We start from the raw sequence: 42,509 nt of genomic DNA on the forward strand, positions 1-42,509 counted from the left end.
GTCTGCGACACGCACCAGCCCTGCTGCTGAGGACCTGTCATGACATCCACCCGCATCAAGGTCGCCCGCGCCTCCATCGTGCTGAGTGTGGTGGTCCTGGCCATCAAATACGCGGCCTATCTGGTTTCGGGGTCGGAAGCCCTGCTGTCTGACGCCATCGAGACCATCCTGAACGTCGTCGCTGCAGTAGGTACGCTGTGGGCCATGTCAGTCGCGGCCCTGCCGGCCGACGACAACCACCCCTACGGCCACGGCAAGGCGGAATATCTTTCCGCCGTCATCGAAGGCGTGCTGGTCGTCCTGACGGCCATCGGCATCCTGGGCATTGCCATCCATGACTGGCGCCACCCCGAACCGGTCATCGCGCCGTTCTTCGGTGTGGCCCTCAATGCGCTGGCCGGTCTGGTCAATCTCGCCTGGGGCCGTTTCCTGATCGTGGTCGGCAGGAAGCAGTCCTCACAGGCATTGCAGGCCGCGGGGGAACATGTCGTCTCCGACGTCTGGGCGACGATCGCGCTCGTGACGGGCGTGTCTCTGATCCCGCTGCTCGGATGGGACCGGCTCGATGCGGTGATGTCCGGGCTGGTGGCACTGAATGTCATGCGCGCCGGCTTCTCCATGATGAGACATTCCCTGTCCGGCCTGATGGACGAGGCCCCCTCGCCCGAACAGATGGACGCCATCAAAACCGTCATTTCCTCGAGTGCCACTGGTGCGCTCGAAGCCCATGATCTGCGCATCCGCAAGGTCGGCGCCCTGTCCTTCGTGGAGTTCCATCTCGTGGTGCCGAGCGCGCTCACGGTCCATGACGCCCACGAAATCTGCGACCAGATCGAAGCCGCCATCCGCTCCGAACTCGGCCGCGCCTCCATCCACATCCATGTCGAACCCGAGGACAAGGCCAAGCATTCGGGCGTGCTGGTCCTGAGCTGAGACACGGCTGCACGTTGTCGTAATCGTGGAGAATCCATCCCCCACTGTGCGGTTTATGACACAGCCGGAGACGGATTCAGCCTCCCACGCCGCACCGGACAAGAACCCTTGACCCCTCTCCCGCGTTGGTGGCAGGTGCAGAAAGTCAGCGCACGGGCCTGAACCGGGCGTATCCTCCACAGCCCGACCCTCCCTCCCGGACGTCCGAATATTGGCCGATACACCGCCTCCTTCTCCTGTTGCCGCCATTCCTCCCGAGCCTCCGGCCACGGACGCCCGCTCCGCCCAGCACGCCATGCGCCGCAAGGACCGCATCCTGCATCTCCGCCGCTCGGCGAAAGTCACGACGAACCAGTGGCGTCGCACGGCCATCTACTGGATCGGTGCGGTTCTGGTCGGTATCGTGGCGGTTCTCTTTGCACGACTGGGTGACTGGGCCGCGGGCGTGCGCCATCAGATCCTGGCCTGGCACCCCGCCGCCATGCTGGTCGTCGCCCCTGCGGGTCTGGCCCTCATCACCTGGGCCACACGCACCATCTTCAAGGGTGCGCAGGGCTCCGGCATCCCCCAGACGATCGCCACGCTGCATATCGAGAACGTCGCGGTCGTGGACCGCGTGCTGTCCCTCAAGACGTCCCTCGGCAAGATCCTGCTGACATCCTTCGGACTGATCTGCGGCGCCTCCATCGGCCGCGAAGGCCCGAGCGTGCAGGTTGGTGCCTCCATCATGCACGCCTTTTCCCGCCTGCTGGGGCAGTCCAACATCGCTGCCCGGCGCAGCATGATCCTTGCCGGTGGTGCTGCCGGCATGGCGGCCGCCTTCAATACGCCGCTGGCCGGCATCATGTTCGCCATCGAGGAACTGTCCCACTCCTTCGAACAGAAGACCTCCGGCCGTACCCTGACCGTGGTGGTCCTGTCCGGTGTCACCGCCATCGCGCTGATCGGGAATTATACCTATTTCGGCCACGCGGACGTGGATGTCCCGGTCGGGACGGCATGGATCGCAGTGCTGACCTGCGGCATTCTGGGCGGCCTGGCAGGCGGCAGCTTCTCAGCCATTCTCATCAAGGCATCGCGCGGCATTCCCGGCCGGGTCGGTCAGTTCGCCGCCACGCGCCCGATCGCCTTCGCCGCAGCCTGTGGTTTCGTGCTTGCCCTGATCGGCCTCGTTTCAAAGGGCGCCACCTACGGCACAGGGTACGATCAGGCCCGGGCCATCTTCAACGGCACCGAGCACTACCCGGCCTCGTTCTTCATCCTCAAATATCTGGCGATGGTCGTGTCGTACTGCTCCGGCATTCCGGGCGGCATGTTCGCACCATCCCTCGCCATCGGCGCGGGAATCGGCGGCTGGGTGGAGCAGTTCCTGCCGCACACCACCCCCGGCGCGGTCGTGCTTCTGGGGACGGTGGCGTATTTCTGCGGCATGTCGCAGTCGCCTCTGACCGCTACAATCATCGTTATGGAAATGTGCGACAACCAGCAGGTCACGCTGGCCCTGCTGGCCACGTCCTTCCTGGCCTTCGGCGTCTCGAAAATGATCTGCCCGCACTCGCTCTACAGCAGCCTGGCGGACCGCTTCATGGAAGCCAATGACCGCGGCCATCATCCCCGGCCGTCACCGCAACCGACGCCCTCCACACCAGAGAAAAGCGAAAAAGCGGCGCCCTGATCCTTCAGGCCGCCGCTCTGCGGTTCCTCAGGGTTCGGTCAGCAGGGAATGCATCGCGGCATCATGCTCCGCCGCGCACTGGGCAGCATCGGGAGCCGGCTGCGTCCCCTGCATGGCAAGCAGTTCCCTGCGGGCCGCCGCCAGATCGTCCTGAAGCTCCGGCTGGGCCAGCAGCGTGTCCATGAGCGAGGAGGCGTTCAGATATCCCGCCTGAACATCGGATTTCCAGTGTGCCCCGCAGACAATCCGGCTTTCCCCGATCACCCGCCCGCGCTGGAGAATGCCCGAAGCGTGCTCCGGCATCAGATGCGCCAGAAGCAGCGCCATGCCGTATCCCGCTGTCGTATGCCCTGAAGGATAGGATGAATGCAGCCCCAGCCCCTCAGGGGAGGTGCAGATCGGCAGGTTCGTGCCTACGAAAGGCCGTGTGCGGTGCCAGTATTTCTTGACCTCCGAGGTCCGGCGTCCAACGGCATGACGGATGCGCTCCAGCACCCGTACCAGATGCGGCGCCTTGGCCAGATCAATGTCGAAACCCGTCGCACAGGAGAAGTCCCGGACCAGATGCGCCGGCGCCAGATCGGCATCGTTCTGCGCCAGTGTCCAGCGTGGGGTGTCCTTCAGCGCGCGCGTCACCCGGAACACCCGGTCATCATCCATCTGTGCGGCGCTGCCCGGCGCGGGAGGGGGCGCAAGCACAAGCCGCTCGTCGGGCGCTGCGCTTTCGGGCAGGATGCCTCCCTGGGCGGAGGCGGTTCTGTTTGGCGCAGGCGCGCAGGCTGAAAGAACGGTCGCACACAGGAGCAGCGCAACAGGCAGACGAATGGCAGATTGCATGAGCCAGAAAATCCAGTCAGGAACACGGAAGGGAAAAACAATCCGTATTCATAACGTTCCCGCTCCACCGCGCGAAGACCTTTTCGCATGAAAGCCTCGTGACGGTTCTCACCACCAGAGCATGCCCCGCCCCCCAGAAGGACCTGCCCCATGTCCCATCGTTCTCCCCGCGTCTCCATCCGCTACTGCACCCAGTGCAACTGGCTGCTCCGCTCAGGCTGGATGGCACAGGAACTGCTTTCCACGTTCGGACAGGCTCTCGGTGAAGTCGCCCTGATCCCCGATACCGGGGGCTGCTTTGAGATCCATGTCAACGACACACTGGTCTGGGAGCGTAAACGCGACGGCGGATTTCCCGGCCCCAAAGAGCTGAAACAGCGCGTACGGGACGTCATCGACCCCGACCGCGATCTGGGACATACGGACCGGCCTGCCAGCCAGCAGCCCGAAACCTGAGCGGCTGTCAGTTCGTTGCGAGCGACAGCGTCGGGGCGGTCAGACCGGCACACAAACCCGTCGGGGCGTAATGCAGTTCCGTTTTTCCGTGGCGTCCCAGCCCCGCCCTGAGAAGCCGCACGCCAAATCCCGTCCGCTCAGGCGGCGTGACCACCGGGCCATCCGTTTCCCGCCAGACCAGTGACATGACGGCTTCACCATCTGTTTCCGCAATCTGCCAGCTCAGGAAAACCCTGCCTTCCGGCACGCTCAGCGCCCCGTATTTCATGGCATTGGTCGCCAGTTCATGCAGGAGCATCGAAAAGGATGTGGCCGTATCCGGGCCCAGCTTCAGGAACGGCCCCGAGACCATAACCCGTCCCTCCACACCCAGCGGCGTCAGCACCCCACAGACCAGACTCTTCAGATCCGTGGACTGCCAGTTCCGGCGCATCAGCAGGTCATGCGCCGCACCGAGCGCGACCAGACGGGAGGTGAAAGTTGTGAGCGGCCCCTGATCGTCCACCCCCCGGAAGCCCTGATGCGCAAGGCTCTGCACGATGCTCAGCGTATTCTTGAGGCGATGGAGGATCTCATGATTGACGATCTCCTGCCGCGCCTCGGCATCCCATTCGTCCAGCGCCGTGAAAATCCGGTCCGCGGCCGTACGGATGAAGGACGTCTCATCCAGTGTCCATTCCCGCGGGGTCGCACTGTGAACGAACAGGCATCCCGTCAGCTCGCCATGATCCATCTTCGGAACCACGATCTGGGCCTCCACCTGCACCGCACGGCAGGCTTCCTGCTCCTCGCGCATCCAGGACGAACCGGACAGGTCATCCACGATGAGGACGGTCCCGCTGCGCAGGAAATCCGAGACCCGGCGGAAGGCCTGAAACGGGAACTGCCCCGAGATCGGCAGCACGCCAGAGGCGCACCACCCCTGCTCCACGGTAAAGAGTTCGTCGCGCACCGTAATTGCCGCAAATCCGACCCGCTGGACGTCGAGCCTGTTTCCCAGAAGCCCGCAGGCCTCCGCAAGCGCCTGCCGCCGCGTCGGGGCAGTCCGCAGGGCATCCCCGACCGCCAGAAGGGTGGTCAGACGGCTGGTCGCGTTTCGTTCGGGTGTAATGTCCTGAATCGTTCCGATCAGGCGGACAGGACGGCCTTCGTCATCACGATCCAGCACGCCCTGACGCAGGATCCAGCGTTCCTTCTGATCGTCGGCCCGGACCACGCGATATTCGAGTTTCAGAGGGGCGGCCCCCTCCAGCAACTGCGACAGGACCGGAATCAGCGGCCGATCCTCCTCATGCACGCGGGCGACCCACTGACCCACCGTCAGGACATCGGTAACCGGCAGGCCGATAATCCGGCAGACCTCGGGGGAAACGGCAATGTCCCCGCTGGTCAGATCATATTCATAGATCCCCACGCCACCCGCCGCTCCCGCGGCCTGTTGGAGGGCGTATTTTTCCATCGCCTGACGCCGTTCCGCATCCGCCTGCCTGGCCTGCCGCGTGGCGCGTTCGCGACGGATCTGCTGGGCAGCGAGACGCCGCTCCTGCGCCACTGTCTCCCGGCGCAGTCCCATCAGCCGCATGGCCTGCCGCGACAGGGCGGCCAGTCCGTCCCGTTCCTGCTGCGAGAGCCCCTGCGGACGTGTCTTCAGATCAACGACACATAACGAACCGAAAACCTCGTTCTCCGACGTGAACAGCGGATATCCGGCATAGAAACGCAAACCGGGCATGCCGCAGACCAGACCATTCCGGCGCGTTCCAGGATCCGCCGTCATGTCCGGGATCACCACCGGTGCTTTGAGCGCAATCACCGCGGCGCAGCCGGAATTGGCAAGAGCGCCATGAGGCTGATCCGTCCCGACCCGCGCGGAAAACCAGAGCTGCTCCCCGTCCAGAATACTGACCAGGGCAATCGGCGTACGGCACAGTGCAGCAGCGGCCACGGCAATATCGTCGAGATCGAGATCCGAAAATGCCTGCAGATCCCCATACGCATTCAGATCAGCCGAAGCGTCGGATGAAAGCACTGTCTTCAAATGCTTTTGCTGAATCGACCCCGTGCTCTGCATGGCACGAACATACCCTTATTTCATCGTGGCACAATCCGACGCAAGACGACGGGAAAAACATGTTCCGATCATGTAACATAAAATGACCGACGACAATCCCTGACAATACCTCATCTCCTGCCGACGTCACGTCATCGTGACACCAGTAAGCGCAAAGCACTCCTACATATCAGAGAGACGCCGCGATCATTTCCATAATGGATGTCATGTGATTTCGCGCACACCAATGCAACAAATACATGGACAGCATCATGTCAGAGCCGAAGTCCGTTCCGGAAGAAGAGGAAAATAGTGGGGAGGCACATCCCTCACATTTTCACCTTCCCCATTTCCATCTTCCCCATATCAAGATCCCGGCCATCCACTGGCCGCACTTCCACATCCATTTCCATGACCGTCCCCTCGCCGGCGAACCCCATCCCGAGCGACCGTTCCACTGGAACCTTTACGGCTGCGAGGCCCTCGCCACCGCCATCCTGATGATTGCCGGCCTGACCTGCGTCATTTTCCTCTCCGCACCCGGCACGTTATTCAGCACCCTTCTCGCACCCCACCCGACCTTGCAGACAGCCCTGTGCGGCCTCTGTTTCGGTCTCGCGGGCACGGTCGCCGCCATGACACCATTTGGAAAGGTCAGCGGAGCCCATCTCAACCCCTCCGTGACACTCGCCTTCATGCTGTCAAAGAAAATCGTCTGGATTGACGCGCTGGGCTACATCATCGCGCAGATTCTGGGCGCCGCACTTGGAACAGGGGCCGTCTATGCCTTCGGGATCATTTTCAAGCCCTGGCACCTGTTCTCGACGGAAGTGCATTACGGCGCGACCATTCCCTATACCGACATCTCGATCTGGTACGCTCTCGGCTCCGAAATCCTCGTGACCGGTCTGCTCATCATGATGCTGTACTGGCTGGCGGCCCATCCACGATACAAGTGGATCACGCCCTGGATCGGCGGCCTGTTCTTTTTCGTCATGAACCCGATCACCGCATGGATGTCCGGCAACAGCGCCAATTTCGCCCGCAGCTTCGGCCCGGATCTGTTTGCCGGCAACTGGAACGGGCTGTGGATCTATCTTTTCGGGCCGTTCATCGGCTCATCGCTTGCCGTGCTGCTGATCCAGTCCGATATTCTCGGCAAGGTGCATCTGCTTGAAGCCCGTCTCGTCAACTTCGGGCATCACGGGCGCGTCCCCCATCTTGAAGACCCTGACTTCAGACACGCCGCCCCGGAGCATTACGACGCCTATCGCGCTCATCTGCAGACACTGGCACGCCAGCAGTCCCCTGAGGCCCAAAGCGATCTCCAGCCCGGTGACATAGAAAACGGGCCGGCCTGAACTGTCAGACCGGCCCGCTCTCAAAATCGGTTCCGAAAGTCAGCCCGCGCTGGACAGGTCAATCGCGGCCAGAACACCGTCTTCGGTCCCGAACACCAGCGCCCCGCCCTGCGGCGTAAAGCCCAGCGACGTGACCTTGCCGCGCTGCGTGTCCTGCCCGGAGCACAGCGGCAGGACACGCTGGTCACTACCCCCGATTTCCGCGAGCACAACCGTCCCGTCCTCATATCCCGCGGCGATGATGTCTTCCTTCGGGTTCGGGCAGACCGCACTGACGAACAGCCCCGGCAGACGCGCCAGCTCGGCCGGAGCCTTGCCCATCGGCCCACCGCCAAAGAACGGCCACAGAATGATCGCATCCGCCCCGGCCGTCGCCAGCCAGCGGCCATTGCGCGTGAACGCCAGCGATTTCACCTGCTTCGGATAGCCGCTCATGCGCATGTTGTGCCCGTCCGACAGACGCCAGCCATGCAGGTCATTTTCCTGCATGGACGTCACCAGCGCCTCGCCGCCCGGATGGATGGCAATCGCGATATGACTGCCCTTCCATTCGAACGGCCGCACCGTATCGACCTTGGCCTGCACGAACCACACCGACGCACCATTATAATGCGACGCCGCAATCCGCTTGCCCTTCGCATCGAACACGATGCCAGTCACGGTCGAAGGATGTTCCAGAACCTTGAGCGTCTGATGCCCCTCCGCCGCACGGACCTCGATCTGCTTTCCGGTGGAGAACGCCAGATGCCCCGGCGTGCTCGCCACACAGTCGATCCAGCGACGGCCTTCATGCAGGGTTTCGGTCCGCCCGTCAGCAAAAGTCCGGACGAGCTTTCCGTCCTCGCCACCTGACAGGAACGCATCCGGCCCGCAATCCTGCGCGAGACACAGCCCGCCATCATGTGCCGGCACCACGATCCAGTTCTCCGGCTCCCGCAGACGGTCCCGCGGAATGAGCACAAGCCCCCCATCCGCCGTCAGTGCCGCAAAGCTGTGTCCGTCGCGCGAAGAGACGACATGCACGACCGGGCTCTCAAACCGGCGCTCTCCGCCCCGGTCGGTCAGAAGATCACCCATCATTCCGCTATGCAGCTTTCAAAGCCGCGACGAAGCTGCGGACGGTTGAGATTGCGGCCGATGAACACCAGACGGGACTCCCGGCTCTCACCTTCACGGAACGGACCGATGAAGTCCCCATCCGCCATCATGTGGACGGCCTGAAACGCAAAGCGGTCTTTCTCGCCCTTGAAATGCAGGATGCCCTTCGCCCGCAGGATATCCGCACCCTGTTCCTGAAGAATCGCCCCGATCCACGCCTGGAAACGACGCTGGTCGATCAGTTCCTTGATGCTCAGGGAAATGCTGGTGATGCCTTCCTCATGCGAGTGATGCTCGTTCTCCAGAAAGTCTGGCATCGTCTTGAGCGCGCGCGTCAGATCAAAGCCGCCACGGTCCAGAATGTCCGTCAGCTTGACGCCGCCATGCTGCGCCTCATGGATCTGCGCCACCGCATTGATCTTACGCAGACGGGTCACGATCTCCTTGCGACGCTCCTCATCTGCAAGATCGACCTTGTTGAGCACGATCACATCCGCAAACGCGATCTGGTTCACAGCTTCGGGACTTTCGTCCAGCGTTTCCATGACGTTGAACGCATCCACAACCGTCACGACCGCATCCAGACGCGCCTTCTCCCGCAGGTTCTCATCCACGAAGAACGTCTGCGCGACCGGGGCCGGATCGGCCAGCCCGGTCGTCTCGACGATGATGCCGTCAAAGCGGTTCCGCCGGCGCAGCAGACTGCCCAGAATGCGGATCAGATCCCCGCGCACCGTGCAGCAGATGCAGCCGTTGTTCATCTCGAACACTTCCTCGTCGGCATCCACCACGAGGTCGTTGTCGATCCCGAGTTCGCCAAACTCGTTCACGACGACCGCATATTTGCGGCCATGCTCGGCCGTCAGGATATGATTGAGAAGCGTCGTCTTGCCGGCGCCGAGAAAGCCGGTAAGGACCGTCACGGGAACGGTCCCGGTCCGTGCCGGGGTCGCAGTAGTGTCAGGGGTGCTGGACATAAGGCCTCCGTAATCTGCCTTACGATATAGGCCGGTCCCTGCCCGCTTGAAACCCGTCCTCGCCGTGGAATGTCCGATAGGCCAGCGCCAGCCCGAGAAGCAAAAAGCCCCAGCCACTCAGAGGCAGGTTCAGGAAGTCCGAAGACGACGCGACCGGCCATTCCTGAATGAACACGGCGGCAAACAGCCCGATCGAAATTGCCGCACCATTCCGCCCCGGCCAGATCGCCTTCAGCCAGGTCGCAATCATCAGCACGAACAGAATAAGCCCCGGCACCCCGGCATTGACCAGCGCCTGAAGGTAATGGTTATGCGGATGCTGCACACACAGATCCAGCCATCCCTTCTCCGGCACTGCTTCAGACAATCCGGAAATCCCATGGAACGTGGCCGGATCCGAACAGAAATGCCGGTAGGCGTCATAACCCTGCCCGATCCAGGGATGCGCCTGCGCCATCACAACTGCATGGGTATAGATTTCCCCATAAGGAGACTGGCCGAAATGCGTGAGCTGCTGCCGCGCCAGCGTCACGAGATGGAAGAAGCTGCCCGGCGAGAACACCCGCGCCACCAGCACCAGAACCGGCAGCATCGCCGCCGCTGCCAGTGCTGCCGGACGCATCGGCCGGTACAACAGCGCACAGACACCAATCCCCAGCAGGGACAGTGCAAGCGGCATCCGCTGCCCGGCCAGAACCATGATCCCGACCGCCAGCACCGTTGCTGTACAAAGCCCCAGCGTCCGCACCGGACGGCTGCGCGCGCCCTCTGCCACCGCACACCCGACCATCAGCAACGGCAGAATCAGCCGGGACAGCGGTGCCGCAGCCCGCGGATGCGCGTACGGTCCGGTCAGCGTTCCATCATGAAAGCGCGGAATCCCGAACAGATTGCGCCCGAACACGGCCTGGATCAGCATCTGCAACGCGATATAGACACCGCACGCACAGGTCAGCCACAGCACGCGCCGGCGCCAGACCGCATCCTTCAGCAGCCAGCAGCCCAGTGCCGCAGCGGCCAGCGGAAAGCGGATCGCCAGCAGCGACTGGACCAGCGCCCCATGCCCCGGCGACACCCACACCGTGCAAAGTACCTGCCAGCCCCACCAACAGAACGTGGCAACGACCCAGGGTTCCCGGAACCAGTCCCACCCGCCCTGCCGTCGGCCGGTCAGACCCGAATGCAGCAGCAGCAGGACGGCGAGAAGATCAAGATCAGCCTCGCCAGCCACGCGAACATGCGTCAGGGCCAGAGGCAGGACCACGGCAGCCCAGCGGCCGATCCGGGTCAGAACGGAAGGAGAGAAACGCATCCCGCGTGGATGGAAGGTTTCATGAAATCATGCAACCTCTCCCGGCGCGATACGCTTTTTCGTTACCGTCCATTTCAAGTGGAGACACTCATGGCATCCGACACCATCCGCATTCCCGGCATCGACACCCCCTTTTCCCGTGTGGCCCTCGGCACCTGGGCCATCGGCGGCTGGATGTGGGGCGGTCCCGATGACGAGAATGGCGTCCGCACCATTCACGCCGCCATCGACGAAGGCATCAACCTGATCGACACCGCCCCGGTCTACGGCTTCGGCCATTCCGAGGAAATCGTCGGCCGCGCCCTGGCTGAAAAGCCCAACAAAGCCCACGTCGCCACGAAACTCGGCCTGCACTGGGTCGGCGAAGACGAAAAAAACATGAAGGTCTTCCGGGATTCCCGCCCGGCGCGCATTCGCAAGGAAGTCGAGGATTCGCTGCGTCGCCTGCGTGTGGAGACGATCGACCTCGAACAGATCCACTGGCCCGACGACAAAACTCCGATCGACGAGAGCGCCCGCGAGCTTCAGAAGCTCCATCAGGAAGGCAAGATCCGTGCCCTCGGCGTAAGCAACTTCTCGCCGGAACAGATGGACATCTTCCGCGAAGTCGCCCCACTCGCCACGATCCAGCCACCGCTGAACCTTTTCGAGCGCACGATCGAAAAGGACATCCTGCCCTACGCCGAAAAGCACAATGCCGTCGTGCTCGCCTATGGCGCCCTCTGCCGTGGCCTGCTGACCGGCAAAATGAACCGTGACACGACTTTTCCGAAGAATGACCTGCGCTCGAACGATCCGAAGTTCCAGAAGCCGAATTTCGAGAAGTATCTGGCCGCTGTTGAGGACTTCGAAAAGCTGGCCCAGAAGCGTGGCAAGTCCGTCATGGCCTTCGCGGTCCGCTGGGTGCTGGATCAGGGACCCGTCATCGCTCTCTGGGGTGCGCGCAAGCCGGAGCAGGTCTCAGGCGTAAAGGATGTCTTCGGCTGGTCCCTGACCGACGAAGAAAAGAAAGCCGTGGACGAAATCCTCGCCCGGCATGTTCCCGATGCCATCGACCCCACCTTCATGGCCCCGCCCGCCCGGGACTGAGGCCGTCAGGACTGCGGCGGACGGACGGCAAACGCAATCGCCGCCTGCCGCAGTTCTTCCTGCCGGACACGGGCAGCCTCGACATCAAACAGCGCCGCTCGTTCCCGCCCCCGTTCTCCCAACTGGGTTCTAAGCTCCTCATCGTCCATCAGACGGCTCAAAGCCTGCTCCAGCGCTCCGGCCACGTCCGGCGATGCCAGCAGGGCGGCGTCTCCAACCAGATCCGGCAACGCGCCCACAGGTGACGCAACGACCGCCGCGCCACAGCCCATGGCCTCCAGCGCAGTCATACCGAACGGCTCTTCCCAGCGGCTCGGCACCACCACAATCGCAGCCTCGGCCATGGCCTTCAGAACTTCGCCATGCGGCCGATATCCCGTCATCATGACGCCCGCCGCCGCCGCCCGAGGCCGCAATGCCGCCAGATAGGGCGTTTCCGGTGACGCCGGCCCGAAGCGGTCCGCCCCCATGATGATGGCTTTCCATCCCGGATGACGCGCCCGGATGTTATCCCAGGCCCGCACGAACGCATCCACGCCCTTGTTCGCCACCACCCGCCCGGCGAACAACACCGCCCTCTGTCGCTGTCCTGCAACCTGGGCGGGCAATTCAGAAAAGTCGATGAAGTTGGGCTGCACCTCCGTCCGGATCGGACCACACCCTTCCCGGAAACGCCGGACCACCCAGTCCGAAACCCCGCAGACCAGAACGTGCCGCGCAAGATCCTCCCGCTGCCGCACCGAGCGCGCGCCGCGCATGGTGCAGGGATCATTATGCAGCACCAGCCTGACCGGTCCGAATCGGGCAAGAAAACGCGCCAGATCGGGCCGATTGTGAATTTCCGTCAAAGCAGGACGGCAAAACCGCATCATCGCCACACATGCCACCCGGAAACGCCAGTTTCTCGGCAACGGAATTCCCGGCAGGATTAACGGCAGATACTGCCCGCCAGGCAAAGGCGTCCCAATCCGTCCTATGCCTGCCACAGCGTCTGAAAACCGGGCTCCCCGGCTGACAAGCAGGGAAATCGCCCCGGCATGGCCCGCCTCGTAACGCTCCCGTGGTGGCAGGATGGTCAGAACGGGATGACGCATTATGTCCGGATCTCCCACTAGAAACATTTTGTTGCAGTTTGAGTAATTCATCATTGACTGACATTTCCAGTTTCTTAACAGAAGCCGGGCCATCCTTCTCCAAGACAGAGGGACAGAAATGATTGTGCATATTTCCCAGAGGACCAGCCAGGAAGGGGGCCGGCACTGCGCGGACGGCCGCCTCCCGGAGCCTGCGCCACGGGAAAACATCATGGCCTTCTTTCCCCTTCACCATCTCGCCGATGCCGCCAGCGAAGGACTGGCCATTCTGTATCAGGACAGGATCATCGAAGCCAACCGGCCTCTTCTTTCCTGCATCGGCACGGATCTCCAGAACATTCCCTCCCTCCGTGACATCCTTCCCGCCGCCCTCAAGGCCCCGCCGGACAACAGCTATCGCCCCGGCGTGCTCCTGACCCTGGAAGGACAGACTCTTCACATCCAGTTCCGGCTGACACCCCTTCGTCGAAATGACCGGGACTGTCTGGCCCTGGCCATCACCTTTCCGCCTTCCCTGTCAGGAGTGAACAGCACGCCCGTTCCGGAACACGTCACAGGCCTTTTCGGAAAGGAAGAGTTCCAGAAAAGTCTGGGAGCGTTCTTCGGAAACGGCGCAACCCGGCAGCCAGCGGGGATTCTCCTGCATGCCAACATCAACCGCTTCCACACCATCAGTGAGCGCTATGGCTCCCGGGTCGCCGATGGGGTTCTCGCCGCAATCGGACAGCGACTTCGGACATTCTTGACCGAGGACTGCATCATCGCACGGCTGGCAGGCGACGAATTCGGTATTTTCTGTCCTTTCCCTTACGAGCACCCGGCGCAGGCAACCCGCTGGGCACAGATCATCCGGGACATTTTCCACACGACCCTGTCGGTGGGCGGACGCAGGATCCATCTGACGGCCAGTATCGGCTGCTGCCTCATTCCCTTTGATACCTATCGCTTTGAAACGGCCTCCCACTATGCCGAACTGGCCCTGAACGAGGCACGCCGTCTCCAGTCTCCGGACTGGATCAGCTTCAATCCTGTCATGCAGGCCGATGTCCATCACCGTTCCGAACTGGAACATGACCTGCAACAGGCCCTCGAGACGAACCAGTTTTTCCTCGAGTTCCAGCCCCTGGTCTGCCTCAGGACCAACAGGGTTGAATGCGTCGAGGCCCTTCTGCGCTGGCAGCACCCGACACGGGGCGTGATTGCGCCCAGCGAGTTCATCCCGATCGCGGAGGAAAGCGGTCTCATTGTCCCGATCGGCCGCTGGGTCCTTCTCGAAGCCTGTGCTCAGGCAAGCAGACTGCCCGCGCATATCAGGATCGCCATCAACATATCCGCCATCCAGTTCCTGCATGATGACATATATGCCGCCGTCATCCAGACCCTGTTCCAGACAGGACTGGCAGCGGACCGGCTCGAACTCGAACTGACGGAAAGCATCTTTCTCGACGCCATCCAGCGCAATCTGGAGACCATGACCAAGATCCGCGCCCTTGGCGTCAAGATTGTCATGGACGATTTCGGGATCGGCTTCTCAAGCCTCAACTACCTGCGCAGCTTTCCCTTTGACCGGATCAAGATCGATCGATCCTTCATCCAGGACATGCTGAACAATCCACAGGCCCAGAGCATCGTCAGCGCCATCATGGCACTGGGTCATGCCATGTCGATGGAGGTGATTGCCGAAGGTGTTGAAACGGCCGCGCAACTCGACATGCTGCGGCATACATCCTGCACTACGGCACAGGGCTTCCTGATGGGACGCCCTGTGCCGCTCGCAAACCTGTCAGCCTATCCGGGAATGACCGATCCTCAGGGCGATCCCGAACAGACCAACGATGTCTCTTCCGGCCACCATTCCTGACACCGTCAGGATTTGCGCTCCTCGGCAAGACGTTCACGCCTGACGAGGCGACGGGTCTCCCGCAGCCTGCGATATTTCTCGACTGCGGTCAGAGACGCCTTGTCTTCCACGTCAGATGACACATTCTTCCGTGAGCCCGGACAAGCGCGAAACGAAGACCCTTCTGTTTTCCTGTAAGATGCCATCATCTTTCCATTCAGAACATTTGATACGAATTGTAACGTGCATCTTGCAGCCTGTCGAGCGTCTTCAAAAACCCCTTCCGGAATACTGAAACGCCCGATGTCGAAACAACCCCTGCCCGGCATCCCTCATATTTTCAGAACATTTTCAGTGACGATGAAGTCGAACAGACTGACAGGTCCGATAGGCACTCCCTCGACCTCCGCCGCCTTCGCAGCCTGCATGTCGGAAGGCTGGTCCCCGAACAGGACACAGCGGGCCGGATCCAGCTCCCAGCGCTTCAGAAGATCGACAATCATGCCGGGTCCGGGCTTGCGATCCTCGCTGACGCCCCGATACTGCTCGATTTCCGCTTCGGGATGCATCGGGCAGTATCGCCAGTCATCCACGGTGCCCCCCTCTTCACGAATGACGTCGATCACCCAGTCCATAAGCCGCAGAAGATCGTCCTCGGAATAGAATCCCCGGGCAATTCCGGACTGGTTGGTCACGATGAAAACGTGATACCCGCCGTCGGTGATCCGGGCGATGGCCTCGCGGACACCTGGCTCCCACTCAAACCGCTCGCGTGTTCCCACCCACCCGAAATCCCGGTTAATAACCCCGTCCCGGTCAAGAAAAACCGCCGGACGACGCAGGCTACGCGGCAGTTTCCTCCCTGCCATTTCAAGAGCCACGTCCGGATCGGCCACGTCCCCCACATCATGAAACTCTCCTGTCAGGGACAGGCCACGCAGCACTCCGCTGCGCGCCAGTATCGGCAACACATCCCGCTCCAGCGAACAGGTTTCAGTCAGGATTTCAAAGACCGACGCCTCGAACAGGCAGATCCCGGTACTCACCAGTCCTGCCTCTTCATATCTTCCACTGTCACGATGCAGCGAAATGATGGTGCCTTCCACTCCCTGCAAACATATCTCCGCCTGCTGACCCGCTTCCTCAACCGGGCGCAGCAGGAGCCAATGTCCCGTCGATGCAGCAGCCAGAAACCGGGCCAGATTACAGGAGAACAGCGCCTCCCCGCGGCACAGGAGAAACCGCTCGTGAAGATATTGCCGGGCATGATGGAGCGCGCCCCCCGTTCCACACCTGGAAGGCGCGTGACTTATGACAATCCTGGCAGATTTGGGCAGAAATGACCGGAGTTCCCCGATCGCGGATGTGACAGCCTGCGAACACCTTTCAGTCAGCAGAACAAACTCTTCGACGCCGAACCGCTGCATCTCCCGCATGACCCAAGCAAGAAACGGCCTGTCCCCACAGGGCATGAGCGACACGGGCAACGCCTGCGCAGCAGAATTTTCAAGCAGAATGACACACTGGCAAACCGTAACGCTGCGCACAACCGCACTCTCCGCGATCAATAATCCGCTCCATCATACCCGGGAGAACCAGCGTCCCAACCCCTCCCCTTGCTCATCCGCCGGGGCTTACCTACACTTTGCCACCAATACTGTTTGACAGACCGGCCTCGTCGTCGGCCGCCACAAAGCTAGTCCGGACACATGAACGCAGATTATACCATCTGGATCGACGTCGAAGACATCTTCCAGTATTTTGAAAACAACTCGCGACCAAGCGGAATCCAGCGGCTTGTCTACGAAATACTGCACGTTATCCGTCAGCAGGCGGCAACAAAGCCGGGGATCGGCAATATTGCCCTTATCCGCCGCGGGCTGGAGGGGACACAGCTTTTCTCCCCCGTCTCCTTCGATGATCTGGAAAACCTTTTTGCCGTTCGCGCCGACGAAAAAGTCGCGCATGACAGCCGCCCGGCACCCCGCTCGCGTCCCACGCCACGTGCGCTTGTCCGGCGACTGCGCCACACCGTCATCAGACGCATCGAGAGCCTGCCACCCGAACTGGCACGCCCGCTCCTGATCATTGCCGTCAACCAGTTGCGCGCCCTGCGTCTGCTGCGCGGCGTCGTGCAGAAGCGGTTCCACCGCAAATCCCCCTCCGCCACGTCCCCGGCGCAGACTGTCGTGCCGCCCCGGAACACTCCTCTGACCACCCTGCCAAAACCCGGCGATATCTTCCTGATCCTCGGCGCCGCATGGTCGGAACCGGGCTTCGGCGAAAGACTGGCCGGAATGCGCAAGGCCTATGGAATCCAGCCCGTCCTGCTGCTGTCCGATCTCATCCCCGCCATCCGGCCGGAATGGTGCGCGCTGTCCCTGATCCGGGATTTCAAGCACTGGCTGGATACGACCCTTCCCCAGTGTGGCCGCCTGCTGGCCATCAGCCATGCCACGGCGAAAACCATTGAGGACTATACGCGCAAGCACCGCCTGAAGCTGCTGGCCCCCGTCCAGACTGTTCCGATCGGCAGTGGCTTCGGACCGCCCCGCAAGATCGAAGGCGACCGCCCGAAAGGGCTTCCCGCCCCGGAGACCTACGTTCTCTTCGTCTCCACGATCGAGGCCCGCAAGAACCACATCCTGGCTTTCCGCATCTGGCGCCGCCTCGTCGCGGACCTGCCCCCCGAACAGGTCCCGACGCTCGTCTTCGCGGGCCGGGTCGGCTGGCTCGTCTCCGATCTCATGCAGCAGCTTGAAAACACCGAGTGGCTGCGCGGCAAGATCCGTCTCCTGCGCGATCCGTCGGATGACGAACTGGCGCATCTCTACGATGGCTGCATGTTCACGCTGTTCCCCTCGCTTTTCGAGGGCTGGGGTCTGCCAGTTACGGAAAGTCTCATGAACGGGCGCCCCTGCGTCGCCTCGAACGCAACATCCATTCCCGAAGCCGGCGGCCCGCTGTCACGCTATTTCGACCCAGAAAACATCGATGAGGCCTATCGCGTCGTCCGCGAGACGATCGAAGATCGCGAGGGCCTGAAAAAGTGGCAGGAAGAAGTCCGGACACAGTTCAGACCCACACCCTGGGAAAACACCGCCGATGCCATCCTCGACGCCTGTCACGCGGCCCATGTAGACGGGAGCGCAGCATGACTCTCTGGATAGACGTCGATGACCTGCTGTTTCACCTCGTCCATCATGGAAGGCCGAGCGGCATCCAGCGTGTCGTATTCGAAATCAGTGCGGCCCTGAGGGCCCTGCATGGACAGGACGTGCAGTTCGTCCGCCGTGGTCCGAACAAACACGATCCCCGCGATTTCCGGACCATCGACTGGACAGTCATCGACGGCCTGCTGCGACAGGTCATGAAAGGCAGCACCGCGAAAACCGGCAAAGCTGCGCCTCCCCTGTTTTCCGCCATGCAGCCCACTGACAGCATCTCCCCCCGTCAGACCCTCACCATGCTTCTGGGGATGGAGACCAAGGTTCTGGGCGGCCTGGCAGGCCTGTGGGCCGGCATGGGAAAACTGGCTGTCAGTGAAGCTCGGGGCATCCTCAGAAAGCGCCGCCAGAAGCCGATCCCGACGCAGCATGCCGAAGGAACGCCCCTGGCCAACGCCATCCAGCCCGGCGATGTCTTTCTGACGCTGGGCTCTCCCTGGCATCACACCCATTATGTGCACACCGTCCGATGGCTCCGGGACGAACTGCGCGTGTCCTTCGCACTGCTGATGCATGACCTCGTGCCCGTCCGCTGCCCCGAATGGTGCGATATCGGCATCATCACGACCTTCAGGGCCTGGCATCATGCCGTCCTTCCACTGGCGGACATGATCTTCGCCAACAGCAGGGCCACGGCCCAGGACGTCCAGTCCTATCTCGCGGAAGAAGGCATCGGCACGGACATCACCGTCCAGCACGTCCCCATGGGAACAGAGTTCGGACTGGCGGATACATCCGTGCCCCCCGAACCTCTGGTGAGAGAACCCTATGTGCTGTTCGTCTCTACCATCGAGGCCCGCAAGAACCACATGCTTCTCTTCCGCATCTGGCGCCAGCTCCTCGAGGACATGCCTGCGGAGAAGGTCCCGACCCTGATCTTTGCCGGACGCCCGGGCTGGCTTGTCTCCGATCTCATGCAGCAGCTCGAGAACACGCACTGGCTGGACGGCAAGATCCGCTTCATCCAGAACCCGTCCGATGCTGAACTGCGTCGCCTGTATGCCGATTGCAGCTTTAGCGTTTTCCCCTCCTTCTTCGAAGGCTGGGGCCTGCCGGTCACCGAAGGGCTGGCCATGGGCCGCCCCTGCATCGCCTCCAACACGACCTCCATCCCGGAGGCAGGAGGCTCGCTGGCGCGCTATTTCAATCCCCGCGACCTCAAGGACGCCTACACCCTCATCCGCCAGTCCATCGAGGACCCCGAAGGTCTGGCCGCATGGACCCGGAAAGTCCGGAGCGACTTCAAACCCGTTCCCTGGACGGACGGGGCAAAGGTCATCCTCGATACCGTCCTGCGCTGAACGCATCTCCACCCCTGCGCCTGAAACTTTCAGGCGCAGGGTTTTTCATGACCAGGGTCTTGAGTTGAAACCGCGGATCACGCACATGCAGGAGCCTCCGGTTCAGTGCGCGACGGGCCGTGCATGGCTTAATCGCCGACCACCCTCCTTTCCGGCATCCCAAGGAGCGTTCCCTTGAAAATCAACGGCATTTCCTATCGCAGCCTCTGGCGCCCTTCCGATGATAACCGCAGCATCCGGATCTTCGATCAGACCCGCTTTCCCTGGAATGTGGAGATTCTGGAACTCCGGGACGCTGGGGCCGTCGCGGAAGCCATTACCACCATGCAGGTCCGTGGAGCACCGCTGATCGGGGCCGTCGCGGCCTATGGCCTGGTTTTCGCGTTGCAGGACGATGCCTCCGACGAGGCGCTGGACAAGGCCGCAGCCTTTCTGGTCGCCACCCGTCCGACCGCCATCAACCTGCGCTGGGCCATCGAACGCATGGTCACGCGCCTCAGAGCCGTTTCTCCGGAAGAACGCGTGGCCGCAGGTTACGCCGAAGCCGATGCGATCTGCGACGAGGACGTGCAGACCAACGAAGCCATCGGCCGTCATGGACTGGAACTGATCCGCGACATCTGGGAGCGCAAGGGCCGTCAGGGACAGGTGAACCTGCTGACGCACTGCAATGCCGGCTGGATCGCAACCGTGGACTGGGGCACCGCGCTCGCCCCGATCTACATGGCCCATGACGAAGGCATCCCCGTGCATGTCTGGGTGGACGAAACACGCCCTCGCAACCAAGGGAGCCTTCTGACGGCATGGGAGCTTGGCAGCCATGGCGTGCCGCATACCGTGATCGCCGATAACGCCGGCGGCCACTACATGCAGGCCGGACGGGTGGACATGGTCATCGTGGGCACGGACCGCGTAACCGCACAGGGCGATGTCGCCAACAAGATCGGCACCTATCTCAAGGCCCTCGCGGCCCATGACAACAACGTGCCGTTCTGGGTGGCGCTGCCGTCCTCCACGATCGACTGGCGCGTGCGCGATGGCGTGACGGACATCCCGATCGAGGAACGCAGCGCTGACGAAGTGCTGTTCATGACCGGTCTCGACAGCAACGGGGAAGCCGGTCGCGTCCGGATCGCACCGCTAGGCAGCCCGGCGGCGCACCCCGCTTTCGACGTCACGCCCGCGCGGCTCGTGACAGGCCTCATCACCGAACGCGGCCGCTGTGATGCATCGGAGGCCGGGCTGCAATCCCTTTTCCCCGAGCAGAAGAAAACCCTCTGACGGGTGCCCTCCTTCCAGAACCGGGACTGCGCAATGCCCTCTCCTGTTCCGGTTTCCGGGGAACCACCTGCGGCCCTTCTTCCGCTATGGTTCCGCATCATACGGGGTTTCCTGACGGCCAACGCCATTGCCGGAATGGTCGTGAGCGTTTTTCTTCCCGGTATCGGGCTCGGCGCTGGCATGGCCCTGTCCAGCCCCGCCAACGAGCCGCTTTTCGGATGGTGCCTGCTTTTCTATCTCCTGTTTCTGCCGGTCATCTGCATCGTTACGGTCATCCTCCTCTTCAGGATGGCCCCCCTGTCTCTGACACGGATGATCATGAACACGCTGGTCTCGACAGTTCTGCTCGGCGTCTGGTTCCTTCCGGCGGGTGCGCCACTGCTTCAGAAAGCCTGTACGAAAATCATGGCAGCCCATGCGGCCAGCCATGCTCCACCGCGCGCCCGTCCTTGACGCCCCGGTCGTCTTGGCCCTTCATTCAGCACGGGAAACACATCCCCCAACGAGGATAACAGTGCCAGATTCGCATATTTTCAGGCGAGCAGCTGCTACGGCCGCCCTGCTCGCACTGGCTGCATGTTCCAGCCAGCAGAGTGTCCGCCCGTACCCGGCCCGCACGCCGAACGCCCAGTATGCGAACGGAACCACTGGCCCGGCTGGCTATGACAGCCACGTCCCGGATTTTGCCACCCGCAATTTCGAGCCGTTCAACCGGCAGGACGTCGCGGCCATCGCCCTGCGCGAATGGCGCATGTTCGGCTCCCCCGTTTCGGACGATGACCCCGAAGACCGCCCCGAACCCACCGACGCCGCGCTGAAGCCCGAACGCCTGCCCGGCCTGTGGCAGCGCGTCGGCGAATACTGGTGGATCGGGCAGGACCCGTATGAGACTGAAGTCGGCTGGACAGGCAAAACGGACGCCCAGGGCGCCCGCTTCGAGATCGAGCATGACGGACATTACGCCTGGTCCGCAGCCTTCATTTCCTATGTGATGCGCGTCGCCGGAGCCAATGAGCGCTTCCCCTACTCGCCCAATCACTCGACCTACATCAACGCCGCCGCCAGCGGACAGTCGAACGGCGTCAGCGCCCATGCTCCCGGCACCTATGCCCCGAAGATCGGCGATCTGATCTGCGTCGGCCGTGGTCGCAGCAAGACCATCACCTTCTCCATGCTGCCCACCAGCTACGGTTTTCCGGCCCATTGCGGCATCGTCTCGGCCACAAACCAGAACGCCCAGCCCTTCGGTCACGAGCTGAGCATCGTGGGCGGCAACGTGGACGATGCCGTGGCACTGACCCATGTTCCCACGGACGCCAACGGCATGATCGCCGACCCATCAGGCCACAGCTATGACAGCCGCTATCCCTGGTGCGCCGTGCTGGAAGTCCATTATGATGCGGATCAGGAACCCGACAGCGGCATGTGAGTGGACGGCAGGCCGCTGGCACGCCAGCCCTTGCCGGGGCCATGCTGGTCCTCGAATCCGTCCACGATGTTGCTGACATCCGCATAACCGGCATTTTCCGCCAGCAGAGCCGCATGATGCGAGCGCATCCCAGACCGGCACAGGAACAGCAGCGGCGTATTCTGGTCGGGAACAGCCTCGACCAGAGCCTCCACGAACTCCCGCTGCCGGTCCGGCTGCCAGGTCAGACACAGGAGCGGCGCCGTCATCGCCGCCGCGTCCGGCAACCCCACATGAACCCATTCCGGATGCGTCCGCACATCCACGAGAATGGGGCCGGGCACCTCTGAAGTCTCATTTTCAGGCTTTTTTTCAAGCATTTCCCATGCCTGTCTTGCAGTCAGGACCTTCATGCTCTTCCTCATCCTTCCAAAACGCGTTCTATAATTCACCCAGCACAGGCCAGCACAGGACTGAACGTATGACTGACATCTCACCGAACCGCCAAACCATTTCCCCGGCCCCCACGAACGGCTGGCAGACCGTCTCCCCGGGCATGACCGCTGCGATCGGAGGCACGCCCCTCATCCGCCTCAGACGCGCCTCCGAGGAAACGGGCTGCGACATCTACGGCAAGGCCGAGTTCATGAACCCGGGTGGCTCCGTGAAAGACAGGGCCGCCCTGGCCATCATCGAGGATGCCCTGAAAAGCGGCGCCCTGAAACCCGGCGGAACCGTCGTGGAAGGCACGGCGGGCAATACGGGAATCGGCCTCACGCTGGTCGCCCATGCCGTCGGCTGCAAGGCCGTGATCGTCGTGCCCGAAACACAGAGCCGTGAGAAGCTGGACTTCCTGCGCATGATCGGCGCGGATCTGCGCCTCGTGCCCGCCAAGCCGTATCGCGATCCCGGCAACTACGTCCACGTCTCGCGCCGTCTGGCCGAAGAGATCGGCGGATTCTGGGCCAACCAGTTCGACAACACCGCCAATCGCGAGGGCCACCGCGCCACCACGGCCCGCGAGATCTGGGAACAGACGGGCGGGAAGGTCGATGCCTTCACCTGCGCCTGCGGCACCGGCGGCACGCTGGCCGGCATCGCGCTCGGACTGCGCGATCAGGCACAGGCTGCGGGCAGGACGGCCCCGCGCATCGTTCTCGCCGATCCGGAAGGCTCCGCGCTCTATGGCTGGGTCAAGTCCAATGACCTCACCGCCTCCGGAAACTCCATTACCGAAGGGATTGGCCAAGGCCGCGTCACGGCCAATCTTGAAGGCTCGCACCCTGACGATGCCGAACGCATCCCCGATGCGGAAGCACTGGAGCAGATTTTCTCCCTGACATCGGAAGAAGGCCTCTCCGTCGGCGGCTCGTCCGGCATCAACGTGGCTTCGGCCATCCGGACCGCACGCAGGCTCGGCCCCGGACATACGATTGTTACAATCCTGTGCGACGGTGGGGCCCGATATCAGTCCAAGCTGTTCAACCCGGAGTTCCTGCGTGCGAAAAACCTGCCTGTTCCGCCCTGGCTGGCATAACATCGCTCCCATCCCAACCCTGTCCGGAAACGCCGTTTTCCGGACAGGTGGCATGAGCACTCCGAACGCGGTCACAGCATTCCCGAAAGGCCTCTGGTCATGAGCACGGAAACACTGCCCCATCTTCTGGTCGTGGATGATGACCGCGAGATCCGGGAACTGCTGAGCCAGTTCCTCGAACGCAACCATTTCCGCGTCACAGCCGCCCGTGACGCCCGCGAGGCGCGCAAGGCCTGGGCCAACGGGCATTACCAGCTCGTGGTGCTGGACCTGATGCTGCCCGGCGAGAGCGGCCTTGAAGTCGCACGCTGGCTGCGCTCGCAGGACAACGTCCCCATCATCATGCTCACCGCCATGAGCGACGAGACGGACCGGATCATCGGCCTCGAATTCGGCGCGGACGATTATGTCGCCAAGCCGTTCAATCCTCGCGAACTGCTCGCCCGCATCCGCGCCGTGCTGCGCCGGACGGTCGATGTCGAAGACAAGCGTCAGGCCGCCGACACCCGCAAGATCCATTTCGCCGGCTGGTGCCTCGATCCCGTACGTCGCCGTCTGCTGAACCCGGACGGGGCGGAGGTCTCCCTCACCGGCGGCGAATACGACCTGCTCATGGCACTGCTCGAACGCGCCAACCGCGTCCTGACACGCGACATGCTGCTGGAACTGCTGCGGGGCCGTCAGGCCGGGCCGTTCGACCGCGCGATCGACGTGGCCATCAGCCGCCTGCGCCGCAAGCTCGAGGATGACGGTCGCAACGCGCAGGTCATCAAGACGGTCCGCGGTGGCGGCTATGTCCTCGCGGCAGAGGTCGAGCGTCTCTGATCCCGATGCACATCCTTCCACGCTCTCTCGTCACCCGGACCAGCCTCCTGCTGATCGTGGGTCTTGCGGTCGTGGAAGCAGCGGGACTTGCGATCCATGCGCTCGACCGCTTCGATCTGGAAGAACGCAGCCAGGTCCACGAAGAACAGGTGCAGGTCTTTTCCATCTACCGCACGGTGGCGGAAGCCAAACCCGCCGACCGTCCCGATGCGATCGACGACCTGCACGTCCCTTCCAACGTCACCGTCCTGCTGCTCAAGGAGCCGGATCCGCTGATCGAAGGGCATGAAATCCCCTTCCCGGCGATTGCGCCGCCTCCCTTCATGCACCGTCTGCACGACGATGCGCCGGGCCACGAAGGCTTCCCTCCCCCCATGCCCGGACAGGATATGCCGCATCCCGGTCCGGGCATGGGTGAACCGGGGATGGGCGGCCCCGGGTTCCCGGGACCCGGCATGGGACCGCCACTGGGGCTGCCCGGACCTGAATTCCATCATCCGGACATGGATCACCTGCCCGGAGAGCCCCACTTCCCCGGCGCCATGCGGCGGCGTGACATGCCGCCCTTCATGCGCTGGGCGCTCCTGCCGTCCTCGCTCTATCCGCGCAAGGTCCTGATCGGGCAGAAAATGCGCACCCATTCGACCTCGATCCTCCTGCCGGACCGGGATTGCTGGGTCGTGGTCCGCTTCGTCACTCCCCTGCCCAATCCGTTCGGTTCCCCGACCTTCATGATCGCCTTTCTCATCATGTCGATCGCCGGAAGCGCGCTGATCGTCTGGGCCACGCAGCGGCTGATCGCGCCCGTCACGACGCTGGCCAACGCCGCCGAAGCGCTGGGTCGCGACGTCAACACGGCAGCCCTGCCAGAAAACGGCCCGTCCGAAATCCGCCGCGCCGCCATCGCCTTCAACACGATGGCCATGCGCATCCGCCGCTTCGTGACGGACCGCACACTCATGCTGACCGCCATCGGCCACGACCTGCGTACCCCCATCACGCGCCTCAAGCTCCGTGCCGAATTCATCGACGACGACGAACTGCGCAACAAGGTCCTGGCCGATCTGGACGAAATGGAAGCCATGGTCGCCGCCACACTGGCCTTCGGACGCGACAGCGCTTCGGCCGAACCCATCGTCTCGCTCGACCTGCGCGCCCTGCTCCAGACCATCATGGACGAGGCGGCGGAAAGCCTGCCGGACAAGGCCGATGATTTGTTCTACGAGCCGCCCAATGTTCCGGTCCGCATCAAGGCCCGTTCGGTCGCGCTCAAACGCGCCCTGAACAACCTGATCCTCAACGCCCTGAAATACGGTGGCAGCGCGCATGTCACGCTCATCCCCGCCACCAATCCGGGCGAGAAGGGCAATGCGGTCAAGATCCTGATCGAGGATAATGGTCCGGGCCTGCCCGAAAGCGAACTGGACCGGGTGTTCGAGCCTTTCGTCCGCATCGAGAGCAGCCGCAACCGCGAAACCGGCGGAAGCGGGCTGGGCCTGTCCATTGCCCGCACCATCCTGCACGGTCAGGGCGGCAATGTCCGCCTCGAAAACCGGCCCAGCGGCGGCCTGCGCGTCATCGTCACGCTGGCCCCGTAATTCTGGTCCGAACGGCCCCGCATCTTGATCAATGGTGCCGGGCCTTCCATGCTGGGGGCTTCCCCCATTTTCTGATCAGGTCTTTCTCATGAAACAGCGTGAACTTGGCCGCACCGGCATTGCCGTCAGCGAAATCTGCCTCGGCACCATGACCTTCGGTCAGCAGAACACCGAAGCCGAAGGTCACGCCCAGCTCGACATGGCGCTCGACCATGGCATCAACTTCATCGACACGGCCGAACTCTATTCCATCCCACCCCGCGCCGAGACGCAGGGTTCAACCGAAACCATCATCGGAAGCTGGCTGAAAGCCCGCGGCGGCCGTGACCGCGTCGTCATCGCCAGCAAGGTCGTCGGCCGGACTGCCATGCCGTGGTTCCGCCCCGATGGCGAAGAAGCCCGCCTGACGCCGCGCCAGATCCGCTACGCCCTCGAAGGCTCCCTCCGACGCCTCGGCACCGATTACATCGATCTCTACCAGCTCCACTGGCCCGACCGGAAAATCGGCCTGTTCGGCGAAGGCGGCACGACCTTCCGCGATCTGCCCGAAGAAACCTCCGTTCCCATCGAGGACACGCTCGGCGTGCTCAGCGATCTCGTAAACGAGGGGAAGATCCGCCATGTCGGCCTCTCCAACGAAACCGCCTGGGGTGTCTCGAAGTTTCTGGAAGCCTCCCGCACCGGCCTGCCCCGCGTGGCCTCCATCCAGAACGCCTACAACCTCATCAACCGGACGTTCGAGATCGGGCTGGCGGAAATGGCGCTTCAGGAGAAGGTCGGGCTATTGGCCTACTCCCCGCTGGCTCAGGGTTACCTCACCGGAAAATACTTGAACGGCGCCCGTCCCGCCGGCACCCGCACCACGCTGTTCAACCGTGGCCAGCGCTACCAGAAGCCCGGCGTTGATGAGGCCATCACGGCCTATCTCGATCTGGCCCGCGAGGAAGGGATCGACCCCGTCCAGCTCGCCATCGCTTTCGTCACATCCCGCCCCTTCGTGACATCCAACATCATCGGCGCCACCAGCCTCGAGCAGCTCCGCACCATTCTCGGCGCGGAAAACGTGACCATCACGCCCGAACTGGAAGAGAAGATCAACGCCATCCATCAGGTCCACTCCAACCCGGCTCCCTGAGGACAGATCGTCTGACGCCTCCCTCCGAGGGCGCGACCCAAATGAGTATCATTTTCTTTGTATTGCGGTACCGAATGATACAGGCTTGAGTCGCGTCACAACTCTGTAGGAGGCCTCACGCGCCGGATCGTCTTCTTTCCGGCTCTTGCCTCCTGTCACGAGGACATGCTCACGGACCAGAACATGACCGTATGCGAGAAGGCTGACGATATCATCCATTTCATGCCCCTGCAGGAAACCTACCCTGCCCAACCAGTTCAGGATTTCTCCTGACAGGGAGAACGACGGGACCCGGATGACCTTTCCGCTCCCGCAGCCTTCCACGCAGCGGAATATCCATCAGGTCACGTGGCAGGTTCCCGATTCACATCTGGGATATTCACTCAGGCCGCACGTCAACGATCAGAGTCGGATCAGTCGCGCGGCAAAGAACCCGTCCATGCCACCGAGTTCACTCCACAGACCCGGATGGGTGCGGAACATCCCGTCCCAGGTCCGCGCGACGGACATATCCGCCAGTTCGGCTTCGGAGAACGGATCGAACTTCCAGCCGCCGCGCGTAATAGCCGCCTTGATCCGCTCTGGACCTTCCTCGTCCTGCAGCGAACACACGGCATAAAGCAGCACGCCGCCCGGTTTGAGCATCTCGTGTGCCGCGTCGATCAGCGCATCCTGACCTTCCGCCAAGGCCGTCACATCGCGCGGGCGCTTGATCCACAGCACATCTGGATGACGGCGCAGCGTGCCTGTTGCAGAACACGGCGCGTCAAGCAGAACCATGTCTACCGGCGCGTCCGGACGCCATGTTGCGGCATCCGCCACAACCGTCTTTGCCGACAGCTTCAGACGCGCGATGTTTTCCTCAAGCCGCTTCGCCCGCGCTTCCTCACGCTCGACCGCCACGACATGCGCGCCCGCTGTCGCAAGCTGCGCCGTCTTGCCGCCCGGCGCAGCACAGAGATCCACGACGGTCTTGCCCGCTACGTCTCCCATGAGCTTCACCGGCATCGTCGCCGCCACGTCCTGCGCCCAGAACGCCCCGTCCTCGAAACCTTCCAGCGTCGTGATCCGCGTCCCGGCCGGATAGCGCACGGAGCCGGTCGGCAACACTTCGCCACCCTCTGGCGCAACTGCCCCTGGACGCAGGGTCAGATCCAGCGGCGCTTCACGATGCAGGCCACGCGAAATCGCCCGTGCCCGCTTGCCCCACGCACTCCACAGCCAGGGCGGCACATCCAGCCGATCCTCGTCCAGACCGTCCAGCAGGTCGTGCCCTTCCCGCGACACGCGCCGCAGCACCGCATTGGCCAGCCCCGCGAACGGTGCAAGACCACGGCGACGCAGCAGATCCACGATCGTGCCCACCGCCGCATGAGGCGGCGTTTCCAGATGCAGCAACTGCGCCACCCCCATCAGCAGCGCACAGCGCACCGGCTCGGGCGGCTCGCGGCGCAGCAGCGGCTGAAGCAGTTCGGTCATGCTGCCCAGATGACGCAGCGTGGTCGCAGCCAGCCGATGCGCGGACGCACGATCGCGCGGATCCAGTCCTTGTCCGGCACGGTCCAGCGTCGTTTCCAGCATCCGGCGATGCTCGACCACGCCACAGACGATATCGAACGCAAGGTCGCGCGTCGGGTCCGGCGCAGGCCGGCGCTGCTGCGTCCGCCCGTGGGAAGAACCCCGGGACGGACGTGAACCGCCATTCCGGTTTCCGGAAGCCGGATTACGGGGCGACTTGTGGGAAGTTTTCTCGGTCATGACTGGTTATCGGTCTCTCGCATCCTGCCGAAATCGCATCTTGCGGCCACGGACGCAATGGAGTCTTCTCCAGACATGTCCGATCTTATTGCCCAGAACCTTATCAGCGGGAACCTCGCCGCCATCCGCAACCGCATCGCCCTGGCCTGCGAAAAGGCCGGACGTGCAGAGGCGGACGTCTCCCTCGTCGCCGTCAGCAAGTTCCACCCGATCGAGAGTGTCGAAGCCGCCCTGAAAGCCGGCCAGCGCCTGTTCGGCGAAAACCGCGTGCAGGAAGCGGCCTCCAAGTTTCCGCAACTCCGCAAGAGCTTCCCCGACCTGCGGCTGCACATCATCGGCGGCCTTCAGACCAACAAGGCCACCGAAGCCTGCGAAATCGCCGACATGATCGAAAGCCTCGACCGCCCCGCCCTGTCCGATGCCCTCGAAAAAGCCGCACAGAAAGCCGGCCGCCTCCCCGAGCTTCTCGTTCAGGTCAATACGGGCGACGAACCGCAGAAATCCGGCGTTCCGCGCGAAGAAGCCGACGCCTTCATCGAAGCCTCGCTCGAAAGGTTCGGCCCCAAGATCCGCGGCCTGATGTGCATCCCCCCCGAAAGCGAGGACCCTACACCCCATTTCCGGCTTCTGCGCCAGATAAGCCAGCGTCACAGCCTGCCTGTGCTGTCGATGGGCATGTCCGCGGATTTTGAAACCGCCATTGCCGAAAATGCGACCCTCGTCCGGGTCGGAACCGCCATTTTCGGAAGCCGCCCCGCGCCACAATCCTGACACGCGGCTTGCGTCCACCGCAGAAATCTTGTCATGAGGGACAGTTGCCCTGATGCGGAGCCGCGCTTGAAGAGCGTTGTGACAGTAGACAGCGGCACTCTATTGACGCCCGTAAATGGAACCAGCAATGCCTGAACATGACGGTGACCACGCCTCCAGCAACCTGCCTCACGGCGTGGGGATTCCCAACGACTCCGGTGAAATCGTCCAGACGATCGAACAGGCCCGCTCGGAAGGGCATACCCACGAAATCGGCGGCGAAGAGGATGGCTCCAGCCATCACCGTCCCGCCGGCATGGGCGCACTGCTCGCGGTTCTGGGCGTGGTCTACGGCGATATCGGCACAAGCCCGCTCTACGCGCTGCAATCCTCGGTCAGCATCGTCAGTTCCCCCAAGGCCCCCGCCCAGCCCTGGGAAATCATGGGCCTTGCGAGCCTGACCTTCTGGGCGCTGATGCTCATCGTCACCATCAAGTACGTCATCCTCATCATGCGGGCCGACCATGATGGCGAGGGTGGCATCATCGCGCTCATGTCGCTGGCCCAGCGCGTCTGCAAGTCGCAGCATTTCCGATGGCTGTTCGGCCTCGTCGGCATTGCGGGCACCTGCCTGTTCTTCGGCGACAGCATCATCACCCCTGCCATTTCGGTGCTCTCGGCCGTTGAAGGCATCGAAACATCCGTTCCCTCCGCCAGCCACATCATCATCCCACTGGCGATGGTCGTGCTGGTCGGACTGTTCTCTGTTCAGGTGCTGGGGACGGGCAGGATCGGCAAGGCATTCGGGCCAATCATGGTGTGCTGGTTTGCTGTCCTCGCCATCCTCGGCGTCAAGGGCATCTTCCTTTACCCGCACATCCTGCTCGCCCTGTCCCCGACCTTCGCGCTCGAATTCATCATCATGCACGGCTACCTGTCGTTCATCGCACTGGGTTCGGTCGTCCTCTCCGTCACGGGTGCGGAAGCGCTTTACGCCGACATGGGCCATTTCGGACGCGCGCCCATCCGCAAGGCGTGGCTGTTCTTCGTCCTGCCCTCCCTGACGCTGAACTATTTCGGACAGGCTGCCCTGCTGATCCACGATCCGCACGCCCTGTCCAACCCGTTCTACCTGCTGGTGCCGCACTGGGCGCAGATCCCGATGCTGATCCTCGCGACCTTCGCGACCGTCATCGCCTCGCAGGCCGGCATCTCGGGCAGCTTCTCCCTGTGCCGCCAGCTCATCCAGCTCGGCTACCTGCCCCGCACCCGCATCGTACACACCAATGCGTCAGAGGAAGCGCAGATCTACCTGCCCTCCCTTAACTGGATTCTGGCGTTCGGCGCGCTGGTGCTGGTTATGGCCTTCCGCTCCTCCTCCGCACTGGCCGCGGCCTATGGCATCGCCGTGACCGGCACATTCCTGTGCACCTGCGTTCTGGCCATGGTGGTGTTCCGCCGCGTCTTCGGCTGGAAGTCCGCTACGGTCGGCATCGTCTTCGGCTTCTTCTTCATCGTGGACAGCATCTTCTTCTCGGCGAACGTGCTCAAGATCCCCGATGGCGGCTGGGTTCCGCTGGCGATCGGCATCATCAGCACCATCATCATGACCACCTGGAAGCGCGGCCGCAGCCTCATCGCGGCCCGCCAGCAGGCAGATTCCATGCCGATGGGCTCTTTCCTCGCCCGCCTGCCGCAGTCCCGTACGATCCGGGTGCCCGGTCTGGCAGTCTTCCTGACCGCCAATCCCGACATCGTACCAAACTCGCTGCTGCATAACCTCAAGCACAACAAGGTCCTGCACGACCACATCATGTTCGTGACGGTCGAAAACCTGGACAAGCCGGAAGCCGAGCGCGGCCACCGCGCCATCGTTCAGGAACTGGCCCCCAACATCCACCGCGTCATCGTCCGCTACGGCTTCATGGAGATGCCCAATCTTCCCCGCGCCCTGCTGGAGCTGAACGCACTCGGCGTGGCGTTCGACGCCATCCAGGCATCCTATTTCACGTCGCACGAACTCGTCGTGCGTTCGCGCGTGCCGAAGATGCAGCTCTGGCGGATGTGGATCTTCCTGCTCCTCCTGCGCAATGCCGCCTCCACAACAGAGTTCCTGCGCATCCCGCCTGACCGCGTGGTGGAGTTCGGTGTCCGGATCGCCATTTGACAACCGCATCTCAACCCGGGCCCCTCTCCCTCTACATCCACTGGCCGTTCTGTCTGGCGAAGTGCCCCTACTGCGATTTCAATTCCCATGTCCGGGAAGTGATCCCGCAGCAGCGCTTCGCCCAAGCCCTGCGCCGTGAACTGGCCCATGACGCCGCCCGCCTGACCCGCGACGGCGTCAAACGCCCCCTGCGCTCGATCTTCTTCGGCGGTGGCACGCCCTCCCTCATGGCACCCGAAACGGTCGCCGCCCTGATCGAGGACGCGCATCGCCTGTTCGATGCGGAAGACGACCTCGAAATCACGCTCGAAGCCAATCCCACCAGCGTCGAGGCCGGAAAATTCGCGGCGTTCCGTCAGGCGGGCGTTAACCGCGTGTCGCTCGGCGTGCAGAGCCTGCGGGACGATGCGCTGCACAAGCTCGGCCGCGAACACTCCGCCACCCAGGCCATCCGCGCACTCGAAACCGCACGGACACTTTTCCCGCGCATTTCCTTCGACCTGATCTACGCCCGTCCGGACCAGAGCGACGCCGACTGGACGGACGAACTCACCACCGCGCTCGACCTCGTTGCCGATCACCTGTCGCTGTATCAACTCACCATCGAACCCGGCACGAAGTTCGAAGCCATGCACCGCCGTGGCGAACTCACCCTCCCCGACGAAGACACAGCCGCCCGCCTCTATGACCTGACCGGCGAGATCGCCGCCCGTCACGGCCTCCTGCCCTATGAAGTCTCGAACTATGCCCGCCCCGGCGCGGAAAGCCGGCATAACCTGACCTACTGGCGCTATGCGGACTATATCGGCATCGGCCCCGGCGCTCATGGCCGCCTGATGCTGGATGGCGAACTTTACGCCACCCGCCGTCACCGTGCGCCCGAACCCTGGGCCGAGCGCGTGGAAAAAACAGGCTCCGGCAGCACGGAAGAAACCCTCCTCACCCCGGAAGAAAAAGGCCGCGAAGCCCTGCTGATGGGCCTGCGCCTGTCCGAAGGCATTAACGAGGCTGCCTTCGCAGTTCGCACGGGACGGGCACTCATGGACTGCGTGGACCCGGCCCTGCTCGAAGCCTGTATCGAGGAAAACTACCTTGAACGGAACAACGGCATCCTGCGCGCGACGGGCGAAGGACGGCTTCGGCTTGAAGCAATACTGGCGCGACTGGTCACTTGAAGGCATGATCCCGTCTTAATCCATCTGGAAGAGACCATGCGCCGATCCATTCTCTCTACCCTCCTGGCCGCCTGCACCGTTCTGGCCCCGCTTGCCGCAGCGAACGCTGCTCCCGCTCCGAATTACGTCGTGCTCGACAACGACTTCCTCGGCCCGGGCGGCTCCAACATCCAGTCCATCATCCCCCTGCTCAACCGCCCCGGAGTGACGCTGCTCGGCCTGACCTCCGTCATCGGCGATGACTGGGAAAATGCGGGCACGGCGCATGCCCTCCGCTTTCTGGAAATCGCCCGCCAGACACAGGTCCCCGTGGCTGACGGCGCCACCACGCCGCTGGTCAATACGGTGGCGGAAACCAAGCTGCGCGAACAGCAGTTCGGCGTCATTCCATGGAAGGGGGCGTGGGGCGGTCTCGGTTCCATCGCGCACGTTCCGGCCACACAGCCGCCCATCGGCAAGCTGCCGGAAGGCGCGCCGCATATCGCTGCCGATCCGCTCCCGGCCGCCATGTTCCTGATCCGCGAAGTTCACGCCCATCCACATCAGGTCACGATCATCGCCGCGGGCCCGCTGACGAACCTCGCCCTCGCCATCCGGATTGACCCGACTTTTGCCGAGACAGCCAAACAGCTCGTCTTCATGGGCGGTCTGCTGGATGCGAGCATGATGTCCGTCACCGGCAATGCCGACTTCGCGTCCGACTTCAACCTGATCATGGACCCGGAAGCGGCCCGGATTGCCCTGACGGCCCCATGGGCTGCCATCACCTGCGTCGGCAACGTCTCGAACGACATCATGATGACGCCCGAACTCGCAGACCGGATCGATACGAAGCACAACGCCGTCACGGACTATCTGAAAAAGTATCAGGCGCCCCTGCCGCTGTGGGATGAACTGACCTCCGCCATCGCCGTTGATCCCACACTGATCACGAAATCCGTCACGGCGGTCATGGACGTCAACATCGAGCACGGGATGGATTACGGACACGCCCACATCTGGCCGGACTCCACGGCTCCGAAGGGCATAAAGCTGCGGAAGGTGAAGATCGTACAGTCCATCGACAAAGCACGCTTCATCAACGAGTTCGTCTCGCAGTCCCAGAACGCCCTGGGCACGCACTGAAAACTTGAAGGAGGGCAACCGACACACATGCTGAACATCATCAAGCTGGCCGTCGGCTGCCCAAGCCTCGAAGTCCTGCGCGAGCGGCTCAACCACTACCGCATCAACGGCCACGCCACCGTCCAGACCCGCACCATGCCCAAACGGGCGGAAGAAGTGCTGGATGGCGGCTCCCTGTACCGCGTCATGGACGGCATGATCCTGTGCCGCCAGCCGATCATCGGGCTGGAATCCTGCCAGCGTGCGGATGGGAGCACGGGCACGCTGATCGTCGTCTCCGACGACATCATCCCCGTCCAGCCCCGCCCCATGCGCCCGTTTCAGGGCTGGCGTTACCTTGATCCCAAGGATGCCCCCCCTGATCTGGGCACCAGCCACGGTCAGGACGGCATCGCCGAGCTTCCTCCCCAGCTCCGACGGGAACTGGCCGAACTCGCCCTGATCTGACCCTCCCAGAGCGACCTGCCACATTTTTGCTGCATTCCGGGAACGGTATGGAACATGAAACGTCATGCCCCTATTCCCGGGAGCCAGAAGATGTTCCCCTCCGCCCTGCCCTGACCGTCCCAGAGGCGCTCCGCGCGGGCCTGAACAGAAGGAGTGCCGCCTTGCCCCCCTTTCCCCGCCCTTCCCGAGCAGGCACGGCTGCCGTCACCCTGTCGGCGGCCCTTTCCATCGGTCTCGGCCTGACAGCGGCTGCTCCCGCCGCCCACGCCCAGACGACCGGCACCCAGCCCGCAGCGGTCTCCAGCGCCCCGCTCCTGCCCGGCAAAATCGTCTACGCCCAGCTCACGACGCCCGACCTCGCCAAAGCCAAGACATTCTATGGCAGTCTTCTGGGCTGGACCTTTCAGGACCGTCCCGTCTCCCGCGGCCATTACGCCGAAGCGCTCGTGAACGGCCATGTCGTCGCGGGACTTGTCGAGCGTCCCCTGCCCGATACCGACAATCCCCCCCGTCCCATCTGGCTTCCCTTCATTTCAGCGCCTGACGTCCCGGGTCTGGCAAAATCGTCCCGCCAGTGGGGCGCAAAAGTGCTGTTCCGCCCGACCCTCATTCAGGGCCGTGGCGAGCAGGCCATCATCGCCGATCCACAGGGGGCCCTGTTCGCCACCCTGCGCGCCCCGCAGGGCGATCCAAACGATACAGACGCCACCGCACAGGGCGATTGGATCTGGAACGCCCTCCTGACCTCCACCCCCTCCGCCAGCGCCGGCTTCTACCAGAAGCTCTTTGGCTATCAGGTCGAGGCCGCACCATCTCCCGACACCAACCAGCGCTACATTCTGGAATCCCAGTCCGTGGCGCGCGCGACCGTCAACCCACTCCCCCCGCGCCTGCCCCCCAATGCCCGCGCCCGCTGGCTCAGCTTCGTGCAGGTGGACAGTGTGGGCAGCGCCGCCGAAAAGGCCGTCCAACTCGGCGGCCACGTTCTGGTCGAGCCCCATCTCGATCACCAGAACAGCCTGATCGCCGTCCTCGCCGACCCGGCGGGTGCCGCTTTCGGCGTCATGGAATGGCATGATCCCATCGCGGCAGGAGACGCGAAATGACCCGTCGGACAACGAAGACCTTCGCCCGCATCGGCGGCGCGCTCTGCCTGCTAGGCATGCTGTCCGGCTGCGTCGGCTATGACGGATACGGGTATGATGGTTACGGCGGCTATGGCGGCGGTGGCTATTACAGTGGTTACAACAGCGGCTGGAGCGGTGGATGGGGCTCCGGCTGGGGGCCAGGTTATGGTGTCGGCCCCTATCGCGGACGGGGCCCCGGAGGTCGGGGACCCGGTGGTCCGGGTCATGGTCCCGGCGGTCACGGTCCGGGCGGGCATGGCCCCGGGGGCATGGGTGGCGGCGGCCATGGCGGCCCCGGTGGTGGACCCGGCGGCGGGGGGCACGGCGGTCCAGGCGGAGGTGGCCCGGGCGGCGGCGGGCACGGTGGTCCAGGCGGAGGTGGCCCCGGCGGAGGTCACGGTGGTGGTCATGGCGGCGGTGGACGCCGCTGACCCTTCCGGCCTATCCAGACATGAAAACGCCGGAGACGATTTCCCGTCTCCGGCAATCAGTCTCAGTTCCCTGGGCGTGTCAGGTCCCGGAATCACCTTTTGGACTGTCAGAGCCACGCCCTGCGCGCTCCAGAGCTGCGATCTCGGCCATGACGTCTCCGTTTTCAATCTTCAGGGCGATCTCGGACAGGGGCGCGCCTCCTGCAAGGGACGCAGCCGTGTCGCTCCATCGCTCCCCGGCCTGAGCATCGCCCTCACACAGCCCGGCTGAAATATCGAAACGCAGCAGGGTCGCCTCTCCACTCAGCCGACGCAGCGACCGCAACAGGGCGTGAGCCTGCGTCGCCCGTTCCCCCACGGCAGAAACACCGCCCAGAATGGGCAGCGACCCGCGGGCAAACTCCGCCCGGGTCGTATCAATGCCTGCCAGCCGCTGGATGCGATCCGTCATGACCGGATCTTCCCGCTTCAGCACTGCCGCCAGATAACGCAGGTTCCCCACGACGGCCGTCCGCAACAGGCCATCCATGTCCTGCCCGCGCCGTTGTGGACAGACAATGAAAGCACAGAGCAGCCCGATCACGCTGCCGAGCGTGTTGTCGAGCATCCGCATCCACGCCACACCCTGCGACGGCATGATCATTTCCGTCACAACGATGAACTGTGCGCTGATGAACACGACGAGCATGGTGTAATTCACCGCCCGCATCGCGATCGCGCCGATCACGAACACGGCCACCGCCGCGAGCATCTGGGCCGAGCCCGGCAGGAATGGCGTCAGCAGCAGCGCCAGCACCCCCCCGCCTACGGTCCCAAGCACACGCTCCAGCGCCCGCACGAGCGTCGTCTGTCCGGATGGCTGAACGACCAGCAGCAGGGCCACCAGAGCCCAGAAGCCGTAATCCAGCCCCAGCCACAGACTTGTCATGTAGGTCGCCAGAAGACCAACCACGAGACGCAGCGCGTGCTGCCAGATTGCTGGGGTCAGCCGTGCCACATGCCGGGGCAATTCCGTATCGAACGGCAGGCGCTCCTTCTGCGCGAGCCCCTCGGCCAGCGTCCCCAGCGTCCGCGCACTGGTCGCGACCAGTTCCCCGACCGGACCAGCCGTCGCGGGAATACTCCCTGCAAGAGCCAGTCCTTCAGCAGCGAGATGTCCAAGATCCGGTGCAGGTTCGAGGGCGGCGTCGCTGGCATGCTGGCAAAGCGCTGAAAATGCCGCCAGCGTGCCCCGCGCCTCGAAATCCAGACCGCGCGTTTCGACGAGATGCTCGACAGCCAGCATGGCCGTAAACAGGCGCTCCGCCCCGGCAAGGGATGCGATCAGACGCCCGCGCATACCATAACTTGCATGACCGGCATCGATCTGAAGCGCCAGTCCGCGTGCGCGCTCGATTGCCGTGCGCACATTCTGCCGGTGAACGGTTTCCTGTAGTCGGCCCGCAGCAATCTCGCCCGCCATCACCGAAATAAGCCGGTAACAGCCACCCACGGCCCGCCGGGCGGGCGCGTAAGGATGCAGCGGCCAGATAACGAGGCACAGGAGAATGGCCCACAGGCCCCCGCCCCCAAAGGCCCCGGCAATAACGAATGCGTCTTGAAGATCATGGGCAGGGAAGCCCGTCCCCGCCAGCATGACACAACCCAGAAGGGCACAGAGCAGCGCCATGGAGGGCCGCAACGCCCGGGCCATGCCCACCATCAGCCCTGTCACAACGAGCCAGGGCAGCACGCCCCAGAGCGGGTAAACCGCGATGAGAGACGTCACGCCCCCGAGGATCGCGCCACCGACCGTGAAAATTCCAAGGATGCGAAGCTGTTCGCGCGCGGTACCGCCGGGCTCGATCAGGCAGCTCCAGAACGCGGCAAACCCGGCCCAGGCCAGCACAGCCTGATGTTCGTAAATTGCGGGAAGAAGTGCCACCACGGTGGCGACCGCGGCCCGGCTTCCCTCAGCCGGAGCGATCTGCTCCGGACTGACGGGGACCGAATGGCGCAGCAGAAACTGCGTCAGAAAGTCGAACGGCCTGCCCCGGTTCAGGGCAGGCCGGGGTGACGGTCCAAAAGAGAGAGGATCGCGGACCATGTCTCAGCGACCGGTCAGAATACGCTCCACGAGCTGGCCGACCGTCGGGACAAAGCCGTTCGCATAGAACGGGTCAGTTCCGAAGCGCCACGCATTCGTGCCGCCAAACATGAGGTTATGATCCATGACCGTATCCTCATCCGCGCCGGGCGGAATATGGGAAATGGTCTGGAGCGTCTTCTGGATGCAGAAGGACCGCGGGTCCGCCTTCTGACCATTGGTGTACGGCTCACGCTGCATCCAGTTGGAGAACCGGCACTGCGACAGGCAGCCCATGCAGGCCGTCTGGTCAGCCAGGATCTCGCGCGCGCTTTCCGGCGTCACGAAAACCAGCGTGTCATCGGGGGTCCGGAGCGCCTCGGTGAAACCCGCAGCTTCCCATTCCGTGATGCGCGGGCGATCAGCCGCCGGGACGAAGACCTCGCGTTTGCGGGCACCGACGCCATAGGACGCCTCGTATCCGTCCCCAGCTTCCGGACTGTAAGGAACCTGCCGCTCGGAGCGCGCGCGCAGATCGTTCAGAAAGCTGTTCTTGACGGCGGAGGAGTAGAACCCGGTCGGGGAGAAGCGGTTGAGATACACATCCCCTTTCTTCAGCGTCAGAAGGCGACGCTTCCAGGCATTGGGGATGGGGCTTTCCTGCGTCAGCAGCGGACGGGTGCCGAACTGGAATGCAATCGGCCCAAGTTCCGGATTACCGATCCAGTCCTGCCATTCCTCGAGATGCCACACGCCACCGGCCATGATGATCGGCGTCTCGCCCAGTCCATAATTGCGCATGACGCGGCGCAGTTCGAGAACACGGGGATAGGGATCTTCCGGAGACAGCGGGTTTTCCGTATTGGACAGGCCGTTATGGCCACCCGCACGCCACGGGTCTTCATAGACCACGCCACCCAGCAGTTCGGGAGCCTTGCTGTACGCACGGCGCCACAGGGCGTTGAACGCACGTCCCGAAGACACGATGGGATAATAGGGAATCCCGAAACGGACCGCGATGTCCGACAGGCGATAGGGCATGCCCGCACCACAGGTCAGGCCATGAACAAGCCCCGGAGCCCCCTCGAGGATTCCGATAATGACGTCCTCGGCCCCGCCCATTTCCCACAGGATATTGACGTTGATCCGGCCCTTGCCGCCCGAGATGTCGTGGGCAATCTTCGCCTGGGCGATACCACCGTCGATCGCGTAGCGGATCAGCTCCTGCTGGCGTTCGCGGCGCGTACGGCCATGATAGATCTGCGGAACGGGATGGCCGTCCTGATCGTAGCTGTCCGCATTGACGGCCGAGATAGTTCCGATTCCACCGGCGGCGGCCCAGTGTCCGGCCGAGACGCCCGTGGAGACGGAAACACCTTTGCCCCCTTCGATCAGAGGCAGCACATCCTGACCACCAAAACGGAGGGTATCAATAGATTTCATGGGGACTGGCTGTCTCCGAAACTCAGAAAAAAAAGGCGGGGCCTTGCGAGCCCCGCCCCAACACTCATTCGGCGTCGCGACGGGGCGGACGGCCCGGCTTGGCCCCCACGCTTTCCGTAATATCGGCGCCTGTGGCCTGATCGACAACCCTCATGGAGAGCTTGACCTTACCGCGGTCATCAAATCCGATGACCTTGACCTTCACGGCATCGCCCTGCTTGACGACATCGGACGTCTTCGCAACGCGGCCTTCAGCCAGTTCAGAAATGTGAACCAGGCCGTCACGCGGGCCGAGGAAGTTCACGAACGCACCGAAATCGGCAGCCTTGACGACCTTGCCGTCATAGATGCGGCCGATTTCCGGCTCGGCGACGATGCCTTCGATGCGGGCGATGGCCTTCTGGGCCTGCTCGTCATTGGAAGCAGCGATCGTCACGGTGCCATCGTCACCGATATCGACCTTGGCACCCGAGTACTCGACGATCTCGCGGATCACCTTGCCGCCGGAACCAATCACATCACGGATTTTTTCCTTTGGCACGGAGATCGTCGTGATCTTCGGAGCATTGCCCGAAACATCCGAACGACCTTCCGTCAGCGCCTTGGCCATTTCGCCGAGGATGTGGATACGGCCTTCACGGGCCTGTTCCAGCGCGATCTTCATGATTTCCGGCGTGATGGACGTGATCTTGATGTCCATCTGCAGCGCGGTCACACCGTCAGCCGTACCCGCCACCTTGAAGTCCATGTCGCCGAGGTGATCTTCATCGCCCAGGATGTCGGACAGCACGGCGTAACCACGGTCTTCCTTGATCAGGCCCATGGCAATGCCGGCAACCGGACGCGGCAGCGGAACGCCGGCATCCATCAGCGCGAGCGAGGAACCACAGACCGTCGCCATGGAAGACGAACCGTTGCTTTCCGTGATCTCGGAAACCACACGCATCGTGTACGGGAAGGCTTCCTTGGTCGGCAGCAGCGGGTGGATCGCGCGCCATGCCAGCTTGCCGTGACCGATCTCACGACGGCCCGGGGAACCCATACGGCCACACTCACCGACTGAGTACGGCGGGAAGTTGTAGTGCAGCATGAAGTTGGAACGGTATTCACCTTCCAGCGCGTCGATGATCTGCTCGTCCTGACCCGTGCCGAGCGTTGCGACCACGAGGGCCTGCGTCTCGCCACGCGTGAACAGGGACGACCCATGGGCGCGCGGCAGGATGCCAACTTCGGCCAGAATCGGACGGACCGTCTTCAGGTCACGGCCATCGATACGGATGCCCGTCTTGAGGATGGAGCCGCGAACGACCTGTGCCTCAAGCTCCTTGAGCATCGGCTTAGCCAGTTCGACATCCAGACCTTCCTCGGCCAGGATCTCGTTGATCCGGTCCTTGGCTTCGGCGACCTTCTTGTAACGGGCCTGCTTCTGACGCTCCTTATAGGCGTCCGCCATCAGCTTGTTGCCGACCTTCTCGACGCGCTTGCGAAGGGCGATTTCTTCCTTCGTCAGCGACGGCAGATCCCACGGTGCCTTCGCAGCGTGCTCGGCCAGCGCGATGATCGCGTCGATAACCGGCTGGAAGGACGTATGACCCAGCGTGACGGCTTCAAGCATCGTCTCTTCCGAAAGCTCGCTGGCTTCGGATTCAACCATCAGCACGCCTTCAGCCGTACCGGCGACCATCAGGTCGAGCGTGCTGTCCTTGATCTCGTCATGCGTCGGGTTCACGACCAGCTTGCCGTCGATGCGGCCGATGCGCGCGCAGGCGACCGGGCCGAAGAACGGAATGCCGGACATGGTGAGAGCAGCCGAGCAACCAATCAGGGCCACGAGAGCCGGATCGTTCTCGTTGTCGTAGCTCAGGACCGTTGCGGTGATCTGGACTTCGTTGCGGAAGTTCTCCGGGAACAGCGGACGGATCGGACGATCGATCAGACGTGCGTTCAGGACTTCGGCTTCGGACGGCCGGCCTTCACGCTTGAAGAACCCACCCGGGATCTTGCCAGCGGCGTAAGCCTTTTCCTGATAGTTGACCGTCAGCGGGAAGAAGTCCTGTCCCGGCTTGACGCTCTTGGCGCCAACGGCGGTGCAGAGCACAACCGTGTCGCCGTATGTGATCATGACGGCGCCGTCTGCCTGGCGTGCGACCTTGCCGGTCTCCAGGATCAGAGGGCGTCCGGCCCATTCGATTTCCTTACGGAAATAATCAAACATGCATGTTTTCCCAAATTAAGGATGAAACCATCCCCGGGCGTCCGGCAGGTGGCGGAGCAGCGTTTCGGACGGCATGGCGGTGATGGCGGGAAGTCCCCGGCATGACACCATGTGGCCTGAAACGCCGGTCGCGCACCCGCACCGCCGGACAGGCGATGGCGGGGGTGTCCGGGAGCAGGCTCCCGGACAGATCAGCTCAGCGACGCAGGCCGAGACGCTCGATCAGGCTCTGGTAACGGGCCTGGTCCTTGCGCTTGAGATAGTCCAGCAGGCTACGACGCTGACCGACCATCATCAGAAGACCACGACGGGAGTGGAAGTCCTTCTTGTGGGTCTTCAGGTGCTCGGTCAGGTTGACGATACGCTCGGACAGGATTGCAACCTGCACTTCCGGCGAACCCGTATCCGTCTCGCTCTGCTTGTACTCAGAAATCAGTGCCGTGCGGCGTTCTGCGGTAATCGACATCGTGTTCTCCAAAAAACTCGTGGTTTTCCAGCATCCGCGCTGCCCTGAGCCGCCCATGACGGACATGACACAGACCCAGCACGTGCTCTCCGATCATCGCGCGCCACAGATGGTCTTCCCCCTGCGACGATGCCGGCAGAGGATGCACGAGGTCCGCGGGGTCTATCGACTGCCCCCAGACGAGCATCCTTCCCTCCGCATCGGTGACGGCCAGCGCCGGGATGTCGACCAGCGCGGTCGCCGCATCCAGCAGAGGAGCCGGAAGAGCATCGGCGTTGTCCACAGTTTGAGTCGATTTGTCCAGTG

35 protein-coding genes and 1 pseudogene are annotated in these 42,509 nt (G+C 63.2%); 22 read left to right on the top strand and 14 right to left on the bottom strand.

The window, feature by feature from the left end; genetic code table 11:
* Positions 1-39: 39 nt before the first annotated feature.
* Positions 40-933 carry a cation diffusion facilitator family transporter gene (locus ABF859_RS11985; protein ID WP_415528013.1) on the top strand — a complete coding sequence of 298 codons (894 nt, stop codon included), beginning with the start codon at positions 40-42 and terminating at the stop codon, positions 931-933.
* A gap of 295 nt (positions 934-1,228) precedes the next feature.
* Entirely contained in the window at positions 1,229-2,608 is a 1,380-nt protein-coding gene (locus ABF859_RS11990; protein WP_415528041.1) for a chloride channel protein, read from the top strand.
* Between the two features lie 27 nt (positions 2,609-2,635).
* On the opposite strand, the gene ABF859_RS11995 is transcribed toward ABF859_RS11990, so the two are convergent.
* Entirely contained in the window at positions 2,636-3,445 is an 810-nt protein-coding gene (locus tag ABF859_RS11995) for an acid phosphatase (RefSeq protein WP_415528014.1), read from the bottom strand.
* Positions 3,446-3,595: 150 nt separating this feature from the next.
* Between ABF859_RS11995 and ABF859_RS12000 the strand changes: the two genes are divergently transcribed.
* Entirely contained in the window at positions 3,596-3,901 is a 306-nt protein-coding gene (locus tag ABF859_RS12000; protein WP_415528015.1) for a SelT/SelW/SelH family protein, read from the top strand.
* Positions 3,902-3,908: 7 nt separating this feature from the next.
* Here ABF859_RS12000 and ABF859_RS12005 read toward each other — a convergent pair whose 3' ends face one another.
* Positions 3,909-5,930: a GAF domain-containing protein gene (locus ABF859_RS12005; protein ID WP_415528042.1), complete on the bottom strand. Its 2,022-nt coding sequence runs from the start codon at positions 5,928-5,930 to the stop codon at positions 3,909-3,911.
* A gap of 386 nt (positions 5,931-6,316) precedes the next feature.
* Between ABF859_RS12005 and ABF859_RS12010 the strand changes: the two genes are divergently transcribed.
* A complete protein-coding gene (locus ABF859_RS12010; RefSeq protein ID WP_415528043.1) occupies positions 6,317-7,312 on the top strand; it encodes an MIP/aquaporin family protein in 996 nt (331 codons plus the stop codon).
* Between the two features lie 39 nt (positions 7,313-7,351).
* Here ABF859_RS12010 and ABF859_RS12015 read toward each other — a convergent pair whose 3' ends face one another.
* From ABF859_RS12015 to ABF859_RS12025, 3 genes are read right to left on the bottom strand one after another with little or no spacing between them, the layout of a single operon-like run.
* Positions 7,352-8,392, bottom strand: a complete 1,041-nt coding sequence (locus tag ABF859_RS12015) for a WD40 repeat domain-containing protein (protein WP_415528016.1) — start codon at positions 8,390-8,392, stop codon at positions 7,352-7,354.
* The gene (locus ABF859_RS12020; RefSeq protein WP_415528017.1) at positions 8,389-9,387 is read right to left on the bottom strand and encodes a CobW family GTP-binding protein; all 999 of its coding nucleotides are present in this window, start codon (positions 9,385-9,387) and stop codon (positions 8,389-8,391) included. The genes ABF859_RS12015 and ABF859_RS12020 overlap by 4 nt, the downstream gene beginning before the upstream one ends.
* A 19-nt stretch (positions 9,388-9,406) precedes the next feature.
* Complete coding sequence (locus tag ABF859_RS12025) at positions 9,407-10,699, bottom strand: O-antigen ligase family protein (RefSeq protein ID WP_415528018.1); 1,293 nt, start codon at positions 10,697-10,699, stop codon at positions 9,407-9,409.
* A gap of 90 nt (positions 10,700-10,789) precedes the next feature.
* Here ABF859_RS12025 and ABF859_RS12030 point away from each other — a divergent pair, with 90 nt between their 5' ends.
* A complete protein-coding gene (locus ABF859_RS12030) occupies positions 10,790-11,788 on the top strand; it encodes an aldo/keto reductase (protein ID WP_415528019.1) in 999 nt (332 codons plus the stop codon).
* Positions 11,789-11,793: 5 nt separating this feature from the next.
* Here ABF859_RS12030 and ABF859_RS12035 read toward each other — a convergent pair whose 3' ends face one another.
* A complete protein-coding gene (locus ABF859_RS12035) occupies positions 11,794-12,882 on the bottom strand; it encodes a glycosyltransferase family 4 protein (protein ID WP_415528020.1) in 1,089 nt (362 codons plus the stop codon).
* A gap of 211 nt (positions 12,883-13,093) precedes the next feature.
* Here ABF859_RS12035 and ABF859_RS12040 point away from each other — a divergent pair, with 211 nt between their 5' ends.
* On the top strand, positions 13,094-14,743 hold the full coding sequence (locus tag ABF859_RS12040; protein WP_415528021.1) for a putative bifunctional diguanylate cyclase/phosphodiesterase: 1,650 nt from the start codon (positions 13,094-13,096) through the stop codon (positions 14,741-14,743).
* Positions 14,744-15,054: 311 nt separating this feature from the next.
* Here ABF859_RS12040 and ABF859_RS12045 read toward each other — a convergent pair whose 3' ends face one another.
* Positions 15,055-16,194 (bottom strand): HAD-IIIA family hydrolase, encoded by a 1,140-nt coding sequence (locus tag ABF859_RS12045; protein WP_415528044.1) that lies wholly within the window; start codon positions 16,192-16,194, stop codon positions 15,055-15,057.
* Between the two features lie 237 nt (positions 16,195-16,431).
* On the opposite strand from ABF859_RS12045, the gene ABF859_RS12050 reads away from it, so the two are divergent.
* From ABF859_RS12050 to ABF859_RS12070, 5 genes are all read left to right on the top strand, one after another.
* Positions 16,432-17,880: a glycosyltransferase family 4 protein gene (locus ABF859_RS12050; protein ID WP_415528022.1), complete on the top strand. Its 1,449-nt coding sequence runs from the start codon at positions 16,432-16,434 to the stop codon at positions 17,878-17,880.
* A complete protein-coding gene (locus tag ABF859_RS12055) occupies positions 17,877-19,250 on the top strand; it encodes a glycosyltransferase family 4 protein (protein WP_415528023.1) in 1,374 nt (457 codons plus the stop codon). Before ABF859_RS12050 ends, ABF859_RS12055 begins: the two co-directional genes overlap by 4 nt.
* A gap of 174 nt (positions 19,251-19,424) precedes the next feature.
* On the top strand, positions 19,425-20,531 hold the full coding sequence (mtnA, locus tag ABF859_RS12060; protein WP_415528024.1) for an S-methyl-5-thioribose-1-phosphate isomerase: 1,107 nt from the start codon (positions 19,425-19,427) through the stop codon (positions 20,529-20,531).
* A 33-nt stretch (positions 20,532-20,564) separates the two neighbouring features.
* On the top strand, positions 20,565-20,984 hold the full coding sequence (locus tag ABF859_RS12065; protein ID WP_415528025.1) for a hypothetical protein: 420 nt from the start codon (positions 20,565-20,567) through the stop codon (positions 20,982-20,984).
* 55 nt (positions 20,985-21,039) lie between these two features.
* On the top strand, positions 21,040-21,960 hold the full coding sequence (locus ABF859_RS12070) for a DUF2272 domain-containing protein (protein WP_415528045.1): 921 nt from the start codon (positions 21,040-21,042) through the stop codon (positions 21,958-21,960).
* On the opposite strand, the gene ABF859_RS12075 is transcribed toward ABF859_RS12070, so the two are convergent.
* Positions 21,936-22,352: a rhodanese-like domain-containing protein gene (locus tag ABF859_RS12075; RefSeq protein WP_415528026.1), complete on the bottom strand. Its 417-nt coding sequence runs from the start codon at positions 22,350-22,352 to the stop codon at positions 21,936-21,938. The two genes, ABF859_RS12070 and ABF859_RS12075, sit on opposite strands and share 25 nt — an antisense overlap.
* Before the next feature lie 68 nt (positions 22,353-22,420).
* Here ABF859_RS12075 and ABF859_RS12080 point away from each other — a divergent pair, with 68 nt between their 5' ends.
* The 4 genes from ABF859_RS12080 to ABF859_RS12095 all read left to right on the top strand — a co-directional run bounded on the left by ABF859_RS12080 (position 22,421) and on the right by ABF859_RS12095 (position 27,034).
* Positions 22,421-23,476 (top strand): cysteine synthase A, encoded by a 1,056-nt coding sequence (locus tag ABF859_RS12080; protein WP_415528027.1) that lies wholly within the window; start codon positions 22,421-22,423, stop codon positions 23,474-23,476.
* A gap of 99 nt (positions 23,477-23,575) precedes the next feature.
* Positions 23,576-24,301 carry a response regulator gene (locus ABF859_RS12085; protein ID WP_041111923.1) on the top strand — a complete coding sequence of 242 codons (726 nt, stop codon included), beginning with the start codon at positions 23,576-23,578 and terminating at the stop codon, positions 24,299-24,301.
* A 5-nt stretch (positions 24,302-24,306) separates the two neighbouring features.
* Positions 24,307-25,899, top strand: a complete 1,593-nt coding sequence (locus ABF859_RS12090) for an ATP-binding protein (RefSeq protein ID WP_415528028.1) — start codon at positions 24,307-24,309, stop codon at positions 25,897-25,899.
* 88 nt (positions 25,900-25,987) lie between these two features.
* Positions 25,988-27,034 carry an aldo/keto reductase gene (locus ABF859_RS12095; protein ID WP_415528029.1) on the top strand — a complete coding sequence of 349 codons (1,047 nt, stop codon included), beginning with the start codon at positions 25,988-25,990 and terminating at the stop codon, positions 27,032-27,034.
* A gap of 402 nt (positions 27,035-27,436) precedes the next feature.
* On the opposite strand, the gene ABF859_RS12100 is transcribed toward ABF859_RS12095, so the two are convergent.
* The gene (locus ABF859_RS12100; protein ID WP_415528030.1) at positions 27,437-28,792 is read right to left on the bottom strand and encodes an RsmB/NOP family class I SAM-dependent RNA methyltransferase; all 1,356 of its coding nucleotides are present in this window, start codon (positions 28,790-28,792) and stop codon (positions 27,437-27,439) included.
* A 75-nt stretch (positions 28,793-28,867) separates the two neighbouring features.
* On the opposite strand from ABF859_RS12100, the gene ABF859_RS12105 reads away from it, so the two are divergent.
* The 7 genes from ABF859_RS12105 (at position 28,868) to ABF859_RS12135 (ending at position 36,014) form a co-directional block, all read left to right on the top strand.
* Entirely contained in the window at positions 28,868-29,563 is a 696-nt protein-coding gene (locus ABF859_RS12105; RefSeq protein ID WP_415528031.1) for a YggS family pyridoxal phosphate-dependent enzyme, read from the top strand.
* 115 nt (positions 29,564-29,678) lie between these two features.
* On the top strand, positions 29,679-31,709 hold the full coding sequence (locus ABF859_RS12110) for a potassium transporter Kup (protein ID WP_415528032.1): 2,031 nt from the start codon (positions 29,679-29,681) through the stop codon (positions 31,707-31,709).
* On the top strand, positions 31,706-32,884 hold the full coding sequence (gene hemW, locus ABF859_RS12115; protein ID WP_415528033.1) for a radical SAM family heme chaperone HemW: 1,179 nt from the start codon (positions 31,706-31,708) through the stop codon (positions 32,882-32,884). Before ABF859_RS12110 ends, hemW begins: the two co-directional genes overlap by 4 nt.
* Before the next feature lie 36 nt (positions 32,885-32,920).
* Positions 32,921-34,009 (top strand): nucleoside hydrolase, encoded by a 1,089-nt coding sequence (locus ABF859_RS12120; protein WP_415528034.1) that lies wholly within the window; start codon positions 32,921-32,923, stop codon positions 34,007-34,009.
* A 27-nt stretch (positions 34,010-34,036) separates the two neighbouring features.
* Positions 34,037-34,456: a DUF1489 family protein gene (locus ABF859_RS12125; RefSeq protein WP_415528035.1), complete on the top strand. Its 420-nt coding sequence runs from the start codon at positions 34,037-34,039 to the stop codon at positions 34,454-34,456.
* Positions 34,457-34,617: 161 nt separating this feature from the next.
* On the top strand, positions 34,618-35,562 hold the full coding sequence (locus ABF859_RS12130; RefSeq protein ID WP_415528036.1) for a VOC family protein: 945 nt from the start codon (positions 34,618-34,620) through the stop codon (positions 35,560-35,562).
* On the top strand, positions 35,559-36,014 hold the full coding sequence (locus ABF859_RS12135; protein ID WP_415528037.1) for a hypothetical protein: 456 nt from the start codon (positions 35,559-35,561) through the stop codon (positions 36,012-36,014). Before ABF859_RS12130 ends, ABF859_RS12135 begins: the two co-directional genes overlap by 4 nt.
* 79 nt (positions 36,015-36,093) lie before the next feature.
* On the opposite strand, the gene ABF859_RS12140 is transcribed toward ABF859_RS12135, so the two are convergent.
* The 5 genes and pseudogenes from ABF859_RS12140 to ABF859_RS12160 form a co-directional block, all read right to left on the bottom strand.
* Positions 36,094-38,100 carry an FUSC family protein gene (locus ABF859_RS12140; protein WP_415528038.1) on the bottom strand — a complete coding sequence of 669 codons (2,007 nt, stop codon included), beginning with the start codon at positions 38,098-38,100 and terminating at the stop codon, positions 36,094-36,096.
* A 3-nt stretch (positions 38,101-38,103) separates the two neighbouring features.
* Positions 38,104-39,522: an NAD(P)H-dependent flavin oxidoreductase gene (locus ABF859_RS12145; RefSeq protein WP_415528039.1), complete on the bottom strand. Its 1,419-nt coding sequence runs from the start codon at positions 39,520-39,522 to the stop codon at positions 38,104-38,106.
* Between the two features lie 64 nt (positions 39,523-39,586).
* Positions 39,587-41,737 carry a polyribonucleotide nucleotidyltransferase gene (gene pnp, locus ABF859_RS12150; RefSeq protein ID WP_415528040.1) on the bottom strand — a complete coding sequence of 717 codons (2,151 nt, stop codon included), beginning with the start codon at positions 41,735-41,737 and terminating at the stop codon, positions 39,587-39,589.
* 196 nt (positions 41,738-41,933) lie between these two features.
* Positions 41,934-42,203 (bottom strand): 30S ribosomal protein S15, encoded by a 270-nt coding sequence (gene rpsO, locus ABF859_RS12155; protein ID WP_011253110.1) that lies wholly within the window; start codon positions 42,201-42,203, stop codon positions 41,934-41,936.
* Positions 42,163-42,509, bottom strand: a pseudogene (locus tag ABF859_RS12160) (tRNA pseudouridine(55) synthase TruB); the annotation flags it as partial. The pseudogene ABF859_RS12160 and the gene rpsO, both read right to left, overlap by 41 nt.

Origin of the sequence: Gluconobacter sp., assembly GCF_047722525.1 — a bacterium.
GTDB lineage: Bacteria > Pseudomonadota > Alphaproteobacteria > Acetobacterales > Acetobacteraceae > Gluconobacter.

Bases quoted from the DNA above. Each gene is read 5' to 3' on its own strand.
- ABF859_RS11985 (WP_415528013.1), top strand. From the start codon at position 40: ATGACATCCACCCGCATCAAGGTCGCCCGCGCCTCCATCGTGCTGAGT.
- ABF859_RS11990 (WP_415528041.1), top strand. From the start codon at position 1,229: ATGCGCCGCAAGGACCGCATCCTGCATCTCCGCCGCTCGGCGAAAGTC.
- ABF859_RS11995 (WP_415528014.1), bottom strand. From the start codon at position 3,445: ATGCAATCTGCCATTCGTCTGCCTGTTGCGCTGCTCCTGTGTGCGACC.
- ABF859_RS12000 (WP_415528015.1), top strand. From the start codon at position 3,596: ATGTCCCATCGTTCTCCCCGCGTCTCCATCCGCTACTGCACCCAGTGC.
- ABF859_RS12015 (WP_415528016.1), bottom strand. From the start codon at position 8,392: ATGATGGGTGATCTTCTGACCGACCGGGGCGGAGAGCGCCGGTTTGAG.
- ABF859_RS12020 (WP_415528017.1), bottom strand. From the start codon at position 9,387: ATGTCCAGCACCCCTGACACTACTGCGACCCCGGCACGGACCGGGACC.
- ABF859_RS12025 (WP_415528018.1), bottom strand. From the start codon at position 10,699: ATGCGTTTCTCTCCTTCCGTTCTGACCCGGATCGGCCGCTGGGCTGCC.
- ABF859_RS12030 (WP_415528019.1), top strand. From the start codon at position 10,790: ATGGCATCCGACACCATCCGCATTCCCGGCATCGACACCCCCTTTTCC.
- ABF859_RS12035 (WP_415528020.1), bottom strand. From the start codon at position 12,882: ATGCGTCATCCCGTTCTGACCATCCTGCCACCACGGGAGCGTTACGAG.
- ABF859_RS12040 (WP_415528021.1), top strand. From the start codon at position 13,094: ATGGCCTTCTTTCCCCTTCACCATCTCGCCGATGCCGCCAGCGAAGGA.
- ABF859_RS12045 (WP_415528044.1), bottom strand. From the start codon at position 16,194: ATGCCCTGTGGGGACAGGCCGTTTCTTGCTTGGGTCATGCGGGAGATG.
- ABF859_RS12050 (WP_415528022.1), top strand. From the start codon at position 16,432: ATGAACGCAGATTATACCATCTGGATCGACGTCGAAGACATCTTCCAG.
- ABF859_RS12055 (WP_415528023.1), top strand. From the start codon at position 17,877: ATGACTCTCTGGATAGACGTCGATGACCTGCTGTTTCACCTCGTCCAT.
- ABF859_RS12065 (WP_415528025.1), top strand. From the start codon at position 20,565: ATGCCCTCTCCTGTTCCGGTTTCCGGGGAACCACCTGCGGCCCTTCTT.
- ABF859_RS12075 (WP_415528026.1), bottom strand. From the start codon at position 22,352: ATGAAGGTCCTGACTGCAAGACAGGCATGGGAAATGCTTGAAAAAAAG.
- ABF859_RS12080 (WP_415528027.1), top strand. From the start codon at position 22,421: ATGACTGACATCTCACCGAACCGCCAAACCATTTCCCCGGCCCCCACG.
- ABF859_RS12085 (WP_041111923.1), top strand. From the start codon at position 23,576: ATGAGCACGGAAACACTGCCCCATCTTCTGGTCGTGGATGATGACCGC.
- ABF859_RS12090 (WP_415528028.1), top strand. From the start codon at position 24,307: ATGCACATCCTTCCACGCTCTCTCGTCACCCGGACCAGCCTCCTGCTG.
- ABF859_RS12095 (WP_415528029.1), top strand. From the start codon at position 25,988: ATGAAACAGCGTGAACTTGGCCGCACCGGCATTGCCGTCAGCGAAATC.
- ABF859_RS12100 (WP_415528030.1), bottom strand. From the start codon at position 28,792: ATGACCGAGAAAACTTCCCACAAGTCGCCCCGTAATCCGGCTTCCGGA.
- ABF859_RS12105 (WP_415528031.1), top strand. From the start codon at position 28,868: ATGTCCGATCTTATTGCCCAGAACCTTATCAGCGGGAACCTCGCCGCC.
- ABF859_RS12110 (WP_415528032.1), top strand. From the start codon at position 29,679: ATGGAACCAGCAATGCCTGAACATGACGGTGACCACGCCTCCAGCAAC.
- ABF859_RS12120 (WP_415528034.1), top strand. From the start codon at position 32,921: ATGCGCCGATCCATTCTCTCTACCCTCCTGGCCGCCTGCACCGTTCTG.
- ABF859_RS12125 (WP_415528035.1), top strand. From the start codon at position 34,037: ATGCTGAACATCATCAAGCTGGCCGTCGGCTGCCCAAGCCTCGAAGTC.
- ABF859_RS12135 (WP_415528037.1), top strand. From the start codon at position 35,559: ATGACCCGTCGGACAACGAAGACCTTCGCCCGCATCGGCGGCGCGCTC.
- ABF859_RS12140 (WP_415528038.1), bottom strand. From the start codon at position 38,100: ATGGTCCGCGATCCTCTCTCTTTTGGACCGTCACCCCGGCCTGCCCTG.
- ABF859_RS12145 (WP_415528039.1), bottom strand. From the start codon at position 39,522: ATGAAATCTATTGATACCCTCCGTTTTGGTGGTCAGGATGTGCTGCCT.
- pnp (WP_415528040.1), bottom strand. From the start codon at position 41,737: ATGTTTGATTATTTCCGTAAGGAAATCGAATGGGCCGGACGCCCTCTG.
- rpsO (WP_011253110.1), bottom strand. From the start codon at position 42,203: ATGTCGATTACCGCAGAACGCCGCACGGCACTGATTTCTGAGTACAAG.